The 57,671-nt window shown below is 66.6% G+C and carries 56 protein-coding genes, 1 tRNA gene and 1 pseudogene (1 of these 58 running past the window's edge); 45 read left to right on the forward strand and 13 right to left on the reverse strand.

Going from position 1 to position 57,671, the window contains the following annotated elements:
- A partial coding sequence (locus ON20_RS04195; protein WP_040833617.1) for an O-methyltransferase occupies positions 1–232 on the forward strand: 232 nt, incomplete at its 5' end.
- Positions 233–308: 76 nt separating this feature from the next.
- Here ON20_RS04195 and ON20_RS04200 read toward each other — a convergent pair.
- From ON20_RS04200 to ON20_RS04210, 3 genes are all read right to left on the reverse strand, one after another.
- Complete coding sequence (locus tag ON20_RS04200) at positions 309–932, reverse strand: TetR/AcrR family transcriptional regulator (protein ID WP_040833618.1); 624 nt, start codon at positions 930–932, stop codon at positions 309–311.
- 5 nt (positions 933–937) lie between these two features.
- Entirely contained in the window at positions 938–1,780 is an 843-nt protein-coding gene (locus ON20_RS04205; protein WP_040833619.1) for a class I SAM-dependent methyltransferase, read from the reverse strand.
- A gap of 289 nt (positions 1,781–2,069) precedes the next feature.
- Positions 2,070–3,407: an AbrB family transcriptional regulator gene (locus tag ON20_RS04210; RefSeq protein ID WP_051161599.1), complete on the reverse strand. Its 1,338-nt coding sequence runs from the start codon at positions 3,405–3,407 to the stop codon at positions 2,070–2,072.
- Between the two features lie 1,026 nt (positions 3,408–4,433).
- On the opposite strand from ON20_RS04210, the gene rpsH reads away from it, so the two are divergent.
- The 9 genes from rpsH to map all read left to right on the forward strand — a co-directional run bounded on the left by rpsH (position 4,434) and on the right by map (position 10,172).
- The gene (gene rpsH / locus ON20_RS04215) at positions 4,434–4,832 is read left to right on the forward strand and encodes a 30S ribosomal protein S8 (RefSeq protein ID WP_040833620.1); all 399 of its coding nucleotides are present in this window, start codon (positions 4,434–4,436) and stop codon (positions 4,830–4,832) included.
- A gap of 14 nt (positions 4,833–4,846) precedes the next feature.
- Positions 4,847–5,386 carry a 50S ribosomal protein L6 gene (gene rplF, locus ON20_RS04220; RefSeq protein WP_040833621.1) on the forward strand — a complete coding sequence of 180 codons (540 nt, stop codon included), beginning with the start codon at positions 4,847–4,849 and terminating at the stop codon, positions 5,384–5,386.
- Between the two features lie 2 nt (positions 5,387–5,388).
- Positions 5,389–5,820, forward strand: coding sequence for a 50S ribosomal protein L18 (gene rplR / locus ON20_RS04225; protein WP_051161618.1), 432 nt, complete (start codon positions 5,389–5,391; stop codon positions 5,818–5,820).
- Positions 5,821–5,854: 34 nt separating this feature from the next.
- Positions 5,855–6,499: a 30S ribosomal protein S5 gene (gene rpsE / locus ON20_RS04230; RefSeq protein WP_040788653.1), complete on the forward strand. Its 645-nt coding sequence runs from the start codon at positions 5,855–5,857 to the stop codon at positions 6,497–6,499.
- Positions 6,500–6,501: 2 nt separating this feature from the next.
- Positions 6,502–6,681 (forward strand): 50S ribosomal protein L30, encoded by a 180-nt coding sequence (gene rpmD, locus ON20_RS04235; RefSeq protein ID WP_040833622.1) that lies wholly within the window; start codon positions 6,502–6,504, stop codon positions 6,679–6,681.
- A gap of 1 nt (position 6,682) precedes the next feature.
- Complete coding sequence (rplO, locus tag ON20_RS04240; protein ID WP_040833623.1) at positions 6,683–7,129, forward strand: 50S ribosomal protein L15; 447 nt, start codon at positions 6,683–6,685, stop codon at positions 7,127–7,129.
- 309 nt (positions 7,130–7,438) lie between these two features.
- Positions 7,439–8,761 (forward strand): preprotein translocase subunit SecY, encoded by a 1,323-nt coding sequence (secY, locus tag ON20_RS04245; protein WP_040833624.1) that lies wholly within the window; start codon positions 7,439–7,441, stop codon positions 8,759–8,761.
- Entirely contained in the window at positions 8,758–9,324 is a 567-nt protein-coding gene (locus ON20_RS04250) for an adenylate kinase (RefSeq protein WP_040833625.1), read from the forward strand. Before secY ends, ON20_RS04250 begins: the two co-directional genes overlap by 4 nt.
- Positions 9,325–9,371: 47 nt before the next feature.
- Positions 9,372–10,172 (forward strand): type I methionyl aminopeptidase, encoded by an 801-nt coding sequence (gene map, locus ON20_RS04255; RefSeq protein ID WP_040833626.1) that lies wholly within the window; start codon positions 9,372–9,374, stop codon positions 10,170–10,172.
- A gap of 96 nt (positions 10,173–10,268) precedes the next feature.
- Here the strand turns inward: map and dtd are convergent, their stop codons facing one another.
- The gene (gene dtd / locus ON20_RS04260) at positions 10,269–10,712 is read right to left on the reverse strand and encodes a D-aminoacyl-tRNA deacylase (protein WP_040833674.1); all 444 of its coding nucleotides are present in this window, start codon (positions 10,710–10,712) and stop codon (positions 10,269–10,271) included.
- A gap of 294 nt (positions 10,713–11,006) precedes the next feature.
- On the opposite strand from dtd, the gene ON20_RS36060 reads away from it, so the two are divergent.
- The gene (locus tag ON20_RS36060) at positions 11,007–12,185 is read left to right on the forward strand and encodes a hypothetical protein (protein ID WP_218002434.1); all 1,179 of its coding nucleotides are present in this window, start codon (positions 11,007–11,009) and stop codon (positions 12,183–12,185) included.
- 532 nt (positions 12,186–12,717) lie between these two features.
- Complete coding sequence (locus ON20_RS04275) at positions 12,718–13,176, forward strand: DUF4254 domain-containing protein (protein ID WP_245547035.1); 459 nt, start codon at positions 12,718–12,720, stop codon at positions 13,174–13,176.
- Between the two features lie 34 nt (positions 13,177–13,210).
- Here the strand turns inward: ON20_RS04275 and ON20_RS04280 are convergent, their stop codons facing one another.
- Positions 13,211–14,710, reverse strand: a complete 1,500-nt coding sequence (locus tag ON20_RS04280; RefSeq protein ID WP_438803377.1) for a MinD/ParA family ATP-binding protein — start codon at positions 14,708–14,710, stop codon at positions 13,211–13,213.
- 1,583 nt (positions 14,711–16,293) lie between these two features.
- Here ON20_RS04280 and infA point away from each other — a divergent pair.
- From infA to ON20_RS04340, 12 genes are all read left to right on the forward strand, one after another.
- The gene (gene infA / locus ON20_RS04285; protein WP_003418601.1) at positions 16,294–16,515 is read left to right on the forward strand and encodes a translation initiation factor IF-1; all 222 of its coding nucleotides are present in this window, start codon (positions 16,294–16,296) and stop codon (positions 16,513–16,515) included.
- 103 nt (positions 16,516–16,618) lie between these two features.
- Positions 16,619–16,732, forward strand: coding sequence for a 50S ribosomal protein L36 (rpmJ, locus tag ON20_RS04290; protein ID WP_006592630.1), 114 nt, complete (start codon positions 16,619–16,621; stop codon positions 16,730–16,732).
- Between the two features lie 192 nt (positions 16,733–16,924).
- Positions 16,925–17,296, forward strand: a complete 372-nt coding sequence (rpsM, locus tag ON20_RS04295; RefSeq protein ID WP_040833630.1) for a 30S ribosomal protein S13 — start codon at positions 16,925–16,927, stop codon at positions 17,294–17,296.
- Positions 17,297–17,306: 10 nt separating this feature from the next.
- Positions 17,307–17,720, forward strand: coding sequence for a 30S ribosomal protein S11 (rpsK, locus tag ON20_RS04300; RefSeq protein ID WP_014349147.1), 414 nt, complete (start codon positions 17,307–17,309; stop codon positions 17,718–17,720).
- Positions 17,721–17,741: 21 nt separating this feature from the next.
- Positions 17,742–18,347 (forward strand): 30S ribosomal protein S4, encoded by a 606-nt coding sequence (gene rpsD / locus ON20_RS04305; RefSeq protein ID WP_040833631.1) that lies wholly within the window; start codon positions 17,742–17,744, stop codon positions 18,345–18,347.
- Between the two features lie 100 nt (positions 18,348–18,447).
- Positions 18,448–19,506, forward strand: coding sequence for a DNA-directed RNA polymerase subunit alpha (locus tag ON20_RS04310; RefSeq protein ID WP_040833676.1), 1,059 nt, complete (start codon positions 18,448–18,450; stop codon positions 19,504–19,506).
- A 50-nt stretch (positions 19,507–19,556) separates the two neighbouring features.
- Positions 19,557–20,087, forward strand: a complete 531-nt coding sequence (rplQ, locus tag ON20_RS04315; protein WP_040833632.1) for a 50S ribosomal protein L17 — start codon at positions 19,557–19,559, stop codon at positions 20,085–20,087.
- Between the two features lie 213 nt (positions 20,088–20,300).
- Positions 20,301–21,176: a tRNA pseudouridine(38-40) synthase TruA gene (gene truA / locus ON20_RS04320; protein WP_040833633.1), complete on the forward strand. Its 876-nt coding sequence runs from the start codon at positions 20,301–20,303 to the stop codon at positions 21,174–21,176.
- Positions 21,177–21,265: 89 nt separating this feature from the next.
- Positions 21,266–22,093 (forward strand): LLM class F420-dependent oxidoreductase, encoded by an 828-nt coding sequence (locus tag ON20_RS04325; RefSeq protein WP_040833634.1) that lies wholly within the window; start codon positions 21,266–21,268, stop codon positions 22,091–22,093.
- A 605-nt stretch (positions 22,094–22,698) separates the two neighbouring features.
- Positions 22,699–23,646 carry a cytochrome P450 gene (locus tag ON20_RS32790; protein WP_051161602.1) on the forward strand — a complete coding sequence of 316 codons (948 nt, stop codon included), beginning with the start codon at positions 22,699–22,701 and terminating at the stop codon, positions 23,644–23,646.
- Positions 23,643–24,515, forward strand: coding sequence for an SDR family NAD(P)-dependent oxidoreductase (locus ON20_RS04335; protein ID WP_040833635.1), 873 nt, complete (start codon positions 23,643–23,645; stop codon positions 24,513–24,515). The genes ON20_RS32790 and ON20_RS04335 overlap by 4 nt, the downstream gene beginning before the upstream one ends.
- A gap of 6 nt (positions 24,516–24,521) precedes the next feature.
- On the forward strand, positions 24,522–25,607 hold the full coding sequence (locus ON20_RS04340; RefSeq protein WP_040833636.1) for a zinc-dependent alcohol dehydrogenase: 1,086 nt from the start codon (positions 24,522–24,524) through the stop codon (positions 25,605–25,607).
- A 266-nt stretch (positions 25,608–25,873) separates the two neighbouring features.
- On the opposite strand, the gene ON20_RS04345 is transcribed toward ON20_RS04340, so the two are convergent.
- The gene (locus ON20_RS04345; protein WP_040833678.1) at positions 25,874–26,179 is read right to left on the reverse strand and encodes a metal-sensitive transcriptional regulator; all 306 of its coding nucleotides are present in this window, start codon (positions 26,177–26,179) and stop codon (positions 25,874–25,876) included.
- Between the two features lie 222 nt (positions 26,180–26,401).
- On the opposite strand from ON20_RS04345, the gene ON20_RS04350 reads away from it, so the two are divergent.
- Positions 26,402–27,211 carry an S-methyl-5'-thioadenosine phosphorylase gene (locus tag ON20_RS04350; RefSeq protein ID WP_040833637.1) on the forward strand — a complete coding sequence of 270 codons (810 nt, stop codon included), beginning with the start codon at positions 26,402–26,404 and terminating at the stop codon, positions 27,209–27,211.
- Between the two features lie 24 nt (positions 27,212–27,235).
- On the forward strand, positions 27,236–27,796 hold the full coding sequence (locus ON20_RS04355) for an NADPH-dependent FMN reductase (protein ID WP_040833638.1): 561 nt from the start codon (positions 27,236–27,238) through the stop codon (positions 27,794–27,796).
- 57 nt (positions 27,797–27,853) lie between these two features.
- Here the strand turns inward: ON20_RS04355 and eccE are convergent, their stop codons facing one another.
- Positions 27,854–29,494 carry a type VII secretion protein EccE gene (gene eccE, locus ON20_RS04360; protein ID WP_040833639.1) on the reverse strand — a complete coding sequence of 547 codons (1,641 nt, stop codon included), beginning with the start codon at positions 29,492–29,494 and terminating at the stop codon, positions 27,854–27,856.
- A 108-nt stretch (positions 29,495–29,602) separates the two neighbouring features.
- Between eccE and eccB the strand changes: the two genes are divergently transcribed.
- The 4 genes and pseudogenes from eccB to ON20_RS38530 all read left to right on the forward strand — a co-directional run.
- Complete coding sequence (eccB, locus tag ON20_RS04365) at positions 29,603–31,072, forward strand: type VII secretion protein EccB (RefSeq protein WP_083864628.1); 1,470 nt, start codon at positions 29,603–29,605, stop codon at positions 31,070–31,072.
- A gap of 194 nt (positions 31,073–31,266) precedes the next feature.
- Positions 31,267–31,578 (forward strand): hypothetical protein, encoded by a 312-nt coding sequence (locus ON20_RS04370; protein WP_157228685.1) that lies wholly within the window; start codon positions 31,267–31,269, stop codon positions 31,576–31,578.
- Positions 31,575–33,350 (forward strand): hypothetical protein, encoded by a 1,776-nt coding sequence (locus ON20_RS04375; RefSeq protein WP_040833642.1) that lies wholly within the window; start codon positions 31,575–31,577, stop codon positions 33,348–33,350. The genes ON20_RS04370 and ON20_RS04375 overlap by 4 nt, the downstream gene beginning before the upstream one ends.
- Before the next feature lie 2 nt (positions 33,351–33,352).
- A pseudogene (locus ON20_RS38530) lies at positions 33,353–33,545 on the forward strand (ParA family protein); the annotation flags it as partial.
- A gap of 152 nt (positions 33,546–33,697) precedes the next feature.
- Here the strand turns inward: ON20_RS38530 and ON20_RS04380 are convergent.
- Positions 33,698–35,188: a putative bifunctional diguanylate cyclase/phosphodiesterase gene (locus ON20_RS04380; RefSeq protein WP_245547039.1), complete on the reverse strand. Its 1,491-nt coding sequence runs from the start codon at positions 35,186–35,188 to the stop codon at positions 33,698–33,700.
- 60 nt (positions 35,189–35,248) lie between these two features.
- On the opposite strand from ON20_RS04380, the gene ON20_RS38535 reads away from it, so the two are divergent.
- Positions 35,249–35,503, forward strand: a complete 255-nt coding sequence (locus tag ON20_RS38535) for a hypothetical protein (protein ID WP_245547041.1) — start codon at positions 35,249–35,251, stop codon at positions 35,501–35,503.
- Between the two features lie 296 nt (positions 35,504–35,799).
- Here ON20_RS38535 and ON20_RS04385 read toward each other — a convergent pair whose 3' ends face one another.
- Positions 35,800–36,720 carry a sigma-70 RNA polymerase sigma factor region 4 domain-containing protein gene (locus ON20_RS04385; protein WP_157228686.1) on the reverse strand — a complete coding sequence of 307 codons (921 nt, stop codon included), beginning with the start codon at positions 36,718–36,720 and terminating at the stop codon, positions 35,800–35,802.
- Between the two features lie 1,347 nt (positions 36,721–38,067).
- Positions 38,068–38,643 carry a TetR/AcrR family transcriptional regulator gene (locus ON20_RS04400; protein ID WP_040833646.1) on the reverse strand — a complete coding sequence of 192 codons (576 nt, stop codon included), beginning with the start codon at positions 38,641–38,643 and terminating at the stop codon, positions 38,068–38,070.
- Between the two features lie 41 nt (positions 38,644–38,684).
- Between ON20_RS04400 and ON20_RS40920 the strand changes: the two genes are divergently transcribed.
- Entirely contained in the window at positions 38,685–39,092 is a 408-nt protein-coding gene (locus ON20_RS40920; RefSeq protein ID WP_438803378.1) for a DUF4267 domain-containing protein, read from the forward strand.
- Between the two features lie 28 nt (positions 39,093–39,120).
- Here the strand turns inward: ON20_RS40920 and mycP are convergent, their stop codons facing one another.
- Both mycP and eccD read right to left on the reverse strand, forming a co-directional pair.
- Positions 39,121–40,533 carry a type VII secretion-associated serine protease mycosin gene (gene mycP / locus ON20_RS04405; protein ID WP_245547043.1) on the reverse strand — a complete coding sequence of 471 codons (1,413 nt, stop codon included), beginning with the start codon at positions 40,531–40,533 and terminating at the stop codon, positions 39,121–39,123.
- Positions 40,530–41,972 (reverse strand): type VII secretion integral membrane protein EccD, encoded by a 1,443-nt coding sequence (gene eccD / locus ON20_RS04410; RefSeq protein ID WP_281032840.1) that lies wholly within the window; start codon positions 41,970–41,972, stop codon positions 40,530–40,532. The genes mycP and eccD overlap by 4 nt, the downstream gene beginning before the upstream one ends.
- A gap of 193 nt (positions 41,973–42,165) precedes the next feature.
- Between eccD and ON20_RS04415 the strand changes: the two genes are divergently transcribed.
- The 13 genes from ON20_RS04415 to ON20_RS04475 all read left to right on the forward strand — a co-directional run bounded on the left by ON20_RS04415 (position 42,166) and on the right by ON20_RS04475 (position 56,736).
- On the forward strand, positions 42,166–46,200 hold the full coding sequence (locus ON20_RS04415) for a type VII secretion protein EccC (RefSeq protein WP_040833681.1): 4,035 nt from the start codon (positions 42,166–42,168) through the stop codon (positions 46,198–46,200).
- Positions 46,197–47,645, forward strand: a complete 1,449-nt coding sequence (locus ON20_RS04420) for a type VII secretion-associated protein (protein WP_040833648.1) — start codon at positions 46,197–46,199, stop codon at positions 47,643–47,645. The genes ON20_RS04415 and ON20_RS04420 overlap by 4 nt, the downstream gene beginning before the upstream one ends.
- Before the next feature lie 125 nt (positions 47,646–47,770).
- Entirely contained in the window at positions 47,771–48,103 is a 333-nt protein-coding gene (locus tag ON20_RS04425) for a WXG100 family type VII secretion target (RefSeq protein WP_040833649.1), read from the forward strand.
- 40 nt (positions 48,104–48,143) lie between these two features.
- On the forward strand, positions 48,144–48,431 hold the full coding sequence (locus ON20_RS04430; protein WP_051161604.1) for a WXG100 family type VII secretion target: 288 nt from the start codon (positions 48,144–48,146) through the stop codon (positions 48,429–48,431).
- Positions 48,432–48,642: 211 nt separating this feature from the next.
- Positions 48,643–49,368, forward strand: coding sequence for a lytic transglycosylase domain-containing protein (locus ON20_RS04435; RefSeq protein ID WP_083864637.1), 726 nt, complete (start codon positions 48,643–48,645; stop codon positions 49,366–49,368).
- A gap of 189 nt (positions 49,369–49,557) precedes the next feature.
- Positions 49,558–50,844 (forward strand): phosphopyruvate hydratase, encoded by a 1,287-nt coding sequence (gene eno, locus ON20_RS04440; RefSeq protein ID WP_040833650.1) that lies wholly within the window; start codon positions 49,558–49,560, stop codon positions 50,842–50,844.
- Positions 50,845–50,860: 16 nt separating this feature from the next.
- A complete protein-coding gene (locus ON20_RS04445) occupies positions 50,861–51,445 on the forward strand; it encodes an FtsB family cell division protein (protein ID WP_040833651.1) in 585 nt (194 codons plus the stop codon).
- Positions 51,442–51,963: a DUF501 domain-containing protein gene (locus tag ON20_RS04450; protein WP_040833652.1), complete on the forward strand. Its 522-nt coding sequence runs from the start codon at positions 51,442–51,444 to the stop codon at positions 51,961–51,963. Before ON20_RS04445 ends, ON20_RS04450 begins: the two co-directional genes overlap by 4 nt.
- Positions 51,960–52,916, forward strand: coding sequence for a Ppx/GppA phosphatase family protein (locus ON20_RS04455; protein WP_040833653.1), 957 nt, complete (start codon positions 51,960–51,962; stop codon positions 52,914–52,916). The genes ON20_RS04450 and ON20_RS04455 overlap by 4 nt, the downstream gene beginning before the upstream one ends.
- Positions 52,917–53,081: 165 nt before the next feature.
- Complete coding sequence (locus tag ON20_RS04460; RefSeq protein ID WP_040833654.1) at positions 53,082–54,548, forward strand: peptide MFS transporter; 1,467 nt, start codon at positions 53,082–53,084, stop codon at positions 54,546–54,548.
- 22 nt (positions 54,549–54,570) lie between these two features.
- A complete protein-coding gene (locus ON20_RS04465) occupies positions 54,571–56,046 on the forward strand; it encodes an amino acid permease (RefSeq protein WP_040833655.1) in 1,476 nt (491 codons plus the stop codon).
- Between the two features lie 5 nt (positions 56,047–56,051).
- Positions 56,052–56,606, forward strand: coding sequence for a hypothetical protein (locus tag ON20_RS04470; RefSeq protein WP_040833656.1), 555 nt, complete (start codon positions 56,052–56,054; stop codon positions 56,604–56,606).
- Positions 56,607–56,662: 56 nt separating this feature from the next.
- Positions 56,663–56,736: transfer RNA gene (locus ON20_RS04475), tRNA-Leu, on the forward strand.
- Positions 56,737–56,739: 3 nt separating this feature from the next.
- On the opposite strand, the gene ON20_RS04480 is transcribed toward ON20_RS04475, so the two are convergent.
- Positions 56,740–57,671, reverse strand: the 3' portion of a protein-coding gene (locus ON20_RS04480; protein WP_083864631.1) for a tyrosine-type recombinase/integrase. 328 nt of this gene lie beyond the right edge of the window; only the last 932 of its 1,260 coding nucleotides appear in the window; its start codon lies beyond the right edge, outside the window — the gene reads right to left on this strand; it ends in the stop codon at positions 56,740–56,742.

Genomic DNA, 57,671 nt, shown 5'->3' on the forward strand with positions numbered 1-57,671 from the left:
CGGCTACATCGATTATTGGGAACTGCTCGTTCCCTTGGTCAGGCCCGGCGGGCTGATATTGGCCGACAACACCCTTTACGGAGGCGCTGTCGCCGAGGATGAGCCCACTGGCAATGCTCTGGCCATCAAGCGATTCAACGAACACGTCCGCGCGGATCACCGCATCGAATCCGTGCTACTGACAATCGCGGACGGGCTGATCATCGCTCGGAAGCGTGATTCACTGTCGTGATGTGACCTGTTGACCTGGGGCTTCGTCATGTTGCCGGGGCGGCGCACCGTCCCAGCGATAAGCCGTCGCGAAGGGCTTATCGCTGGGACGGTGCGCGGATGCCGTCGAGTACGGCCGTGACCACTGATTCGAGCGGTGGCGGGGTCGATACGGTGGCTGCCGGCACCAGCGCCGACAGGACCTGTTCGTGACAGATGCCGACCAGCATGGCGACCGCGGCATCGACCTGGGCGTCGGGGGCGATACGGCCGAGGGTGCGTTCGGTACGCAGGTAGTCACCCAACCGATGACGCCAGTCCCGTTCCTCTCGATCCGTTTCGGCGAACCGTGCCAGGACCGCCGGCTGTGCCAGCAGTCCGGCGCAGACCGGCAGGATCGTCCTGTGCAGCGCCAGACCTCGGTCGAGGTAGGTGCGCAGGTTCGTTTCGACCTCGCCGGTGCCCGGTGCCGGAAGCGGGCCGAGTCCGCGCTGCACATTGTCGACGTGCTCGCGTAGCGCGGCGGCCAACAGTTCTTCCTTGTCGGCGAAGTGGTTGTAGAGCACTCCGGTGGCGACTCCGGCCGCCCGCGCGATGGCGCGGACGGTGAGACCGGCCGCGCCCTGCTCGATCATCATCTGCTCCGCGGTCGCGATCAGGTGGCCGCGCAGGTCGCGTTCGTCGTCGCGATCGCGCAGCGCCGCGGCCTTTCGCGGTGACATTCGACCTACTGTAGCGGCGCCGTGGCCGTGACCAGCCAGGCGGTGCCACGCAGTCGGACACCGTCGGGGCGCTCGAACGGTCGCAATACGTCGAGCAGCGTATCCCGGGCGTCCGCCTCGGCCGCCTGGCCCACCCGGCTCAACTGGTGGCGGATCGGTCCCCAGCCCATGATGAACTCGGCCGCGTCCGCGGTATCGCTTCCCCAGATTCCGTCGGCTTCGGTCCAGGTGCACGCGATATCGGTGAAGCCCGCTTCCGACAACACGGCGCGCACATGGTCGGGATCGGAAAAGGAGGTGGGGCCGTGGCCGTCCTTCGGGCCGGAGTACTGGAGATGTGGCGTAAGAGAACCGAATACCGTGCCGAGATCCGTTCCGACCGGTGAGGTCATCGCTGTGAACACCAACCGGCCGGCAGGCCGCAGGGCGCGGGCGATATTGGTGAAGGCGGCGACCGGGTCGGCGAAGAACATGATCCCGAATCGGCTCGAGGCCACGTCGAATTCGCCGGCGGGCAAGGGGTGCACCTGTGCGTCGCCCTGCTGGAACGAGATATTCGTGATGTTCTCGCTACGCGCGCGACTGCGGGCCCTGGCGAGCATGGGACCGGACAGGTCGATGCCGGTCGCCGAGCCGGAACCCGCCCGTACCGCGGCCAGCCGCGTCAGTTGGCCGTTTCCGCATCCGATGTCCAGGATCCTGTGGCCGTCCCGTATCTCCGCCGCCGCCAGCAGTGGTTCGTTGAACCCGCCGTTCACCGCGTCGTATCGGTCGTCGTTGTCCGCCCAGTGCTCACCTTCGTATCCGTTCCATGCCTGCGCCTGTGCGGTGTTGACGATGCCGGTCATCGAAACCTCCTCAGATTATGAACAAGTGTTCATGAACGATTGTTCATAACCTTACCGCAGATGTACGACTTGCGCTTCAACAGCGCCGAAAACGCCGTAGGCGTGCTCGACCGTGCGGCACCCGCGAGTGGGTTGTCGACAGGTATGAGGGTGAGGAGGCCCCCTATGCCGTCGGCCGCGTTGCTGCCGAGTCATGGCAGGACCGTGGTGTCGGTGCCGAGGTCCTCGCGTAGGTGGTCAACTGCGAAGTGGTTCGGGGCTCGGACTGTGTGCGTGGCGTTGTCCGGGTTCATTCGGTGCGCCCACTGTGGGTGGACCGGATGGTGGGCTTGTCAATGGTGGGTGTGAACCGCGTGCCCAGCCATCGGACCAGTGGTGGTATCAGCAGCAACGCGAGGAAGAGACGAAAGCTCTGGACGGCCGATATCAGCGGGACATCGCTCTGGCTGGATACCGCGGTGGCCAACACGGCGTTGATTCCCCCCGGTGTGGTCGCCAGGTATGCCTCGACGAAGGGGATGCCGGTGACGGTCGCGGCCGCCCACGACAAACCCGTGCAGAGCAGATACACGGCGCCGATCGCGGTGAGCAGGCGAGGAAGGATCCTGGCAGTACCCCGGATGGCGGGCCGGGTGAACCTGAGGCCGACCTCGAGGCCGATGACCACGAAGAGCATGTCTTCCAGTGGGCCGGCGGGGGCGAACCCGGTCCAGGTGTCGGTGAGTGTGACGATTGCCGCGGCCACCATGGGGCCGAGCAGTACCGGCGCCGGGAGTCTGAGGCGTTCACCGAGCCTGATGCCGAGTAGACATATGGCGGCCAGTACCACAACCGACCGCACACCCTGCGGTTGCTGAACCCAATGGGCGAACGCAGGCCATTCGACAGAAGACGATCGCGCCGCGCCGCGGCCGCCGACTGCCATCACGATCAACGGTGCGGTGAGCGCGATCAGTCCGACCCGCAGATACTGAGCGAAGGCGACCTGTCGCGAATCGGCGCCCAGGTCGTGGGCGCACGCAATGATGCCGCCGGACCCACCGGGAACCATGCCCAGAAGAGCATCGATGATCGAGATTCTCGGGTCCCGGGCAAGCCACAAGGCCGCCAGCCCGCAGCACATGATCGTCGTGATCGTCACCGCAATGAGGGGCAGGCTCGTCGTGACCACGGCAGCCAGGGCTCGAGGGTGCAGATAACTGCCCATCAGAACGCCGACCATGGCCTGCACCGCGCGACTCGCCCGCTTCGGGAAAGGGGAGCGAACCAGGCCGGTGAGCGCTACAGCGATCCCGACGAGCATGGGCACCACCAGTTGCGGTGCGGGAATGTTCCAGATCTCTCCGAACTCGGCGAGCCAATAGCATGCGATTGTCAGCGTGGCCCATCCCAGGAAGCGGGCGGTGAGTGCCGCGACTTTGCGGCCGCGTGACTTCAGAACGGACAGGCGTGTGCCATGTGAGGGCGTTTTTCGTCGAGCGGTGCCTGTTGGTGGATCGGCGAGGGCCGGCGCGCGCACCGCGCGTGGCTCTTCCGGTCGCGAGGATCGGGTGCGGGTGTCGATAATCGCGGTGCGCGAGGCGGACCCGGAGGGTTCGTCACGGGATATGCGTGAATGGTGTTGCACGCGAGGCTCCTCGGCCGAACGGTGCGTCACTCCACTGATGCACCGTTGATTGGCGGCTCGCTATAGGAGTAGATAGGTTCCTGCGCGGTATGCGTCGGCGCCGAAACCGACGGATCACACGAACTCCAGCGCCGAATCGGAGCAGGCACGCGGAGAGAGCCGCGGATCTTGTCTTCAGAGTGACCAGCGGTATCGACCCTACACCGTTCTTACTGCTTCGCCGGTGGAGAGCAGCAGAGGTTTCCGGCGGAAATCGCGGGCCGGCTCGATCGTCGGGACAAAGTGGGCGCTGCGGCGCCGACGCGCGTTCGATCGATGTGTCGAGGGGTTGGTGGCCTGGGTTCCGTATGGGTCTCCTTTCCCTGTTCGCATAGACCTTCCCGCGGCCGGTCGGTAGTGGGTAGGGGCATACGGCCCGGACATGGGTGGCGTCGGGCCCGACATTGCGGACGGTCGGGCGATTCGTGTGATGGCCCACAGCGGTGCCGGCCCGGCCCGGAGGCAGGTGGTGTGGGTGAATTCGTCCTGCGGTGTCGGTGAGGTGGTGATCTCAGGGATCGGATCGACCAAGGCTCGGAAGGGATGACCGGCAGGGTCTGGACGGCGGTCTGCCTGTGCCGGAACCGCGGAATTCGACCGGCAATATCCTGCGGGAGTTGTTCGAACTCCTTCCGGGCCATGTGCCAAGGCAGGTCGGGCCGCCGAACGGGTGGACTCGCCATGGACCGACAGTAGACCGCGCAAATAGGTATTCCTGCTGGTCATGAGCTCGGGGAATGACCACCCCACCCGCTCGTGCCGAGCCCGATTTTGTCCCGCACACCCCGTTGCCTACACTAGACCGGTTGCTTGGGCACCCTTGTGTCCGCGTGCGACCGTGCACGGGTGGCCTGGGCGACGACGAACTCATCCGGTCGGTAACTGCCGGCCGGACCAGCCGAATTGCTGAAGGCCCACGATCGGGCGCGAACGCGCGTGTCCGGTGCTGTATGGGAACCGCAGCGAGAAAGGTGTCGAGGTCGAACCATGACCATGACCGATCCGATCGCAGACTTTCTGACACGTCTGCGCAACGCCAACTCGGCGTACCACGATCAGGTGAAGGCTCCGCATTCGAAGCTCAAGGCGAATATCGCCGAGATCCTCAAGCGTGAGGGCTACATCGCCGATTACCGCACCGAGGACGCGACCGTGGGCAAGGCCCTCGTCGTGGACCTCAAGTACGGCCCCAGCCGGGAGCGCAGCCTGCAGGGTCTGCGCCGCGTCTCCAAGCCGGGCCTGCGCGTGTACGCGAAATCCACCAACCTGCCCAAGGTCCTGGGCGGCCTCGGCGTGGCGATCATCTCCACGTCGACCGGCCTGCTCACCGACAAACAGGCGGCTCAGCAGGGTGTGGGCGGGGAAGTCCTCGCCTACGTCTGGTAAGGGAGGTACGGACGATGTCGCGTATCGGTAAGCATCCGGTTCTGGTCCCCTCGGGTGTCGAGGTGACCCTCAATGGACAAGACGTCGCGGTGAAGGGCCCCAAGGGTCAGCTGGCGCTGACCGTGGCGGAGCCGATCGCCGTGAGCAGGAACGACGACGGTGCGATCGTCGTCTCCCGCCCGGACGACGAGCGGCGCAGCCGTTCGCTGCACGGCCTGACCCGGACCCTGATCGCCAATATGATCACCGGTGTCACGCAGGGCTACGAGAAGAAGATGGAAATCTTCGGCGTCGGTTACCGTGTGCAGCAGAAGGGCAAGGACCTCGAGTTCGCCCTCGGCTACAGCCACCCGGTGCCGATCGAGGCGCCCGAGGGCATCACCTTCGCGGTGGAATCGCCCACCAAGTTCTCCGTGTCCGGGATCGACAAGCAGAAGGTCGGCCAGGTTTCGGCGGTCATCCACGGTCTGCGCAAGCCCGATCCGTACAAGGGCAAGGGCATCCGCTACGCCGGCGAGGTCGTGCGCCGCAAGGTCGGAAAGACGGGTAAGTGATCATGGCGAAGACGACAGCGAAGACGACTGCCGGCCAGGAGAAGAAGCAGGCCAAGCGCATCCCGCTGGGCAAGGACGTATCGACCCGGCGTCGGGCGGCCAAAGCGCGTCGCCACTTCCGCCTGCGCAAGAAGATCGAGGGCACGAGCGAGCGGCCGCGTCTGGTGGTGCACCGTTCCTCGCGGCACCTGCACGCGCAGCTGGTCGACGACTCGGCCGGCCACACCATCGCCGCCGCCTCCACCATCGAGGCCGATGTGCGGGCGGTGGAAGGCGACAAGACCGCCAAGGGCAAGAAGGTCGGCGAACTGCTCGCCGAGCGTGCGAAGGCCGCCGGTGTGGAGGTCGTGGTGTTCGACCGCGGTGGCCACGACTACCACGGCCGTATCGCGGCGCTGGCCGATGCCGCTCGGGAAGGCGGGTTGAAGTTCTGATGATGACCGAGACTGTGAACGGAAGGAACGTCTGATGCCGGGACGTCAGCGGCGTGACGGCGGAAGTGGACCCGCCGGACAGAACGGGAGCGCCCCCGAGGGCGGACGCGAGCGGCGGGGTCGCGACGACCGCCGGGGCGGTGATCGTCGGGACAGCGCGGCCGAGAAGAACCAGCTCGAGCGGGTTGTCGCGATCAACCGTGTATCGAAGGTCGTCAAGGGTGGTCGGCGCTTCAGCTTCACCGCCCTGGTGATCGTCGGCGACGGGAACGGCCTGGTCGGTGTCGGGTACGGCAAGGCCAAGGAAGTCCCCGCAGCCATCCAGAAGGGTGTCGAGGAAGCGCGCAAGGGCTTCTTCCGCGTCCCGATGATCGGCTCCACCATCACCCACCCGGTGCAGGGCGAGGCGGCGGCCGGTGTGGTCATGCTGCGCCCGGCCTCCCCGGGTACCGGTGTGATCGCCGGTGGTGCCGCGCGTGCCGTGCTGGAGTGCGCGGGTATCCACGACATCCTGGCCAAGTCGCTCGGTAGCGACAACGCGATCAACGTCGTGCACGCGACCGTTGCCGCGCTCAAGCAGCTGCAGCGTCCGGAAGAGGTCGCGGCCCGCCGTGGTCTGCCGCTCGAGGACGTCGCTCCCGCGGGCATGCTGCGTGCCCGTGCCGGACAAGGAGTCTGACAATGGCAGATCTCAAGGTGACCCAGATCAAGAGTTCGATCGGCGCCAAGCAGAACCAGCGCGATAGCCTCCGGACCCTGGGTCTGCGGGGTATCCGCAAATCGGTGACCCGGCCGGACACCCCGGCCAACCGTGGTCTGATCAATGCCGTGCGCCACCTCGTGACCGTTGAGGAGGTCTGACATGAGCGTTATCAAACTGCACCACCTGCGTCCGGCGCCCGGCGCCAAGACCGACCGCACCCGCGTCGGCCGTGGTGAGGGGTCCAAGGGCAAGACCGCGGGCCGCGGTACCAAGGGCACCAAGGCGCGTAAGAACGTGCCCGCCTCCTTCGAGGGTGGGCAGATGCCCATTCACATGCGACTGCCCAAGCTCAAGGGCTTCAACAACCCGTTCCGGGTGGAGTACCAGGTTGTGAATGTCGGCACAATCGCCCGGCTGTTCCCCGAGGGTGGCACCGTCGGCAAGGACGAGCTGGTGGCGGCGGGCGCGGTCCGCAAGAACCAGCTGGTGAAGGTGCTGGGCGAGGGCGAGATCTCCGTCGCCGTCCAGGTCAGCGCGGACAAGTTCTCCGGCTCCGCCAAGGAGAAGATCGCCGCGGCCGGTGGCACCGCCACCGAGTTGGTCTGACGTAAGAGTTCACCCAGCGGCTGTGTCGGCCCCCGGAAGCGGTAGCCTGCGGGGCCACATCGAAATGACGCGGCCGCAAATTCGGCACTGCGGCCGTGTGTCGGCCCCGGAGACGGTAGCTTACGTGACCACGTAGAGGTCGCGCGGCCGCAAATTCGGCGCAGCGGCACCGGACGAGTGCAGACTCGTCCGGTGCCACTGTTAGAGTTCAAGTGTTGTCTGCCAAGACCAGTCGTGGGTTCGGCGATATCCACCGGGACACCGCTGAACAATTCCATGGCATGACCATGTCGTTCGCCAGGAGGATCTGTGCTTTCCGCCTTCGTATCGGCCTTCCGGACTCCGGATTTGCGGCGGAAGATTCTCTTCACGCTGGGTCTGGTCGCGTTGTACCGCGCCGGTGCGTCGCTGCCCTCGCCCGGGGTGGACTATCGGGCAGTCCAGGAATGTGTCGACCTGGTCTCCGGTGGTGAGAACGCCGGGATCTACCAGCTGATCAACCTCTTCTCCGGTGGCGCGCTGCTGCAATTGTCGATCTTCGCGATCGGCATCATGCCCTATATCACCGCCAGCATCATCATCCAGTTGCTGACCGTTGTCATCCCTCGGTTCGAGGAACTGAAGAAGGAAGGCCAGACCGGCCAGACCAAGATGACGCAGTACACCCGGTACCTGGCGATCGCGCTGGCGATTCTGCAGGCCACGGGTCTGGTCGCGCTGGCCGCTCGCGGGCAGCTGCTGCGGGGCTGTCAGAAGGACATCCTCGCCGATACGAGCATTTTCGGAATGATCATCATCGTGGTCGTGATGACCGCGGGCGCCGCCCTGGTCATGTGGTTCGGCGAGCAGATCACCGAGCGCGGCGTCGGTAACGGTATGTCACTGCTGATCTTCTCCGGTATCGCCGCCCGCGTCGTCACCGAGGGCAAATTGATCCTGGACAGCCGCGGTGGTCTGATGTTCGGGGTGGTCTGTGTGGCCGCGCTGGCGGTCATCGTCGCGGTGATCTTCGTCGAACAGGGACAGCGCCGGATCCCGGTGCATTACGCCAAGCGTGTGGTCGGCCGTAAGATGTACGGCGGTTCGTCGACCTATCTGCCGCTGAAGGTCAACCAGGCCGGTGTGATCCCGGTGATCTTCGCGTCCTCGCTGCTGTATCTGCCGAACCTGCTCGTGCAGCTGATCGGTTCCACCAATGACCCCAACCCGAGCTGGTGGCAGGAGATAATCCAGAAGTACCTGGTCAACCCCACCAACCCGGTGTATATCGCGATCTACTTCGCTCTGATCGTGTTCTTCACCTACTTCTATGTCGCCATCACCTTCAACCCGGAGGAACGGGCCGACGAGATGAAGAAGTTCGGCGGTTTCATCCCGGGCTACCGCCCCGGTAAACCGACCGCCGACCATCTGAACTACGTACTGAGCCGGATCACCCTCCCCGGCTCGATCTACCTCGGTGCGGTGGCTGTACTGCCGAGCGTGTTCCTCGATATCGGCTCCACGGGCGGCGCGCAGAGCATGGTGTTCGGCGGTGCCGCGGTACTGATCGTCGTGAGTGTCGGACTGGACACCGTGAAGCAGATCGAAAGCCAACTGATGAATCGAAATTACGAAGGGTTCCTCAAGTGAGAGTTGTACTGCTAGGACCGCCGGGAGCGGGCAAAGGCACTCAGGCCGTCCTGCTGTCGGAGAAACTGGGGGTACCGCATATCTCGACCGGGGACCTTTTCCGCGCGAACATCGGCCAGCAGACTCCGCTGGGCCTGGAGGCGAAGAAGTACCTGGACGCCGGCGATCTGGTGCCCAGCGACGTCACCAACCGGATGGTCGAGGCCCGCGTCGCCGAACCGGACGCGGCCAACGGTTTCGTACTGGACGGCTACCCGCGCACCGTCGACCAGGCCGACGCGCTGGCGAAGATCCTGAGCGGTATGGACACCAGGCTGGACGCGGTACTGAGTTTCGATGTCGCCGAGGACACCGTGGTGGAGCGGATGCTGGCGCGTGGCCGTGCCGATGACAACGAAGAGGTCATCCGCAACCGGCTGCGGGTCTACCGCACCGAGACCGCGCCGCTGCTGGACTACTACGACGGTCTGGTCGTCACGGTCAATGGCATCGGCGAGGTCGACGAGGTCAACGAGCGCGCCCTGTCCGCGCTGAACTGCCCGAGCAGCGGAGCTTCGCGGTAGTGCGGCCCGCCGTCGCGACGGCCCCGGTTATGGAGAACTGATCCACCATGGTTTTCGGCCGCAAGGGCAAGAAGGTGGTGCCGTTCCGCACCCCCGGTGAGCTGGACGCGATGGCGGCCGCCGGGGCGATCGTGGGTCGTGCCCTGGTCGAGGTGCGCAAGGCCGCGGCGCCCGGGGTGTCGACCCTGGAACTCGACGAGGTCGCCGAGCAGACCATCCGGGACGCCGGGGCGGTGCCCTCGTTCAAGGGCTATCACGGGTTCCCCGCTTCCATCTGCGCTTCGGTCAACGACCGGGTCGTGCACGGTATCCCATCGTCCGGTGAGGTCCTCGCCGCGGGGGATCTGGTGTCCATCGACTGCGGCGCCATCCTCGACGGTTGGCACGGCGATTCGGCCTGGACGTTCGGCGTCGGCCCACTCATCGAGGCGGATCGGCTGCTCAGTGTCGCCACCGAGAAGGCGATGGAGGCCGGTATCGCGGCCATGCTGCCGGACAACCGGCTCACCGACGTCTCCCACGCCATCGAGGTGGGCACCCGGGCGGCGGAGCGGGATCACGGCCGCGACTACGGCATCGTCGACGGTTACGGCGGGCACGGTATAGGCCGCGAGATGCACTTGGACCCTTTCCTGCCGAACGAGGGGCATCCGGGCCGCGGCCCCCGCTTGGTGGTCGGTTCGGTGCTGGCCATCGAGCCGATGCTCACCCTCGGTACCACCGAGACCAAAGTGCTCGACGACGACTGGACCGTGGTGACGGCGGATGGTTCCCGCGCGGCCCACTGGGAGCACACTGTCGCGGTGACCGAGGACGGCCCGCGAATCCTCACCGTGCGGCCCGAGTAGTCCGGGAGCCCGTCGCTGCCTGTGGTGCGAACAGCCACCCGGGTCGGCGGTCCGGCACCGGGAGGGACCGGAGACCTCGATCCGCTCGCGGGGTTGTCATGACTCCAGTAGCAGTGTGACCGGTCCGTCGTTGGTCAGCGCGACACGCATATGCGCTCCGAAACGTCCGACGGCGACCGGTGCGCCGAGTTCGCGCAGGGCATCGGCGAATGTGTCGACCAGCGGTTCGGCCACCGGTCCCGGTGCGGCCGCGGACCAGGACGGACGCCTGCCCTTGCGGGTGTCGGCGTAGAGGGTGAACTGGCTGACCACCAGGATCGGCGCGCATAGGTCGGCGGCGCTGCGCTCGTCGTCGAGAATACGCAGGCGCCATAATTTGTCGGCCAAGGACGCCGCGATGGCCGCGGTATCGCCGTGGGTGACGCCGACCAGTGCCAGCAAGCCGTGCGGCGCGGCGTGTTCCGACGGATCGATGGCGGCGACGATCTCGTTATCCACCGATACCTGTGCGGAAGTCACTCGTTGCACCAGGATTCGCATGTCCTCGATCATCCTCCGCCCTGATGGTCGAGCCCGTCCGGGGCGTCGGCGTAGGCGGGCGGGTGGTCGTGGCCGTAATCGGCATGATGGCGGGTTACCGGAGCGGGGGTGGAGCCATCCCGAACCCGGCCCGCTGGAGGATCTGGAACCGGTGTCGACGGTGGCATTGCGCCGGTTCGTCCGCACCCACTCGCTCGTGCACAACCTGTCGACCGCCGTCTCGTTGCGTGCGTTCCCGCCATCAATATCGAAGGCGACCCTGTCGAGGCCCGGACGCTGGTCCGGTCGATGCTGATGGAGTTCGTCGCATTACACGGACCGGACCACACCGCAGTGGCCATTATCTGCGCCGATCCGGACAGCGAGACATGGGGATGGGCCAAATGGCTCCCGCACCTGCAGCATCCGGTGGACCGCGACGGGCTCGGCTCCCGGCGCATGATGTATCGGTCGCCGGCCGAACTCGAAACCGCCATGGCCGCCGAACTGCTCGAACGTGGTCGCTTCATGCGCAACGCACAGCCGACGGCAGGGCGGACCCATCTGCTGGTCATCATCGACGACGGATATGTCAGTGGTGCCGAGCGTATCGTCAGCGACGCGGGATTGGATTCGGGCTCCGATGCGGAAACGCCGGCAGAGGGCGTCGGTGAGGCGAAACAGCAACTCAACGCGCTGTATGGCGGCAGACGTGCCCCCGAGGTGCGCATGCTTCCGCTGCAGACCCCGCGTGAGCAGGTGCTGGAAGTCGTCCGTCGTTACGGGATCGGACTGGGGCCGACCCGTGTGGCCGTCGGTATCGGCGAGTCCGAACTGCAGCCCCTCGTTCTGGATTTCGATGCCCAGCCGCACTTCATGGCGTTCGCCGACGTCGAGTGCGGCAAGACGACACTGCTGCGCAATATCGTGATGTGTCTGGCGGAGAACTCGAACGCCGACCAAGCGCGGGTGATTCTCATCGACTACCGGCGTACCAGGCTCGGTGTCCTCGAAGGCGATCAACTGGCCGGGTATTCGACTTCTTCGCAGACCTCGGTCGCCGTGATCAAGGAGGTCGCGGCCTACTTGACACGACGGATTCCCGGCTCGGATATCACCCCGAAGCAGTTGCGTGAGCGTAGCTGGTGGAGCGGACCGGAGATCTATGTCGTCGTCGACGACTACGACATGGTGGCGGCAGGGCAGAATCTGTTGGAGCCACTGCTCGAATTCCTTCCGCAGGCACGCGATACCGGGATGCACCTGATCATCGCCCGACGCTCCGGCGGTGCGGCTCGCGCGCTGTACGACAAGGTGCTCGGCAGGATGAAGGATCTTTCGGTCGACGCGCTGCTCATGAGCGCGCCCAAGGACGAAGGAAAGTTCCTGGACGATGTCCGTGCGGCGAAGCTGCCGGCCGGCCGAGGCACCCTCATCTCTCGACACCGCAGCGAACCCGAGATGATTCAGGTGGCCTACCTGCCGCCGATCTGACCGTCCGGCCTCGCCGGTGGGGACAGGGGTGGGCCGGTCGTTTCCCGTGTCGGCGGACCCACGGTTTCGGTTGGGCCGGATATGGCCGGTGACCACGGATTCCAGCACTTCCTGGCTGCGCACCCGGGTCCCTCGGGAGGTCGCGGTGTAGACGAGGTTCTCGGTGACCGGCACCTGGACCGCGTTCCGCGCGGTGGTGAGGGAGACCTGCATCTGCTCGGCCGGTTCGGCGTGACCGGGAAGTCGGTCTCCGGCTTCAGCGGTCTGCGCGGATTTCCTCGCGGAGGTGGTCCGCGATCCGCTGATACATCGGACCGTCCGGCCATCGTACTCCCCGATTGGTCGGCCGGGTAACGGAGTGTATTCTTTCGCGCTCGGCGCGGCCCGTTATCGCTTGACAGGCGACTTCCGGGGTTTATTGTAATGAACGTACTGATCCGGTGTTGTGCGGCGATGACGGCGAGGCAACGTGGCAGGTTCGGATACTACAGTCGTAATGGCTCTCCCCGGCACACAATATGGTGCCGATCCGGTGACGCAGACTCCTGGGCCACTGCCCAACTCGGATCTACTGGTCCGGGCGGCGCGCGGACACCGCGTGGTCGGGAGTCAATTGCTCTGGTTCACCCGTGATCTGGCGGTACTACACGAACGACGGCTGGTGGGGCGCGGTGGTTCGATGGTCACCGATCCCGAACGGATCCTCGAAATCGAGCGGCGCCGAATGGAATTGGTCATGGCCATCGATGACTGGGTGATGCGCAACGTTCCCCAGAACCGTTTGGGCGCCACCCTGCACACCGAGACCATCGGTGCGGTGATCGACCGGTTGGCCGAGGCCTCGGTCCGCGCCCATCACGCGCTGATGACCCTGGTCTCGGACGACGAGCTGCTGCACGGCGCCTGGCATCACCTGGCCGAACTGACCGATGCCTACGACGACCTGGTCCGGGAGGTCATGGCGGGGCGCCGCCGGCTCCCGGAGTGGTGAGGTCCCGGTCCGGCGGTGGACCTCGACGGTCGGGCTACTGCTGGAAGCGCCGGTGGTCGGTCGCGAAATCGTCGGCCACGGTGGCGGCCAGCTCGACGTAGGCGCGTTTGGTGTCCTTGTGCAGCCGATGCAGGTCGATCTCCGCGCCCTCGGACAGATGCGTATCGAAGGGGATGATGTGCACCGCTCGACAGCGGGTGAGGAAGTACTCCCGCAACTGCTGAATACCCACGTTGGGTGAACCGTCCCGTGGGCAGTTGATCACCACCACGGCATTGCGCACCAGATGGTCGTGACCGTGCAACGACAGCCAGTCCAGGGTGGCCGCCGCGCTGCGGGCACCATCGATGGCCGGGGAGGAGATCAGCACCAGCGAATGCGCCAGGTCGAGCACACCGGTCATGGCCGAATGCATCAGGCCGGTGCCGCAGTCGGTGAGGATGATGTTGTAGAACCGTTGCAGAATCCGGGCGACCGCGCGGTATTCGGCCTCGTTGAACGCCTCCGACGCGGCCGGATCACGTTCGCTGGCAAGCACTTCCAGTCGGCTGGAGGACTGCGAGGTGTGGCGGCGCACATCCGAGTAGCGCTGGATCGCCGGATCCAGCAGCAGATCGCGCACCGTGGACCGGGTCTGCAGCGGCACCCGCTGCGACAGCGTGCCGAAATCGGGATTGGCGTCGACGGCGATGACCCGATCGCCGCGAATCGAGGAGAAGGTCGAGCCGAGACCCATCGTGGTGGTCGTCTTGCCGACACCACCCTTCAGGGAGAGCACCGCGATGCGGTAGTCGCCGCGCACCGGCTGCCGGATACGGGCCACCAACTCCTGCAACCGCCGCTCCTCGGCGGACATACCCGGGTTGATCGCGCCCCGGGAGACGTGATGCACGGCTTTGCGCCACCCGGAACCGGGTGCGCGTTTGGCGCGCCGCAACGGCACGTCGTCCAGTGACGAGCCCGGCCCACCGGGTACCGGGCCGCCGGGACCGTTCTGGTTCGGCCAGTATCCCGGCTGCCCCTGCGGAGGCCCCTGCCACTGACCGCCGTGGGGCGGGGGCGCGGGTTGGTTCCACTGCTGGTTCGGGGGCGGTTGATAACCCTGAACGGGTGGGCCGCTGTCGGCCATCGGCGCCGGATGGTTCGGCCCCGGCTGGGGCGCGGGCCACTGCCGATACGGGTCGGGTACCTGGTGGAAGAAGCCCGACGTCCGCGGATCCGGTCCGGGTGCCTGGGCGTAGGGACCGGAGGCGTAGGGAGTCGGTCCATAGGCCTGGGGAGCTGGTCCGGGGGGATAGGGAGTGGGTCCGGGGGCCTGGGGGACGGGTCCGGAGGCGTAAGGACCGGGTCCGGGCGCATATGGGGCCGGACCGGGGGCATAAGGAGCAGGCCCGGGCGTCGGGGAAGCGGGATATACGGGACCGGGAGCCTGGGGAGCGGGTCCCGGTGCGGCCGGACCGGGCGGGGTCCGGGTGCCGGGAGCGGGGGCGATGCCGGGGCCGTTCGACGGCCCGTAACCGCTTTGCGGTGCGATATCCGAGGGACCGGCGGGCGAGGTGGTCTCGTACGGTCGGTCCGTCGGTGTGGTGGTTCCTCGGTTGTGCGGGGTCGGTTCGGGGAATCCCATCGGAGACCGGCCGCCGTGGGAAGCGCCGGTCGCCGAGTGGTCGGCGTTCGGCGGGAGGGGACCGTCGGGGTGGCCGTGACCGGAGAACGACGCCTCATCCGTTCGCGTGACGGGACCCGCGTCCGGGGTGCGGGAACCCGCCTGTTCCGGGGCCTCCGGGCCGTCGGCTCGCGTGGGAGACTCCGCGGCGCTGGAGGCGGCCGGCAGGTCCGGTAGGCGCTGCAGGGGCTGCTGCACCACCGTGGGTTCGGCCGGGCGGCGGTCGGAAGGTTCGGGGACGGGCGATCGAGCCGGTTCGGGCGTCGGTGCGTACGCGGGATCTGCGCCCGCCGTCTCACCGGCCTGCCGGAAATCGCTCGGCGGCGCGTCCGGCAGCGGCGGTGGGGGTGGCAGGTACGGACGGTTGTCCTCCTGCTGTGCCGTGGTGGGCGGAATATCCGGCGGTGCCTGCCCCGGGGCGTTCTGTACCGGCCGAGCCGGCTCGGCCGCGGCGTTCTGCGCGGAATCGGGCGGGGAACCGTACTGGTTCGGGTCGACGGGGGGACGGTCGCCGATCGGCCGGAAACCGTCGGACGGGGGGCCCGGCCGCCGGGTCGGCAGATCCGGGAGGTCCGGCTGTGGTGCGCTCCACTGTCCGGCTCCCGGCCCCGTATCGGTACCGGACTGCGCGTTCGGGCCGCCCTGGTACTGCTGCACGGCTTCGGGTGCGAACCCGGACTGCTCGCCCTGCGGGGGCGGTGCCGACTGCCATGGGCCCGGCGATGCGGGCTGCTGTTCGCTCGGCCGGCCGGTGCCGCCCGGCATATGATCCGCCGGATCCGGCTCGACGCCCTGCGGTCGTTCGGGGGCCGCATCGGATCGGGGGGACCACTCGTCCCACGTGGCCGCGGCCCGGCGGGCAGGGCTGTTCGCACGATTCGGCAGCAGTTCGCCGACCCGCTCCTCCAGTGACTGTTGGTCGCTCTTGTTGCGGCGCCGCAGGAGGCGGCGTTTGTCCCGCCGGCCGCCGCCCTCGGAATCATCGTCCGAGCCACGGTTGAAGAAGCCACGTCTGGGTGGAGGAGAGTCGGGAATGTAGTCGTCCTGGGGGAGGTTCTGGACAGGGGCTTCGTAGCCGACGTGGGAGCTGTCGCCACTGGGGTTGGCGTCACCCTCGGACAACCATGGTGGCAGCATGGGGAGGCCGTCGTTACTGCGGCTCAACGCGTCCCCTCCTGTTGTGCTCAACCCTCGGACAGCCGCCAGTTTACGCGAATGTCTCGTTGTCCCCGGGGGCGGGAGTCGTCGGGAGTCGGTGTGGAAACGGGACGTTCGATTATCCGGGTGACCCGTTTTTGCCCGATTCGATACCTGCCGGTAAGCTGGTCAGGCGGTGCATCCATGCGCCGCCTGTTTGCGTGCGATCGGCGGTTTCGACGCTGCGGTTCGGTCCACTCGAACAGTACAGGGCAGTCAAACCAGGTTGCAGTGTAACCGGGATCGCGGAGGACATGGCGAAGAAAGACGGGGCCATCGAGGTCGAGGGTCGGGTTGTCGAGCCGTTGCCGAATGCGATGTTCCGTATCGAGCTCGAGAACGGACACAAGGTTCTCGCGCACATCAGCGGCAAGATGCGGCAGCACTACATTCGCATCCTGCCGGAGGACCGCGTGGTCGTCGAGCTCTCGCCCTACGACCTGTCCCGCGGACGCATCGTGTACCGCTACAAGTGATCGGGTCGGCAGGCTCGCCCGTATAGGAACTTCCCCGGTCGTACCGACCGGGGACAACTGTGTTCGTACCCCGGTACGGACCACAACCAGAGATTGGACGGACGTGAAGGTTCAGCCGAGCGTCAAGAAGATCTGCGATAAGTGCAAGGTGATCCGCCGCAACGGCCGGGTCATGGTGATCTGCGAGAACCTGCGGCACAAGCAGCGTCAGGGCTGACACCACTGCCGAGCACCGAACGCGGTTCGGAATGGCGACAACACGAGTAAGCCTCCCTGCGCCGGCCGCACACTGAGGATTTCGGGTCAGCCCGAAGGTGTGTGAGCCCACCCCCCGGAACGGAGGCCGGGGCCCCATCGGACGAGGGGACGGACAGGGAGCAGACCTCCGCAACAGTGAAGGAACTGCCACATGGCACGTCTGATGGGCGTCGATCTCCCGCGCGAAAAGCGCATGGAGATCGCGCTGACCTACATCTACGGCATCGGCCGTACCCGCGCCGCGGAGATCCTGGACGCGACCGGCGTGAGCCCGGATCTGCGCTCGAAGGATCTGTCCGACGACGATCTGACCAAGCTGCGCGATTACATCGAGGCCTCGGAATTCAAGGTCGAGGGTGACCTGCGCCGCGAGGTGCAGGCCGATATCCGCCGCAAGATCGAGATCGGCTGCTACCAGGGTCTGCGCCACCGTCGTGGCCTGCCCGTGCGCGGCCAGCGCACCAAGACCAACGCGCGTACCCGCAAGGGCCCCAAGCGCACCGTCGCCGGCAAGAAGAAGTAGGGGATAACCGATGCCTCCCAAGTCCAGGGCCTCCGGCCCCAAGAAGACCCAGAAGTCGCGCCGCAGGGAGAAGAAGAACGTTCCCCACGGCCACGCGCACATCAAGAGCACGTTCAACAACACGATCGTGTCCATCACCGACCCGTCCGGCAACGTCATCTCCTGGGCGTCCTCCGGCCATGTCGGCTTCAAGGGCTCGCGCAAGTCGACCCCGTTCGCCGCGCAGCTGGCCGCCGAGAACGCGGCCCGCAAGGCGCAGGAGAACGGCGTGAAGAAGGTCGACGTGTTCGTCAAGGGCCCCGGTTCGGGCCGCGAAACCGCGATCCGCTCGCTCCAGGCCGCGGGCCTGGAGGTCGGCACGATCTCCGATGTCACCCCGCAGCCGCACAACGGCTGCCGTCCGCCCAAGCGGCGTCGCGTCTAGCGGGAAGGAAGGTAGAGCACAATGGCCCGTTACACCGGACCCATCACCCGCAAGTCGCGTCGCCTGCGCGTCGACCTGGTCGGCGGTGACCAGGCGTTCGAGCGTCGCCCCTACCCGCCCGGCCAGCACGGCCGCGCGCGGATCAAGGAGAGCGAGTACCTGCTCCAGCTGCAGGAGAAGCAGAAGGCCCGCTTCTCCTACGGCGTCATGGAGAAGCAGTTCCGTCGCTACTACGAGGAAGCCAACCGGCAGAAGGGCAAGACCGGCGACAACCTGCTGCGCCTGCTCGAGACCCGGCTGGACAACGTGGTGTACCGCGCCGGCCTGGCGCGCACCCGCCGGCAGGCCCGCCAGCTGGTGAGCCACGGCCACTTCCTGGTGAACAACAAGAAGGTGGACGTTCCGTCCTACCGCGTGAGCCAGTACGACATCATCGATGTCAAGGAGAAGTCGCTGGGCACGCTGCCGTTCCAGGTGGCCCGCGAGACCCTGGGCGACCGCCCGGTGCCCGGCTGGCTCCAGGTCATCCCCGGGCGGCTGCGGATCCTGGTCCACCAGGAACCGGAGCGCGCTCAGATCGATGTGCCGCTGCAGGAACAGCTGATCGTCGAGTACTACTCGAAGTAATCGGCTGTGCCGCTGGTGCGTGACCATCGGCCCGGATGGTCACGCACAACCCCTAGACGAGGCGTCAAATAGCGGGCGCCCATAAAGGAGGATGATCCACATGCTGATTTCCCAGCGTCCGACGCTGACCGAAGAGGTCATCGCCGAGAACCGCTCGAAGTTCACCATCGAACCCCTCGAGCCCGGTTTCGGTTACACCCTCGGCAATTCGCTGCGGCGCACCCTGCTGTCCTCGATCCCGGGGGCCGCGGTGACCAGCATCCGCATCGACGGTGTCCTGCACGAGTTCACCACCGTGCCCGGCGTGAAGGAGGATGTCACCGACATCATCCTGAACCTCAAGGGCCTGGTCGTGTCCTCGGAGGAGGACGAGCCGGTCACCATGTACCTGCGCAAGCAGGGCCCGGGGACCGTTACCGCCGACGATATCGTGCCGCCGGCCGGTGTCGTGGTGCACAACCCGGATATGCACATCGCCACCCTGAACGACAAGGGCAAGCTCGAGATCGAGCTCGTCGTCGAACGCGGTCGCGGTTACGTCCCGGCGGTGCAGAACAAGGCCGCCGGCGCGGAAATCGGCCGGATCCCGGTGGATTCGATCTACTCCCCGGTGCTCAAGGTGACCTACAAGGTGGAGGCCACCCGTGTCGAGCAGCGCACCGACTTCGACCGGCTCATCCTGGACGTGGAGACCAAGAACTCCATCAGCGCGCGGGACGCGCTCGCCTCGGCGGGCAAGACCCTGGTCGAGCTGTTCGGCCTGGCCCGTGAACTGAACGTCGAGGCCGAGGGCATCGAGATCGGCCCGTCGCCGGCCGAGGCGGACCACATCGCCTCCTTCGGTCTGCCGATCGAGGACCTGGATCTGACCGTGCGGTCCTACAACTGCCTCAAGCGCGAGGGTGTGCACACCGTCGGCGAGCTGGTTGCCCGGACCGAATCGGATCTGCTGGACATCCGCAACTTCGGTCAGAAGTCCATCGACGAGGTCAAGGTCAAGCTGCACGCGCTCGGCCTCTCGCTCAAGGACAGCCCGGCGTCGTTCGACCCGTCCAGCGTGGTCGGCTACGACGCGAGCACCGGAACCTGGTCGGACAGCGGCACTTTCAGTGACAACGACGGCGGCGAGCAGGACTACGCCGAAACCGAACAGCTCTAGGCCACCGGGGTAGGCGCCCCGGAAGCGGCCTCATACAAGGAGATTCAACAATGCCCAAGCCCAAGAAGGGTGCCCGCTTCGGCGGGTCGGCGTCGCACCAGAAGGCGATCTTCGCCAATCTGGCCACGGCGCTCTTCGAGCACGGTCGGATCACGACCACCGAGGCCAAGGCCAAGGCGCTGCGCCCCTACGCCGAGAAGCTGGTCACCAAGGCCAAGGCCGGTACCCTGGCCGACCGCCGCGAGGTGCTCAAGGTGATCCGGAACAAGGACGTCGTGCACGATCTCTTCGCCGAGATCGGTCCGTCGTTCGAGGGCCGCGAGGGCGGCTACACCCGGATCATCAAGACCCTGCCGCGTAAAGGTGACAACGCCCCGATGGCGATCATCGAGCTGGTCCGGGAGAAGACCGTGACCAACGAGGCCGATCGCGCCCGTCGGGTCGCCGCGTCGCAGAAGACCGAGGCCCCCGCCGCCGAGACCGCTGAGGAGAAGTCCGAGGCGACCGAGGCCCCGGCCACGGAGGACGCCGAGGCCACAGAGGAAAAGGCCACCGAGGAAAAGGCCGACGACAAGGCGTGAAAAACGTTGGCCGCCTCTCGGGTGGCCGACGCGCGTGAGCGCCGGCTCCGGTGTCCGGACCGGCGCGTACGCCGCGGATCGTGAGACGAGCCCGCTGCCCGATCAGGGTGGGCGGGCTCGTCCGGTTTCGGGAGGAGTTGTCTGGTGAGCGTGCACGAACCGGCCGCAACACGGCCGCCGGACTTCACGGGTGCGTCCGCTACGGGGACCGGGATGAGTGCAGCCGGTCCGTCGGGAGCGGCGGCCGAGCGCGCCACCCGGCGGATTCGGCTGGATATCGGCTATGACGGCACCGATTTCCAGGGGTGGGCCCACCAACCCGGCCACCGCACCGTGCAAGGCGTTTTGGAGGAATCGCTGGGCAAGGTGCTGCGTGAACCGGTGCGGTTGACCGTCGCGGGACGCACGGACGCGGGCGTACACGCCGAGGGGCAGGTCGCGCATTTCGACACCACCGCCGATATCGATCCGGACGCGCTGATCCATCGGATGGCGAAGTTCCTGCCCAAGGACGTGCGAATCACCGGAATCGGCCCGGTGTCCGTCGAATTCGACGCTCGTTTCTCGGCCATCCGCCGCCACTACGTGTACCGCCTCACCACCGCTCCCTACGGTCCCGACCCGCTGTCGGCCCGTTGCGTCGTCGGCTGTCGGGAGGTCGATCTGGACGCCATGCGCACGGCCTCGCGAAATCTGTTGGGTCTGCACGATTTCGCCGCGTTCTGCCGCCGTCGCGAGGGCGCCACCACCATTCGGGAACTTCAGCGCTACGACTGGGTGCGCGACGGGCACCGACTGGACGCCTATGTGAGCGCGGACGCGTTCTGCTGGTCGATGGTGCGCAGTCTGGTGGGTGCGGTGCTCGTGGTGGGGCAGGGCCGTCGTTCCCCGGAATGGGTGGCGGGGCTGCTCGCCCAGCGGCAGCGGTCGAGTTCGGTGACGGTCGCGCCGGCGCACGGTCTCAGCCTGATCGCCGTGGACTATCCGGCCGAATCCGGACTGGCCGCGCGGAATGCGCAAACCCGGGAGACGCGTTCGGTGGGCGCGGTCGCGGACGGTTGTTGCGGAGGTTCGGGCGATCCGGAGTAGCCCGCGCGTGCAGCACGTCCGCGCACAGCGGCGGCGATAGGGTCGGGACCGACCGGAACAGTTCACCGACGACGAAGGTTGGGGCAGATATGACGATTGATTTCGGACGCTACGGAGTTTGGCGGTACTACAAGCTGTTCACCCCCGAGGCGGCCGCCGAGTTGGAGCAACTCGGATACGGTGCGCTCTGGCTCGGCGGTTCTCCGCCGTCGGATCTGCCGGTGGTGGAAGACCTGCTGGCCGCCACCGAAAACCTGAAGGTCGCCACCAGCATCGTCAATATCTGGACCTGTCCCGCCGGTGAGGTGGCCGAGTCCTTCCACCGCATCGAAGAACGCTTCCCCGGCCGTTTCCTGCTGGGTATCGGTGTCGGCCATCCCGAGGCCAACGCGCCCTACCGCTCCCCGTACGAAGCGCTGGTCGAATACCTCGACGAATTGGACGAGGCCCGTGTCCCGGTGGCGAGCCGCGCCCTGGCCGCGCTCGGTCCGAAGGTGCTGAAACTGGCGGCCGACCGCACGGCCGGCGCCCTGCCCTATCTGACCACTCCCGAACACACCGCACGGGCCCGTGAGATCGTCGGCGACGCTCTGCTCGTGCCCGAACAGAAGCTGGTCCTGGACAGCGATCCCGAGCGGGCGCGGGAAACGGGCCGCAAGGTCGTCGGGATGTACCTCGGCCTGCGCAACTACACGAATAATCTGCGCCGTCTCGGCTTCACCGACGCCGATATCGCCAAACCCGGCAGCGACCGCCTGTTGGATGCGCTCGCCGTGCACGGCACGGCCGATCGGGTCGCCGGGCAGGTGCGTGCCCATATCGAGGCGGGCGCGGATCATCTCGCTCTGCAGCCCTTGGACGAAGATTACCTGGCCACGCTGCGCGCCTTGGCGTCCTTGCTTACTCGGAAAGCCTGACCGCGAAGGGTGCCCCGGGACGCTCTCGGGAGCGTTGGGTCGGTTGGGGTCGGTCGGACCAGGACCAGCGGGAGCAGGGTATGAGCGGCAAGGGTGGCTGCGGTGTGGATGGGCAGCCCTGGAAGGTGTGGTCACGGTCCGCTCCACATAATGCGCCTCGGGCTGCGACCGCCTTTTGGGGTGCCGGTGGCAGATTTCGCCCTACGTCGATGATATTTCCAGGCTCTGGCCGATTGTTCTTTTCTGGTAACTCCGCGATGTTGCGCCAATGAGTTGTTCCGAGTAATCTGCGGCGCGCAGCCCTTGTTTGGCGGCGTAACAGCGTACTGCCCTGCCGCTTCTAGGAGCTGGATGATATGAAACCGTCGGACTTTCCGAGGGATGCTCGGTTTCGAACGCCAGGTTCTGCCTTCGTCGAGGACGGTGTGGCGCATGTGCGCTGTTACCGCGACGTTCGTCGCATGATGTTGGACGGCGCTGAAGAGCGGGAGTTTTCGCGGGATGCGTCGTATTGGGCGCCTGCCGGAGAGCGGGTGCATGCGACCTGGTCCTTTGTGTGGGGGACGGGGAAGCGGCGGGCCGATGGTTCGCCTGGACGCTATCAAGTGCTGCGCGATATCATCGAGCCCTATTTCCACAAAGGCGCCGTCGAGCGGCTGGGATCGGCGATATGGGGCCATGCCCAGGGATTGGTCCACGCGATTATCGACAAGGGTACCGGCGAGGTGAATATCGCGACCGAGCTGGCATACCCGTTGGCGCTCGCCACGAATTGCTCGCTGGTGGGTATTCCCGCCGAACACCGGGAATGGCTGAGCGATCAGCTCTATACGGTTATCCGGACACCGCGTGGGGGTTTGGGTGAGCGCGAGCCCGAAGAGGTCGAGGCATATCTGTGGGAGCTGATCCGGCATCGCGCGGCGCATCCGGGCGACGGGCTGCTCGACGATTTGGTCACGGCGTGGCGCGCGGACGTGATAACCGATATCGAACTGCTCGGCACCGTGTGGAGCCTGTCCCAGTCTGCGGTCGAAGACGCGGGAACCAACACTGCGAACGCGTTCGCCCTGCTGGGGGAGTTCGATCTGCTCGGCGAGACACGGAAGAAGATGCACGACGATACCTGGTTGCACTGGGCCGGCGAGGAGGTGCTCCGGTTCGGCACGCCCTTTCCGGCCAGGCCGGCCGTCACGGTCACCGATATTGTGCTCGACGGTGGTGTGCGTATTCCTGCTCGGACACCGGTGCGGCTGTGGCTCAGTGCCGCCAACCGCGATCCGGCGGTCAACGGCGGCAACCGCCAGGCGAGCGACCCCGATGTCTTCGATGTGACGAGATCACCGAACCGCCACCTCGGCTTCGGGGTTGGACCACGCATGTGCATCGCGGCCCTGCTCGCCAGGCTGCAGACTCGGATCGCGTTGCGCACCGTGCTATCTCACCTGCCGGACTTGCGGCCGGACCTCGAACGCCCGTTCGAGCGACACGCCGGCATTACCGACGGCGTGCTGCAAGCTCATTTCCGATTCGACCAGCGCGGAGCAGAAGGATGACGTCACGGAGCCTGGTCGTGGTGACCGGCGTGAACATGCGTGTGGCGGCGCGAACATTCACCAAGACCGATACCGAGGATACCGTCACCTTCGAGGGGCTCGGATACAAGCTCAACGCAGCAGCGGGTGCGGCGGTCGAACTCGCCAAGCGCGGCCACCTGGTACACATGATGGGCAGCCATGAGCACCACCTTCGACTCATCCAGAAATATCTCATGCCCGCCGGCTCCCGCTATGACCTCGTGGACCTACTCGATACCGACGCCGTAGCCGAGTTCGCCGAGGAGGTCGGCCAAATCGCTCGGCGTGAGGACATTTCCGTGCATCTGGTGCATTATGCGGGGATCTCCGAGTCCACCGTTCCCATGCCGCGAGGGACGATTTTCCTGGACCCCTGGGAGACGCCGGCGAAGGCGATTCCCGAGATCGTGGGCAGCAATACCGTGACCTGGCTCAACCTCTTGCAGGCGATGCGCCCGATGTTCCGGCGCCAGGAACGCAGCAAGGTGGTGTTGATCTCGGCCGTCGCCGCTACCCGCACCGGCCGGCTACACGGGTTGGACGCGATCCAGAAGGCCGCGGCGCATGCGATGGCCCGCACGCTGGCTCTGGACCTCACGAAAGAGAACATCTTCGTGACCGAGGTGATGCCGGGGTTGACCGACACCGGCTTCTACGACGCCGATGCCACCTTGGAAGCGGTGACCCTGGCCGCCCGGGAATACGGATATGACTATACAGAGGAGACGTTCCCATTGTTCTCGTCCCGCAAGGTGGGTGAGGCGGTCGGTTTCGCGATCGATATCGACGCGCATGTCCGGGAGATATCGCTGATTCCTTACGGCCAGTGGCCGCATCTCGGGGCGTGAACGGCGATGGCGGAGACTGCACGTGCCGCGGTGCTCGTCGAGCCCGGCCACATTCGACTGGACCGTATCGGCCTACCCGCGATCGGTGCCGATGACGCACTGATACGGGTGGAGGCCTGCGGAATATGCGGCACCGACTGGGAACAATACAACGGCGAATACCGTCCGGTGTTCCCGGTGATCCTCGGGCACGAGCCGCTGGGGATAATCGCCGAAATCGGTGACGGCGCGCGGCGGCGCTGGCAGGTCGATGTCGGTGATCGTGTGGCGGTATACCCGCGCTTCGGCTGCGGTCATTGTGCACACTGCATGCGTGAGGACTTTCGCCACTGCCCTGAGGTCGGAATCTACGGATTCTCCACTACCGACCGTGCGCCCGGGTTGTGGGGCGGCTACGCGGACTATATGTATCTCTCGCCGGGGTCGAAACTGCGAAAGATGCCCCGCCATATCCCGGCGGAGGTGGCGGTCCAGTTCAATCCGCTCGGCGCGGGTTTCGCGTGGGCCGTGAATACCCCCGTGACAGCAGTCGGGGATGATGTGGTCGTCCTCGGCTGCGGACAACGTGGACTGGCGTCCGTACTCGCGGCGCGGGAAGCCGGCGCCCGACGGGTGATCGTGACCGGGCTGGCGCGGGACGCCGACAAACTGACGCTCGCCCGAGAATTCGGCGCCGATGCCACGATCAATATCGAGGCCGAAGATCCGGTGGCCGTAGTTCGCGACCTCACCGCCGGCGTCGGCGCGCGGGTTGTCGTCGACACGACACCCCGGGCGGCGGAATCGGTCACCGATGCGATCGATATGGCGGCCCAAGGCGGGATTGTCGTACTGGCAGGCCTCAAGGGGGTACGCACGGTGCCGGGATTGTTCAGCGACCGGATCATCACCAAGGAGTTGACGATCAAGGGGGTGCTCGGGGTCGACTACACCTCGCTCGAGCAGGCAGTGCGGTTGATCGAGTCGGGTAGGTATCCGCTCCATCGGCTCCATACACACAGCTTCGACATCGGCGAGGTAACACAAGCCCTGGAAACCCTTGCCCGTGGCGAGGCCATTCATCTTGCGATCATGCCGGGGACAGCGCAGTGATATCGCGACCCTACTGGTGGATCCGGTGATGATCGGCCCCAATGGCGGTGTGGGCACCCAGCGGTAGTAGTGACGGGTTTCTCTCTTCAGAAGCGCAGGTCCAGTGAACGGGGCTGCGCGGCGGCCGGCCGTTCGGCCCGCCTGGGTGCACAGGTCGGCCGGCCGGATCCGTTCGGCTTCGGCGCGGCGGATCGGTTCCTCGGTGGCCGGCGCTCGCTACCGCCCGATTCGGCCTGATCCGACCAACACAACCCACGCAAGGTGTCTCAGGAGCGGACCAGCCGCGCGATGGCGTCGGTGGCCTCCTTGAGCTTGGCCTCGGCCTCCGGACCGCCGGCTATCGCCGCGTCCACCACGCAGTGGCCGATATGGTCCTCGAGCAGTCCCATGGCCACCGCTTGCAGTGCCTTGGTCATGGCGGAGACCTGGGTCAGGATGTCGATACAGTACTTCTCCTCCTCGACCATGCGCTGCAGGCCGCGGGCCTGGCCCTCGATGCGGCGCAGTCGTTTGAGGTAGTCGTCCTTGGCGGTGATGTACCCGTGGCCGGTGTGGTGGTGGGGCGACTCGATGGGGGTGGTCTCGGACGTGGCCGCTTCGCGATTCTCGGCATCGTGTCTCACCGTGGTCTCCTCTGTGCCGGTCCGAGTACTGATCGATACCCCCTCAGGGTACATTTGCCTGTTTACTTTGTCAGGTGAGCGAGCCCGCCGAGCGCCACACCGGAGGCTGGCGAGACCCCGAAGTGCACCCTACGGTGCGCGCCGCGCCGCCCGACGCGGGAGAATCGCGCCATGATTACACAAGCCCGACCCGCATTGGCCGTCATCGGCGGCAGCGGTTTCTATGATTTCTTCGACGACGCGACGGAGACGGTTCGAGTCGACACCCCCTACGGCGACCCGAGCGCCCCCATCACGGTCGGCACCGTGGAGGGGCGCGCGGTCGCCTTCCTGCCGCGGCACGGCACCCGGCACGAATACTCGCCGCACACCGTGCCGTACCAGGCGAATATGTGGGCACTGCGGTCCCTCGGGGTGCGCCGGATCCTCGCACCGTGCGCGGTGGGCAGCCTGCGCCCGGACTGGGGGCCGGGCACCGTGGTGGTGCCGGACCAGTTGGTCGACCGGACATCCGGGCGTACGCAGACCTTCTTCGACCGCGGCGGTATCCACGTCTCCTTCGCCGACCCCTACTGCGCGGAACTGCGCGGTATCACGGCGAAATCCGCCACCGAGGAAATGCCGGTGCGTTCGGCGGCCACCATGGTGGTGGTGCAGGGGCCGCGCTTCTCCAGCAGGGCCGAGAGCCGATGGTTCGCCGGACAGGGCTGGGACCTGGTGAATATGACCGGTCACCCGGAGGCGGTGCTCGCCCGGGAACTGGAAATGTGTTACGCCGCGGTGGCTCTGGTGACCGATCTGGACGCCGGCGTCGCAGAGGGCGAGGGCGTGCGCGCCGTGGATGTGTTCGCCGAATTCGAGCGAAATATCGTACCGTTCAAGGCACTGATCCGCCGGGCCGTCGCGGCCGTCGGCGATACCGAGACCTGCGATGACTGTCGAGTACACGCGGGGGTGTCACTGCCGTTCGAACTGCCCTGACCCGGTCGGGGTTAGGCTCGTGCGGTGGATACACCGCTGCGACTCGAGGTCATCGTGGCCAGCACCCGGCCGGGGCGGTTCGCGCCGGTGGTCGCCGACTGGTTCCTGCGCACCGCCCGCGCCCGTGCCGAGTTCGATATCGGCGTGCTGGACCTCGTCGAAATCCCGCTGCCCGTCGACCTCACCGAAACCTCCGAAGTGGTATGGTTCCGGGAACGGCTCGCCGCGGCCGACGCCTTCGTGGCGGTGACCTCCGAGTACAACCACGGCTATCCGGCCTCCCTGAAAACCGCGCTGGACAGCGCCAAACACGAATGGCGGGCCAAACCGATCGGGTTCGTCTCCTACGGCGGAATGTCCGGCGGGCTGCGGGCCGTCGAACAGCTGCGGCAGGTGGTGGCGGAAATCCATATGGTCTCGGTCCGCGAATCGGTGAGCTTCCATCGGGCGAAGAAGCAGTTCGACGCGGAAGGGAACACCGGCGACGGGGCGGCCATCGATGGCGCCGAACGGATGCTGGGGCAGCTCGCCTGGTGGGGGCGGGTGCTGCGGGAGGCCCGCGCAACCGACCCCTATCCGGGCTGAACCACCACCGGACCGTTCGGCCGAATCGCCGGCGTCGGCACCGGCTGCTCCGTCGGGCTACCGAGGCGCGGGCACGTGGCCGCGCGGATGACCGATATAGGTGGCCTCGCGTGGGATCGACACCAGGTTCAGGTCCACGCGCGCGGTGCCGGTCCGCAGGATCACATGGTTGCCGATGGCGCCCGGCTGCTGGAACGACAGATCCGGTGGGGTCCCGGGCCATCCCATCGGATCGCCGCTCACGAAAATGGTGGTGATACCCGCGTGCGGGGCGGGTCCGATGACGCCGTCCACCACGGTCGCGGTGTATCCGGCATCGGACTGGTGGGTTTCCACGGCGATACTCAACCGCTTCCAGCTGCCGATGGTTTCCACCAGTTGCGCCCAGGAGTGTGGACGATCGGTGCGGATCAGGATCCGTTCCCCCACCGCCAGCGCCCGGAACACCAGCTGCTGCGCGAAGTAGAGCTCACCCGCCACATACACCGAGGCGATACCGGCACCGATGATCCGCACCGCGACACCGTTGCCCTGCTCGTCGGAGCCGATCAGCTGACCACAGCCCGCCGACGGCAGCTGGAGCGCGTCGATGGCCTCGACCGGGTACTCCGCCATCGGGATGACCTCCTCCAGCCCCGGCAGGGCGAGCGGCAGATGCGCGAGCAGGGCGTCACGGTGCCGGCCGTTCATCGACACCATTCCCGGAATTTTCCGGTCCTCGGGCAGTTCCCGGGCGGTGAGGCGCCACGCCGCACCGATATTCACCGTGTCCGCCGAATGGCCCGGCCGTAGCCGGACGGCCACCGTGGTTCCCTGCGACACGGGCACCCACAGTTGCGACAGCGCCTCCGAATCCAGGTGTTTCGGATCGAGCGCGTCGCCGATGTTCACGCAGTTGCCGAGTTCGGCATAACGCCAGCGGTGGGTGAGCTCGCGGGGGTTGTTGTCCTGGATGACCTGGAAAACCGCTCGCCGGATCTCCGGGGCGGTCAGGATACGGGCGGTGCAGTCGGCGTCCTCCAGCGTGCGCATGATGCGCTGGGTCGCGATGGTCACCGCCCGCGCCGCGCCCTCGTCGCCGCCGCCGCGGCGCTGCGTCGCCCCGGCACAGGCGACCGCGTCGAACGCGATGGCCAGCCACACCGTGCGGTGTGCGGTGGCCGGCAGCGGACCGAGCAGCGATTCGTAGATCGCGCCCGCCGGGGTGCCGGAACGGCTGCGATGCCCGTGACTGATGATGTCGATCCCGCTGAGCAGGATGTCGTGCTGGGTGAGGCAGCGCGCCAGCTGGGCCAATGGCAGCAGATGCGAGGCGTGCACGGTGGAGCGGCCGAGCCTGGTCAGCCCGCCCTTGGGTGCGAGCACCTCGATCACCGAGACGACCCGGCTGCCGTCCCGGAACAGGCCCAGCGACCGGCCGTCCGGCCCGCGGAAGTCGTCGGTGTCGCCGATGCCGTAGTCGGTCCGGCTCAGGTACGCCCACCCGGTGTCGAGCCAGTCCAGTAGGACGCGCCGCCCGACCGGGATCAACGGAAGCGCCGCCACCACGACGGCGGCGGTGAGCGCGGGCCACGGCCCGAGACCCACCATCAGGGCCACCACGCCCGCCACGAGTCCGATGAGCTGTGCGACCAGCAGATTGCGCATCGAAATACGCCCGAAAAGTTTGCCGGGCCCCGCCACGGCCAGATCGGCCATCCATATCCCCCATGTACCGGTGTCGGCCGATCGGGTGGCCGAGCTGAACTGGATCTGTCGAAACTGTACTGTGTTCGACGAACGCGAGCACTGTTCGGGGGATAAAAGATGCCTTCTAAGCCCACTACTCGGTGGCAGGTCAGCGGTTACCGCTTTCTGGTGCGTCGGATGGAGCATGCTCTGGTGCGCCGGGATGTGCGCATGCTGCACGATCCAATGCGCTCGCAATCCCGCGCCTACGCAGCCGGTTTGGTGTTGGCCATCGTGGTGCTCGCGGGCTGCGGGGTGCTCGCGCTGCTGCGCCCGCAGGACAAGATCGGCACCAACAAGATCCTCATCGGCAAGGAGTCCGGCGCCGTCTACGCGGTGATCGACGATGTGGTGCATCCGGCGCTGAACCTCGCCTCGGCCCGGCTCGCCGTGGGGGAGGCCCCGAAAGCGGCCATCATCAAGGAATCCGAACTCGGCACGAGACCGCGCGGCCCGCTGATCGGCATTCCCGGCGCTCCCGGCGCCCTGCCCACCGACGACTCCGGTACGGGGCGTCCGTGGAGCGTCTGCGACATGATGAAGGGCGACGGCAGCCAGGATCTCACCACCTCGGTGCTGGCAGGGGAGCCGGAACTGGGGGACAAGGCGTCCGTGCTGGAGAAGGGGAAAGCGCTGTTCGTCCAGGGCGCGAGCTCCACCTACCTGGTCTACGACAACAAACGCGCACGGGTCGATATGGCCGATCGCGCGGTCACCGACGCGCTCGACATCACCGGCGCGACACCGCGACCGGTGAGTGAAGGCCTGCTCAATGCCATCCCCGAGGTACCGCAGATCGTGCCGCCGACGATCGACGATCCGGGTGGTATCCCCGACTACGCGATCGCCGGTCACAGTATCGGCGAGGTCGTGCAGGTGACCACGGGTGGCGTGGAGAACTATGTGGTGCTCCGCGACGGTCTGCAGGCCATATCCCCGCTCACCGCCGAGATCATCCGCAACGCCAATCCGCAGACCTCCACCGACTACACCATCGGACAGAGCGACCGCACCAATGCGAAGGTCTCCTCCGCTCTGCGGGTACAGACCTATCCGGAAACCGTGCCGACCATCCTGGATCCCAGGGACCAGCCGGTGAGCTGCCTGTCCTGGAAACCGATCCCGGAGGCGAGCGAAACCACCGGCAACCGGGCCGAACTGTCGGTGATCACCGGCGTGGACCTGCCGATGTCGGACAGTGCGAGACTGGTTCCGCTCGCCCAGGCCGACGGCTCGGGCCCCCACGCGGATTCGGCCTATATGACCCCCGGCGCCGGCGCCTACGTGCAGACCACCGGAATCGAACCGGACAGCCGTCGCAAGGACAGCATCTTCTTCATCGCCGATACCGGTGTCCGCTACGGCATCAAGGACCTCGCCGCCGCGAAGGCACTCGGTATGCCGGAGAAGGCCGAACCGGCGCCGTGGCCGATCGTGGGACTGCTCGCGCCCGGACCGAGTCTCGGGCGCGCGGAAGCCATGGTCGCGCACGACGGTGTGGCCCCGGACCCGTCGCCGGCGCCGCAGCCGGTGGCGTCGGCGAACTGATCGGGACCGCGGCGGCCGCGGGCCGGCCGACGAGATCATGGGCGAAATCCTCGGATTCCGTGGAACCATTCGGGCCGGAATGCGTCTAACCCTTATGTCAGAACGAGTCCAGGATCGGCACGGCTTCGGTTGACCGGGGTGGCGATCCGTGGCGGCGGGGGCGATCCGCCGCCGTGAGGAGGGGAGGACCGCCGATGTTGTTGGATGTTTCCATAGTGCAGGGGGTTGCCCGGGACCTGCAGGGGTCGGGGCAGGCCGTCAACGACGCCGCGGCGCGGATCACCGACAGTATCGCGGGTTTCGACGTGGGGAAGGCAGGCCGGGCCTACCGAGGATATGGCGACCGCCTGGAGGAGGGCTTGGACGGGGCGCGGCGGTATCTGTTCGCGTGGGCCAACTGTGTGTACGACTGCGGTAGCGCGCTGCGGGCCGGTGCTAACAGTTGTGTGGGTGTCGACCGGTCCACCGCCACCGACCTCGGTGTCGTCGCGGGAGCGTTCCGGTGAAGCCGACCGACACCGCCGCCGGTATCGACGCGATCTTGGACGGCGGCGCCGAGGGGCTGCGGTATTTCGAGGTGTTCCTGCCCCGGTACCGGGACTGGACGGGCAACGCGCCGGTGAGCGGGGACTACGCGGCGCTGGCCGCCGGTTACGACCGAGAGCGCGGGATGGACCTGGAACCGCTGCGGGTGTTCGCCACCGCCCTGGGCACCGAACTCGACCGGCACCTCGATCACGAGGCGCAGGCCTTGGCCGGCCGGGCCGGGAGCCTACCGGTGTATTGGAACGGCTCCGCCGCCGCCGCGAACGCACACCGGTTCCTCGCCGATGCCGCCACCCGCGCCACCACCGGGTTCGACACCCTGCGCTCGATCCACATCACGGTATCGGCGGCGGTGACCCGACTCGAGGACGCGGTGCGCGGCAAGGCCGACATCGCCCGGCGCGACTACGGACCCGACACCGCGGGCGGGAGAACACCGCCGCAGATCGACTGGATCATCGACTGCGCGCGCCACCACGCCGGTCCCGCAACCGAGGGGTCCGTGGTCGCCGAACTGCGCGCCGCCCTGCCCGAGAGCGCGCTCGCCGGTGACGCGGACGCGCCCACCCTCTGCGCGAAATGGCTCGACACGGTCCTCGTCCCCGAAATCGACACCAGGGCGGCCGCGTTCGCCGACCTATGCGACACCACCAACACCACCATCATCGGCATTTACGACGAGATCGTCGCGGCGTTGGACCGGCTACCGGTCCCGGCATTCACCTCCCCCGGTGGGCAACCGTCCGCCGACACCGACCTCGCCTACACCGGCAGGCAACCCGGCTATCCGACAGCTTCCGCCGATCCGGCCGCCGTCACCCCACCCTCCACACCGGCGCAGGACATGACCGTGGTGGCGCAAACCCCTTCCGCCGCAACGAACATCACATCACCGGTCCAGACCTTCGGCCTCGCATTGGAAACCGCTTCCACCACACCGGCCGGCGCCCAACCGACAACGACCATCGACTCCGGCCCCGCGGTTCGCCTCACTCCGGCTGCCACGTCGGTCTCGGACACCACGGACCAACCCGCCGGTACCACGAACCAATCCTCGCCGGCGCCGGACGACCCTGGCTCGTCGCCCGCGTCCACCACCACGACGCCCCCGGATACACCGGAAAGTACCAGCGCACCCGGCCGGTGGACTCCCGGCGATATCGCCAACATGGTCACCGCGGTCGGCACTATCACCGGCAGTATCCCCGATCTCGTCAACGCCACCGCGATCCTCGTCGGCAACCTCGACGAAATCATCACCGCCGCCGGCAATGCCGCCGCCACCGTCATCGACGCCGTCGACAACCAATCCGCCGCACCACCCGAATCCCAGACCACCGACCCGACGGGCCAGGCACCCCCATCCGAGCAAACCGGTGACCCCGGTACCGCGACTCAGGCACCGGAAGCGGCCCCGGGCGCGAGGAACACGACCGCGCCGGAGGAGCGAACCGACGCGGAAAACCGGGCCGAATCAGATGACAACCCGCAAACCGGCGACGCGAACAACATCATCGACCCGGGAACAGCCGAGCCCGACAGTCCTGCCCCGTCCGGAACGATCCCGGACAGCGAAGGCATACAGCCAGGGCAACAACCGACCCTGCCGCCGCCTTCGCCTCCTCTGGACCCGGCCGCCATGGCCCAGGCATCGGGTCTCGGCAGCGCTTTCACTGCCTCGGCGGTGGTGCCCTTACCGAACTCCACGGTTGCCAAGGACGGGAAGACGTAGCCGACAGTGCCGGTGCTGGTAACGGGGACGCCGCCGACGCGCTGCGCGCGGTGCTCGAGGTCGTGGATTTCGTGGTAGTGCCGACGACAACGGGGCCGCTGCCATTCGATCCGACAGCGCAGACAATCCGAAAGTGATCGAGCCCTGCGGGGTCCGTACCCGGTGGTGATCGACAATTGGGATCCACGCGACGGGACCGCCCCGAGCCCATGGTCCCAGCGGAAGCAATCCGCGGCTATCCCGATCCGGACCAACCCACCCGGTTGATCTCGGCGCTGTCCGTCGAGCGGTAGCGCTTGCCAAGCCCTTACCGCGGTAAAGACGCCCGTGTCATTACCGCGGTAAGGCTAGCTTTGGGTGGATCGCCCCTTTTCAAGAGGCAGTGCAATCCGGGTGGCGAGCAAGTGCGTTTCGATCTCCTCGGCAGGCAGGGGACGTGCGATGAGAAACCCTTGGGCACGGTGACAGCCGAGGCCGATCAGGGCGCGTGCGACGGCTGCGGTTTCGACTCCTTCCCCGATGACCTCGAGATCGAAGGAACGGGCGAGTCCGACAATGGATTCGACGATGGCGCGATCTTTGGCGTTGTCGGTGAGGCGTTTGACGAAGCTGCGGTCGATCTTGACCGTGTCTACCGGCAGCGCCTTGAGATGTGACAACGTGTTGTACCCCGTGCCGAAGTCATCGATGGCGATCTGCACGTTCAAGCGCTTGAGGGCGTGCAGCGTCTCGTGAGTCCGGTTCATGTCTTGAACGGAGACGTTCTCGGTGATTTCCAGACATACAGATCCGCCGTCGAGGTTGTGCTGCCGAAAGGCGTCTTCGACGCGCTCGACGAAGGTGGGGTTGATCAATTGTCGCGGTGAGGTGTTGATCCGCATCACTATGTCCGAGGCGAGTCCGCGAGAGCGCCAAGCGGCGAACTGGGCGCAGGCGGTGCGGATCACCCAGTCCCCGAGTTCACCGGCAAGGTTCGTGGCTTCGGCTACCCCGACGAACCTGTCCGGCGCCAGCAGGCCGCGGGTGGGGTGCTGCCAGCGCACCAACGCCTCCAAACCGAGGATGCGGCCGGTGAGTAGGTCGACCTCGGGCTGGTAGTGCAGGATCAGTGAGTCGTCGGAGACCGCGCTGTGCAGGCTGAGTGTGAGGTCGTCTTGGAGCTCGAACTGAGTGTAAACAACATCGGTGTAGACAGCGACCCCATTGCCGTCCTGTGTTTTCGCTGCTCGGAGCGCCAGGTCCGCTCGGCGCAGCACGTCAGGGGGTGCTTCGCCGGGGATGCCGACGCCTACGCCGACGCTGATCCCGCAGCTGATGGATTTGCCGTTGACAGTGACACCGACGATCAATCCCTGCTGGATCGCGGCTGCGACGAACTCGGCAGTCACGGCGTCCATCGGCCTCGCCGGCACGATGACGAACTCATCGCCGATCCTGGCGATCATGTCGGCCTGTTCCAAGTGGTCTCTCAAGCGGGCCGCGATGGTGCGCAAGATGTTATCGCCTGCGGTGCGCCCGAGGTGGTTGTTGACGGTCGTCAATCTGTTCAGGCTCACACACAACGCTGCCACCGGTCCGGGGTGTCCTGGCCGCAGTCGTTGCTCCATGTACTTCATCAGGGCATGCTGATTGGGCAAGCCCGTCAGATCGTCGTGCGCGGCGACGTACCGCACTTTCATTTCGGCGTCGATGCGTGCTTGTAGTTGGGTCAGCATCGAGGAAAGCACCTCGAGCGCGCCCAACTCATGGTCGCTCCAGACCCAATCGCCATGCTTGACGAAACCCAGCAGGCCGATCGATTCGCCACGCAGTAGTAGTGGCACGACAGCAGAGGTCACCTGCTGGTCGAAGTAGGAGACTGCATGCAGGATTGTCGGCTCGGTTATGTTCTCGAGGGAGTGGAGCGGCGAATATGCCTGGTCGAAGTAGACGACGTCGAGTGGATCCGGGTCGGGTGCCGTTCTGCGGGGCCATTCCGCGACGAGAACGGTTGCCTGTCGTTCGCGGTCGATGCGCCGCAGATATCCGAAGTCGACATCGAGGTGCTCGATCAGACCGGCGAGGATGCGCTCGGTGGCTGCCGCTGCGGTGGTGTGATCGACGTCTGTGAGCTGGAGGGCAATTCGGGCGATCAGTCTTTCGAGCGCTGCTGACGGGGACTTTCGGTCGAGGGTGGCGGCGGTCGGAGCCGGCGCGAGATCGTGAGGGTCCGGTGGGAGGCCGTGGTGGGTCTGCTCGCCTATGTGATCGGAGCCGACGTCCTCGTTTTCCGGTCGGTCTGTCCGGGTTTCCCGAGTGGAGCGGGTCAGAAGCTCACGGATCCGGTTGACCTGGTCGCGAGAAGCGCGGCGACGCAGTCGACGTGGGCCGTCTTCGCTCAACGATGACCTTTCGAGGAGCCCTTGGGTGCGTGCGGTCAGATCTGCCGCGGTGGTGAAGTTGTGGGGGGTCATCCGAGGCTCCTCAGGTTCAGGCGGGCGTGCTTGCGAATCCTTTGAAGGCGCCGTTCGACCGCCTTGGGGGTAAGCGCCAGGTCGGGGAATAGATGTGCGATTTCACCCTGGGTGTAACCCTGTGCGACGGCCAGCACAATGATCTTGTCGGGGCGTGTCAAGGTCGCGAGATACGCCTGGATCATCAGACGGTCGGTCACTGTCTCGATGGGGTCGCGGCTGGAGAGAGTTCGTGGCGAGTCGCGGGTGTCCAGCAGATCGGCGATATCGTCGTAGTCGGAGGAAAGAGGTTGGTGGGTGCGGCGCCACCGGAGGTCTTCTCCGAGGGCTTGGGGGAATTCATAGAGGCATGCGGTGATGAAGTATGTACGGAGCTTCGCCCCTTGGCACGGGTCCCATCCCTTTCCTGCGCGCATGTGGTCTCGGAACTTCGTCAGCGCGCCCACAACGGTTCGGTCGATGATCTCTTGCCGGTAGTCCCGGTTCGCGGTCAACGCCTCACGCTCGGTGGCTCTGGCCTCGAGCCTGATTTTTTTCTCGGCGAGCTTGCTATAGACCTCGCCGGTCCAGATCCATGGGTCCAGGACCTGGGTGGCGTACTCGGATAGTGCGACGACCACTGTCTCCCAGACGGGCCCTTTGACGCCTTGCCTGCGGAGAAGCTCGAAGAGCTCACGCTCGGCGGCGGCCTGGTTCAACTCCTCGACGGCCTGCTCGACTGGGCCGGGGGCTTCGAGGGATGAGCACACCTCACAGATCGAGCAGGGGGAAGGTTTCTGTTGGCGTTCGGTGTCTTCTGCTGCGTGATGGTTTTCGTCGGTGTTGTCGTTCGGCGGAGGACTCCAGCCGCGTTCTTCGTCATAGCTGTTCAGGTCGTTTCCCTTCGGTGGGACGGCCTCCGGGCCCGGTGTCCCCATATGTCCTCCTTCGTGCGTATGCCGCTCTCCGCAACGGCCACCGGCAGCATCGTCCGGGCGCAGCTCGCACACCGGTCGCAGAGGTTATAGGGCTTTCCGAGCCGCATCCCCCGCAAAGCCGAAAGCCATTGTCGCTTACCGGTTCCGGGGGAATCGGCGCCGGCGGTCCTAAGAGTTCGGATGAGAACACCGACCGAGAGGACTCCCCATGCCGATCAGCTCACCGTCGACCTCTTCCCCGACAGCCACCTGGTTTTCCGGGCTCCTGCGACCACAGGACCCGTACGAGGAAGTTACGCGCCGCATCGGGTTCCATGTCGAGAATGCGGCGTGGCGCGACTCTTGGCGTCCATGAGGACATGCCGAGCGTGCCAACCCGAACTCCGGTAAAGCGCAAACTCGGATGCCATCGGGACGAATCCGAACAAATCGGATGCACCCGCAGTGAGCTGTGGTGTTACGCGGACGCTCACGGCGCCGCGACCGGTTCATCAGAAAGAAGGTTCTGGCTTTGGGGTCGTCGAAGCCTCATCCCTGTCCCTCCACGAATTGCCTGCCGGGGCGGTGGTTCGCCTGCTATGCCATGGTTTTCGTGTTGCTGGCCACGACGGCTGTCGTACTCGTTCTCTGCGGAGTGAACCCACTCGTCGCGATCGGTGCCCCGGCGACATTCAGCACCGCGACGCTGGTCGTGATGCGGCGCGGAGACGATTCTGCCGATGTGCCATCGGCGACCGTCCGAGATCCGAAGCGGGCGTGATTCCAGGTGATGGGCAGAAGACGTAAACCGATCGAGGAACCGGTCCGATCGGCCAGTTCGCGCAGCAGCGGCGAGAGCGCATGGATCGGGTGCCGGGGTGGACGTTTCGGAAGATGGCCGCGGTCGACAATTGCTCGCACACCACGCTCGCGGAAGCGGCCGGTGTGAAGAAGTTCCCGACGTGGGAGGCCACTCGCGCGTTTGCCATCGGCTGCGGCGCCGCTGACGGTGAGGTCCAGGAATGGCGCCGGAAGTGGGCAGAAACCGAGCGAGTTGTCATCGGTGTGTGGCGCAAGGTAGGGGGTACGCGGTGGTGGTGCCGACGAACTCGCACGGCGGACAGCCTGCCCGTACCGGGCGACTGCGCCCGCTCGAGCCCGATCTCGCCGAGCCCGGTCAATGGCGGCCGTGACCGGACCAGGTGCAGGCCTTTGATGATCTGCTCTATGAGCTCACACGTCTGAAGATCGCCGATGTCGATCCGGCGCCACAGCATTTTTCCGATCTTCCACGACTGTCCGTTCCTTCCGAAAGCCGGCGGCTCTGCTCGGATCCTTCCTTTCAAGCCCCTCAGGGTGTGGTTGGTCTCATGGGGTGTCGGCGATCTGGGTGATGAGGAAGTCGAGCCGTTCCTCCTGTCCGTCCGGGGGGATGCGGCCGCTGTCCGACAGGATGGCCATGCCGTGCAACGCGCTCCAGATGACTTCGGCGAATAGTTCGCGTCGCTTGTTGTCCGGGCAAAAGCAGATGACGAACTCGTCGAAAGCAGCCCGCAGCGGGGGCGGTGTCTCGGCGCTCGCGAACTTCAGGTCGGTGGGCAGGATGAACATGGCCTGGTACAGGGCAGGTCGCTCGGTCGCGAACTCCAGGTAGGCGCGGCAGACGGCGCGCAGGGCCTGTCCGGGTCCGGGGGCGGCCTGCCGTGCGCGGCGCAGGTGGGCGGCGAGTTCGCTGAATCCGTCCATGGCGACGGCGCTCACGATGGCGTCCTTGCCGTTGAAGTGGCTGTACAGCACCGGCTGGCTGTACTCGACGCGTTCGGCCAGCCGTCGTGTCGTCACTGCCTCCCAGCCTTCGGTTTCCGCGAGTTCGCGCGCGGCCGTGATAATCAGCTGATGACGGTGGGCGCGTTCACGTTCGCGGCGCTCGCTGATGGCGGACATGACAACATTATAGCGACGCTAGATTTCCTGTCGAGGATAGAATATCGTCGCTATCACTACTTGCGTCGCTAAGTGGTGGGCGCTGTCACCGAGGGAAAAAGCACCCCCATGCTCACCCATGTCGCCACCGTGCTCCCCGGACCGATCGGCACAGGCATCATCATCTTCGTCGGCGCGCCTCTTGGGCGCCGCATGCCGCGGTCGGCTTCGGCATCCCCGGCACGCCGACCGAGGACCGGAACCTCCAGGCCTGGTTGTCCGTCAAGGCCGTGCGTGACATGGCCTCGAGGCTCTTCATCTTCATCCCGCCGGCTGGAGCGACACCCCACCTACCGGGCCGGTTCGTGCCGGCCGCCACCGGCATACCCGTCGGCGACGCACTGATCGTGTTGCGCAGTAACGGACCGAGGCGGCCATTTACGGCATCCACGGGGCCACCGCCGTGGTGATGCCGGCGATCAGCGCGCCCCTGCTCGACTAGGAGTCGTCGCCGGAGACACCGAACCTGCGCCGGATCGGAAATGATGACAGATAGCCGAGGATCAGTGCGCTGCCGACAACCCCGCTTCCGATCAGGGCGACATTGCGGGCGGTATGGTCGGGAGGCCGAGGGGGCGCAGGTACCGCGAGTTGGCGGTTGCGCGGGGGATTCGGCTGCTTGGGGGGTAACTGCTCGGGCACCTCGTGGGTGAGTGCCGCGACAGGATCCACGGCGCCGTATCCGATATATGGGTTCCAGCCCTCGGCGGGCGGGTGGGCGGTGGCTTCGATACGTTCGATCACCTCGCGGGCCCGCAGGTGCGGGTATCTCGAGCGCACCAGTGCGGCCACTCCGGCGACGTAGGGTGCGGCAAAGCTTGTGCCCTGCAGAGATACCTGTTCCCCCTGAGCGTTCCTGGTCGCATTGATCACTCCCGCGCCCCGCGGATCGAGTGACACGATGTCCTCACCCGGCGCGGCAACGCCGACCCACGGCCCTGGCACGGTGAATTCGGATGGCCGCCCGTTGGTATCGATCGAACCGACAGAGAGGACATAGTCGTCGTACCGGGCGGGAGTCACGTTGGTGGTCACCGACCCCCACAGGTCGGCATGGGGTCTGATCGGATCGATCCCCGGGTTGCCGCCTGCGCAGTTCTCGCGCTTGTTTCCGGCCGCGGCCACGACGACAACGTCCTTCACGTCGACCGCGTACTGAAGGGCCGCGGCCAGCGGTCCATCGGCGGTGTTGTGGCTGCCGGGCGTGCACAGGACAAGTGACATGTTGATCACCGTCGCACCGTGATCGGCGGCGCGCACAACGGCCCGCGCAAGCGCGTCGATATTGCCGTAACCCTGGGGCGGATCCTCGGGCCGCTGTTGTTGGGACAGGCCCTTCCGTTGGTACATCGCGCTGGTCTGCCGGATCGACAGGATGCGGGCCTCCGGGGCGACTCCGTGAAACCCTTGGCCCTCGACCGGACGGGCGGCGATGATCCCGGCGACCATCGTGCCGTGCGCATCGCAATCGTCGAGTCCGTCGCCGGCACTCACATAGTCGCCAAGGCCGACGAGGTCGGGTAGCCGTGGGTGTCGGGAGACACCGGTGTCGATCACGGCAATCGTCTGGCCGACGCCGCGGGAGAATTGCCACGCGCCGGACAGGTTCAGGACATTTTGAGCTCCCGGGGTGGCCGGACCTTCGCCCCCGGTGACAGTGCTGGTGCACGGGGTGTTCGATTTGTTCTCGGTCGCTTCCAGAGGTGCGGCCGGCGCGCCCGGCGGCACCAGAGCGGGGTCGGCCGGCGGTGGTCGGTCCGCGTAGGCGATGCCCTGACTCGCGCCGAGCCCGAAGGAGGCGCTGAGTCCCAGCGTCAGGGCGACCGCCGCGATGCGCACGCCGGCGTTCACAGCTCGCGAACGAGAGAGTAGAGCGAGGTAACCCAGAACACCAGCGGCAGCACCGCTGCCACGAACCCGTATTCCACGAGTTCGGTCGCGCGGCGCATGGGCGGTGTCGCCGACTGGTTGGGAACGATGATGCCCAGGATCAGCGCGGCGATCAGCACCACCATGGCCGCGCCGAACACCACCAGCGGTAGGTCGGTGACGAAGGCGGCGCCGATCAGCGTGATCAATACGATCGCCGCACCACCCGTGATCAGCACCACCGCTTGGTCGGCGCCGGCGTAGGTGCGGCTGCGGAACATCAGCACCACCGCGCAGACCAGGGCGAGCGCGATGCCCTGCCAGTAGAAACCGCCCCGGGTCGGGTCGGTGGCGGCCAGGGAGCCGGCAATGGTGACCAGGGTGGTGGCGGCGACCAGACCGCTCAGATACATCCGCGCGCGTTCGGCCTTGGCGCGCAGGGCGTCCATGGTGGGCAGGGCGCGGTGGTCGTCGGGATCGTCCTCGGTGGGGTCGATGGGGGTGCCCGGGGCCGGTACCGGCGGCAGCGGCAGCTTGGCCAGCAGCATGGAGGCCCGCGGGGCCAGGGAGAGGCCGCCCAGGCCGAGGGCGGCGGCCGCGGCGCCGATGGCACGTACCGGTTGATCGGTGAGCAGACCGACGAGCGCGGCCGGTACGGCGTACACCGCCAGTGCGCCCGCACCGATGAACAGGCCGAGTCCGACCCCGGTGACCCGCCAGACGAGTATCGCGGTGGCACCGAAGAGCATGGATCCGAGCAGCATATGCGCCCAGCCGTAATGGTCGGGGACGAAGAGCATGCCCGCGGTGAACGCCATCGGCAGCGCACATCCGCCGAGCACCAGCGAAGTTCCCCTGTCCCCGTAGACCCGGCCGAGGATCATGGCGGCGACCACCAGCAGGACGGTGACCCCGAACGCGATCGAACCGGTGATCCGGCCGGCCAAGGCGTCGGGGGTGGTCAGCAGGCCGAGACAGCCCACCAGCATGGTGATCACGGCCAGTACCGAACCGGTGATCCGTGCGGTCCGCGGTGTCCATCCCCGGAAATGATCGGCGTCGGCGATGGCGACGTTGTACATGATGTCGTCGAACAGCGGGGTGGGTGCGGTATCGGCGGCGCTTTCCAGCATGAGCAGCTCACCGTCGCGGACGCCGTGTTCGCCGAGGCTCAGCGAATTGGAGAAGGGGGGATGGCCGATCCGGGCAAGCACCCAGTCGGCGGGTTCGTAGCGTTCGCCCTCGTTGTCGAAATCGTTGGTCCGGCTGTGCTGGGCCACCATGTCGACCACGCTCGGAATGACGAGCGCCACGGGGACATCGACCGGGATGGCCATATCGACCTGGGTGTGTTTCGCGAGGATGGTAACCCTGGCGAGGTCAGGTGCACGGACTATCCCGCGTGAGGATTCTTCCTCCATGTGGGCCGGCCGCGCGTGCGTCAAGACTCCCCCTACTGGTTCCTACCTCGTATTTCGCGCATTCGAGCGGGATGTGGAGCGCTTGCGCGGCACCGATCCGGGCAGCAGAATGCAGGTCGAACTGTACGACATGTCGGCGCCTGCCTCTACACTGAGCCGGACATTGCATTCCAATGAGGGGGATTCTCGTTCGATGAGCACAGTCCGGTTTCAGCGGCGCGCGCGCCGGGAGATTCCGCGCACTCCCGGCGGGGAGGTCACGCTCCAGCCGCCGCCCGAAATCCCCCGGGTGACTCCGGGAAACCTGCTGCTCAAGCTCATGCCGGTGGTGATGGTCATCGGCATGGTGGGGATGATGGCGCTGCTGTTCACCCAGGGCAGCGGTATCGCGTCGAACCCGATGTCGATGATGTTCCCGGTCATGATGCTGTTCTCCATGGTCGGGATGTTCGCCGGACAGGGAGGTGGCAAGGGGCAGAAGGCCGCCGAGGCCAACGAGGACCGCAAGGACTATCTGCGCTATCTCGACCAGGTCCGCAAGGATGTCGACGAAACCGCCCGGCAGCAGCGCGCCGCGGTGGAGTGGAGTCATCCGGAGCCCGGTCTCATCTGGATGCTGGCCGGGACGAGCCGCATGTGGGAGCGGCGCGCCGGCGACAAGGACTTCTGCCATGCCCGTATCGGCACCGGCGGGCAACGGCTGGCCACCCGTCTGGTGGCGCCGGAAACCGGTCCGGTCGAGGAACTGGAACCGATCGCCGCGGTGTCGTTGCGGCGTTTCGTGCGAGCGCATTCCACGGTTCCGGATCTGCCCACCGCCATCGCGGTGAAGGGTTTCGCCACCATCGCCCTCGATGGCGACCGCGCCCAGGCCCGCGACATGGTGCGGGCGATGCTGGTGCAGCTGGCCATGTTTCAGGGGCCGGACCAAGTGCTCGTCGCGGTGGTCTGCGGTCCGGATACCGTCCGCGACTGGGAATGGACCAAATGGCTGCCGCACAGCCAACACCCGGATGCCGAGGACGGGGTGGGCAGCCGGCGTATGTTCTACGGGTCCATCCGCGAGGCCATGGCCGGACTGCAGCCGCTGCTGGCCAATCGCGTCCGATACTCGCGCAATCAACCCGCCAACGCCAATCTCGTGCACATCGTCGTGGTGGTGGACGGCGGTCTGCTGGAGGCAGAGGAGGATCAGCTCCGGGAATCCGGGTACGAGGGTGTCACCATCATCGACCTGTGTGGATACGCTCCGCGCCTGGCGGTTTCACGCGGTATCAAGATGGTCGTCGAGAACGGCGAGTGCATCGGCCGCGGCGCCACGGGCAATCAGGAGCGGTTCGCGGTGATCGACCGGATCAGCCCTGAACAGGCCCAGCAGGTCGCGCGCCGGCTCGCCCCGTATCGCGCGGCGACCCAGCGCAGCAGCGATATCGAGGTCGAGGAGACCGAGACCATCTCCAGTTGGAGCCAGCTGATGGGCCTCGGCGATATCGGCTCATTCAATCCCGAGCACGCCTGGCGCCCGCGTTACGGCCGGGAACGGTTGCGGGTGCCGTTCGGTGTCGGGGCGGACGGTCTGCCGGTCGTTCTCGATATCAAGGAGGCCGCCGAGTCGGGTATGGGTCCGCACGGTTTGTGCATCGGCGCCACCGGTTCCGGCAAATCGGAATTCCTGCGCACCCTGGTACTCAGCCTGCTGGCCACCCATTCGCCCGACCAGCTGAACCTGGTCCTGGTCGACTTCAAGGGTGGCGCCACCTTCCTTGGGCTCGAGGGCGTTCCGCATGTGGCGGCCATTATCACCAACCTGGAGGAAGAGGCAGACCTCGTCGACCGTATGCGGGACGCGCTGGCCGGCGAGATGAACCGTCGCCAGGAAGTGCTGCGCCAGGCCGGCAACTTCGCCAATGTCTCCGAATACGAGAAGGCCCGCGCGGCGGGTGCCGATCTGGATCCACTGCCGGCGCTGTTCGTGGTACTCGACGAGTTCTCCGAACTGCTCACCCAGCACCCGGATTTCGCGGAACTGTTCGTGATGATCGGCCGGCTCGGCCGTTCGCTGCACGTCCACCTGCTGCTCGCCTCACAGCGGTTGGAAGAGGGCAAGCTGAAGGGTCTGGAGAGCCACCTTTCCTACCGAATCGGCCTGAAAACCTTCTCCGCCAACGAATCCCGTCAGGTACTCGGCGTTCCGGACGCCTACAATCTGCCGAACAGCCCCGGCGGCGGGTATCTGAAATCGGATTCGGGTGAGATCCAGCGGTTTCAGGCGGCGTATGTTTCGGGCCCGTATGTCGGCGGTGGCTCGCAGCGCGATATCACCGTGGCGACCCAGGCCGGTGAAATCGATATCACGGCCCGCCCGTTCTCGGCCAAACACGTCGACTTCCGTTTCGCGGATCGGATACCCCTGCCGCCGGACCCCCTCGACGAGCCGGAACCACTGACCGAGGACGGTGAGCAGGTCTCCAACCTCGGCATGCTGGTGTCGCGGATCCGTGGCCACGGCCGGCCCGCACACGAGATCTGGCTGCCACCGCTCGATTACGCCCCGTCGCTGGACCAGCTGATCCCGCGTTCGCTGCTGACCGGCGACCACTCCGCGATGGCGTCGTTGCGCGCGCCGATCGGTATCGTCGACCGTCCCTACGATCAACGGCGCGACCCGCTGGTAGTGGACCTGTCCGGTTCGCTCGGCAATGTGGCGGTGGTGGGTGGTCCGCAGTCCGGCAAGTCGACCATGCTGCGCTCGCTGATCATGGCGATGTCGTTGATCCACACCGCCGAACAGGTGCAGTTCTACTGTCTCGACTTCGGTGGCGGTACCCTGGCCGGCCTGGAGGGCCTGCCGCATGTCGGTTCGGTCGCGGGGCGGCTCGACGAGAACAAGGTCCGTCGCACGATCTCCGAGATCACCACCATCGTTCGGCAGCGCGAGGCGCGATTCCACCGGCTCGGTATCGAATCGATGGCCGATTTCCGGCGCTTGCGTGCCACCGACCCGTCGAGCAGCCCCGCCGCGGCGGGTGCGCACGAGGATCCGTTCGGCGACGTGTTCCTGGTCATCGACGGTTTCAGTTCCATCCGCCAGGATTTCGAGCCGTTGGAACAGCCGATCATGCAGCTGGCGGTGCAGGGTCTGTCCTACGGCGTGCACGTGGTCATCTCGCTGTCGCGGTGGATGGACGCGCGGCCCGCGTTGAAGGACCAGATCGGCACCAGGCTCGAACTGCGGCTCGGTGATCCGGCCGACTCCGAATTCGGCCGCAAGGTCGCGGCGCTGGTCCCGTTGGGCCGGCCCGGTCGCGGTATGACACCGGAGAACCTGCACATGCTCACCGCCTTGCCGCGAGTGGACGGCAGTTCCAACCCGGAGGATCTGAGTATCGGTGTCGCCGACGCCGTGAACCGGATCGCGGCGGCGACGCCCGGTCGGCATGCGTCCCCGGTCCGGATGCTGCCGGACCGGCTCGTCCGCGACGAGCTGCTCCGCCATATCGGCTGGCCCGCCGGAGTGGACCGCAACCAGCGGAACTCGAAGATCCCGATCGGTATCGACGAGGCGGAGCTGGCGCCGGTATACCTCGACTTCGACGAGAACCCGCACTTCCTTGTCTTCGGTGACACCGAATGCGGTAAGACCACCCTGCTGCGCAACATCATCAGCGGAATCATCGAATCCAATGAGCGCGGCCATGCCGCGATCGTGCTGGTCGATTTCCGCCGCACCCTGCTCGGCGCGGTCGACAGCGACCGGCTGGCCGCCTACGCCACCAATGCGCAGGGGCTGGCGGTCAATGTGCGCGATGTCGTCGCTCTCCTGCAGTCCCGCCTGCCCGGTTCGGATATCACGCCGCAGCAGCTACGGGACCGGTCGTGGTGGTCCGGGCCGGATCTGTACCTGGTCGTCGACGACTACGACCTGGTTGCCGGCGGTTCCGCCGGCAACCCGATCGCACCGGTCGTCGACCTGCTGGCCCAGGCCAAGGATGTCGGGTTCCATCTGATCATCTCGCGCCGCTCCGGTGGTGCGTCGCGTGCGATGTACGAGCCCGTCATCTCCCGGATGCGCGATGTCGCCACCCCGGGCCTGCTCATGAGCGGTAACCGTGAGGAAGGCGCCCTGCTCGGCAATGTCCGACCCACCGCCCTGCCGCCGGGACGCGGCACCCTGATCGGTCGCAAGGGCACCGACCTCATCCAGACCTCTTGGATTCCGACGCAGTGACAGCCGTCGTCGACCTGGCCTTGACCGACACTCACCTGTGGGCGTGGAGCGCGTATACGCACGCCGATATCCCACCCTCGGTCACCCCCGGCGGCGATGGTCGCCTGGTGGTCGGCGAACCTCTCGCACCTCCGTCGATCGCGGTGTCGGTACCGCAGCTGCTCACCGCCGACCGGATCGCCTACGAGCCGGGTATGCCGACTCCGCAGCAGGCGATGGAGGCGGTGATCGGGCATGCGCTCGCGGAACTGCGTGTGGGTGGCCCGTGTGGGCGGCTCACCCTCGTATGCCCGACCGAATGGGATACCCGCCGCTTGGCGGTGGTCGAATCCGCTGCCTGCCGATATGCCGCGCAGGTGGTGTTCGCCGAGGCTGCCGTTCGTGCGGTACTCGCCGCGCGGCGTGACCGCGATCGGCGCACCGTGGTGGTGGAATTCGGTGCCCTGGCGACCACGGCATCCACCGTGATCCCGACTCACGACGGACTCCGCGTCGAATCCTGTGAGTACGAACCGAATCTCGCCGCGGCCGAAATCGCGGCGGACGCAACGTCTCCCGCGGTTTTCCGATCCTTGCTCGAACGGCTGCTCGACGGCCGTCCATCCGAATGCGTGCTGGTCACCGGCCGAGGCGACCAGGCTTTCCTGGAGCGGATCGGCGGTATCGTCGCCGAGGTGTGCGGTGCCTCGACCGAACTGCACGCTGTGGCGGGTGCCGATCTGGCGCGCGATGTCCGCCAGGAACAGCCCTATCGGTCGGTGCTTCCGGCGGCGCGCCCCGATACCGAGTGGCTGCAGCCGATGCGTGACCGTGCCGTCGCGACCCCCTTGCCCCGCAACCGCTTTCCGCTCTACCTGGGCGTCGCCGCGGTGGTGGTGCTCGCGCTGGTGATCGCGGGCGGTCTCGTCCTGGTCCGGGGCAGAAGCGACGACACCGACGTTCACGCGGCCGCACCCGCCTCCGCGTCACCGACCGCGCCCTCCGAGCCCGTGCGGCAGCCACCCACTTCCGTTCCCGCGCAGTCGCAGACCTTCGGACACATTCGGCTGACCGTGCCCGCCGGCTGGCATGTCGCCGACCCATCCGCCGACACCGGCCACCGTCTGGACCTGGTGCCCGACAGCGGTCCTCGCGCCCGCATAACCGTCGTCCAACAGCCCGTGGCACCGGATGTCGGTTACGACCGGGTCGCCGCCACCCTGGAGACGCAGATCGCCCAGCGCCCAGCCGGTTCCGTCACCGCTCTCCGCCGTGATGTGGTCTTCGCGGGGCGTCCCGGGTTGGCCTATACCGAGCATCCGGAAGACGGGTCACTCGTCGACTGGCATGTTATTGTCGAGCACAGCACCCAGGTCAGTATCGGGTGTCAGTACCGGACAGGGGGGCAGGACTCGATCACACGTATCTGTGTAGACCTCGCAACTTCGCTGGAAGTCATCCCATGAGCAGGCGGGGCACTCTCGAAATACATGGAACCGATTCGGCCGCTGGTGCGTCCAATCATCATGTAAGGCAAGTTCGGGCCGTTTGCGGAGGCAGGGGTCCGGAACCGAACTCATAAGGAGGAGCCATGGCGGGCAACGTCATAACCGATGTAGCGGCAATGGAGACCGCTGCCAAGCATGTCGAGACAGTGAACGATTCGCTGCAGACCGAGCTCGGCAACGTCCGTAATATTGTCGCGGGCTCGCAGGGGAACTGGGAAGGCACCGCAGCTCTCGCCTTCCGCCGGATCATGGACGACTACGACCGCCAGACCCGCGCGCTGCACGATGTGCTGGCCGAGATCGCGGTCCTCATTCGCGAGAACGGCAAAGGTTATACGCAGGCCGAGCAGGCGAACCAGGACGCCATCGACGCCCTGGGCGCCTCCGCCGAACTGGGCTCGAGCCTGAAGATCTAGTCGTAGAACCCATTTCCGTTCAAAGCTCAGGAGTAATGCTATGTCGATGAAGTACTCGGAAGGCCAGCTGTTGGCGATGACCGGCGATATCCGCACCTCCAAGGGGCGGATTTCCGAAAGCCATGGGGAGTTGCTGAACTACGTCAATCAGCTGGCGTCTTCCTGGGAATCCGACGAGGCCAAGATCGCCTACGACGCCAAGCAGAACCGGTGGAACAAGGCCCATGAGGACCTGATGGACATCATGGAGCGCATCGCCAAGGTTGTCGAGGACGGTGCGATCAATATGACCACCACCGATAAGCAGAACGCGTCCCGCTGGCTCTGATCGAACAAGCCGAATTCGAGCCGTGCCCGCCGGCGATATGTCCCGAACGTGCACATAATGTTCGGGACATATCTGTTCGGTGAGAAAACAGCCTCCATGATCCGGCAGCAGATACCGGGCCGCTGCGGGGAAGGTCGTTCGCGCCTCGGAATCCGGGGCGGGCCCCGTGTTCGTCCACGGCCGTCGCGTCGCCCACCTGGATTATGGAAGAGTGTTCTCGAAGAAGGTTGCTGCCCTCATCGCAGCACTGCTCACCGCGGTCCTCGCCGGCTGTGGGCTCGATCGTGATCTGGTGCCGATCCCGGAGGGTATCCCACCCGGCCCCGGCACCCTGCTGCCGATGATCGATCTCGACGCCCCGGGCCGCTCCGCGTCGCAGTTGCGGGGGTGGGCACAGGAGCAGGCCGATGGCCTGGAGATCCCGGTGCCCGCGCTGGAGGCGTACGGATATGCGGCGGCGGTGATGGGCCGGGCGCGGCCGGATTGCGGTATCGCCTGGACGACGCTCGCCGGTATCGGCAGTGTGGAGAGCAAACACGGCCGGTATCGAGGGTCCCAGGTGGGGGATGACGGACGGGTGGATCCGCCGATTATCGGTGTGCCGCTGGACGGTTCGCCGGGGGTCGCGCGAATCGTCGACACCGACGGCGGGCGTCTCGACGGGGATTCGGTGCACGACCGGGCGGTGGGCCCGATGCAGTTCATTCCGGAAACCTGGCAGCGCTGGGGTGTGGACGCCAACGGCGACGGTGTCGCCGACCCGCACAGTATCGATGACGCCACGTTGACCGCGGCCAAATATCTGTGCGACTCCGGCGGGCAACTGACGACAGCGGAAGGGTGGAGCAAAGCGCTGTACACGTACAACCGCTCGGAGAGCTATATGAAACTGGTGCGCGACCGCGCCGCGGCATACAGCGTGGGTCGGCGCGTCTGACCCGACTCCGCTATCGGAATCCGCCACTCGCGGGTCCGCTCGAGTGGCGTGCCGGGGTGCCCCGCGCCCGGATGAACAACACATGCCCGGAGTGCCGGTTACTCGCCGGCCGGAGCGGACGATAGGCTCGCAACCGCACGGCTCGTCCCTGATCACTACCGTGCCAACAGCCGAAGGAGTGTTGTTTTCGTGGCCATCATCGAACAGGTCGGAGCTCGCGAGATCCTGGATTCGCGCGGAAACCCCACCGTCGAGGTCGAGGTCGCCCTCGATGACGGCACCCTGACCCGCGCCGCGGTGCCGTCGGGAGCGTCCACCGGCGAGCACGAGGCCGTCGAGTTGCGTGACGGCGGCGACCGCTATCTGGGCAAGGGCGTGCAGAAGGCGGTCGAAGGGGTACTCGACGAGATCGCGCCGGCCGTGATCGGCCTGGACGCCGTCGAACAGCGCACCGTCGATCAGGCGCTGCTCGACCTGGACGGCACCCCGGACAAGTCCCGGCTGGGAGCGAACGCACTGCTCGGTGTGTCGCTGGCGGTGGCCCGGGCGGCCGCCGAATCGTCCGGGCTGGAACTGTTCCGCTATCTGGGCGGTCCGAACGCGCATGTGCTGCCCGTTCCCATGATGAACATCCTCAACGGCGGCGCGCACGCCGATACCGGGGTGGATGTGCAGGAGTTCATGGTCGCCCCGATCGGCGCGCCGACCTTCAAGGAGTCGCTGCGCTGGGGCGCGGAGGTATACCACGCCCTGAAGGCGGTGCTCAAGAGCAAGGGCCTGTCCACCGGGCTCGGCGACGAGGGCGGTTTCGCCCCCGATGTGGCCGGTACCCGGGAAGCGCTGGACCTGATCGGCAACGCGATCGAGAAGACCGGTCTGAAGCCGGGCCGGGACGTCGCGCTCGCCCTGGATGTCGCCGCGACCGAGTTCTACACCGCGGAGAGCGGCTACAAATTCGAGGGCGCCGTGCGCACCGCCGCCGAGATGACGCAGTTCTACACCGAACTGCTCGCCGCTTACCCGCTGGTCTCCATCGAGGACCCGCTGTCGGAGGACGACTGGGACGGGTGGGTGGCGCTCACCGATCAGATCGGCGAGAAGATCCAGCTGGTCGGCGATGACCTGTTCGTCACCAACCCCGAACGGCTGGAAGACGGTATCGCCAAGGGTGCCGCCAATGCGCTGCTGGTGAAGGTGAACCAGATCGGCACCCTCACCGAGACACTGGACGCGGTCGAGTTGGCCCACCGCAACGGCTACAAGACCATGATGAGCCACCGGTCCGGGGAAACCGAGGACACCACCATCGCCGATCTGGCGGTGGCGGTCGGCAGCGGCCAGATCAAGACCGGCGCCCCGGCCCGCAGTGAGCGCGTCGCCAAGTACAACCAGCTGCTGCGCATCGAGGACGCCCTCGGCGATTCGGCCCGGTACGCGGGCGATGTCGCGTTCCCGCGGTTCGCCTTCGAGGTCTGAGTTCTCGAGGGCCGAGATGACCGAGCGACGTACGCGTGGTAACAGTCCCGCCGGCCGCGGGGACCGCCGTACGACGCGTGCCGCACGGTCCCGCCCGGCCGCCGATGTGCACGGCCGGGCGGACGCGGCGACCCGGCTCCGCCGCCGCATCGAGAAGAAGCGAATGTCGGGACACACCGTTCTCGGTCTGTCCACCGGCAGGGCGGTGATCCTGGCGATGGTGGTGTGCGCGCTGGCCATGACCCTGGCCGTGCCGATGCGCACCTACCTCACCCAGCGCGCCGAGGCCGCCCAGTTGGCGCAGGAGCGGCGTGAGCTGGAAGACGGTCTGGCCGGCCTGCGGGCCCGCCGCGACCAGCAACGGGACCCCGCCTATATCCGGTCCGAGGCCCGTGACCGGCTGCGGCTGGTGATGCCCGGCGAGACTCCCTACATCGTGCAGGTGCCGGGTATCGAGGCCCCCGCCCCGCCGGACCCGTCAACCCGCCCCCGGGTGCCGGACCCCTGGTACACGGACCTGTGGCGCAGTATCGCCGAACCCCGGCCCGGTGCCGAACCGCAGGCCGACGACCCCGCCCCGCATCCGAAAGGACCCAGGTGATCGAACCCGACGACCGGGATCTGCAGATCGTCGCCGAACAATTGGGCCGCGCCCCGCGCGGGGTGCTCGCCATCGCCTACCGCACCCCCGACGGTGTCCCGGCCGTGGTGAAGACCGCGCCGCGACTTCCGGACGGCACCCCGTTCCCCACGCTCTACTACCTCACCGATCCCCGGCTGACCGCCGAGGCCAGTCGGCTGGAGTCGGCGGGCATGATGAGGGAGATGACCGAACGGTTGGGTCGGGACGCGGATCTGGCCGCTGCCTATCGCGCCGCGCACGAAAGTTATCTGGCCGAACGGGACGCCATCGAATCACTGGGCACCGATTTCTCCGGCGGTGGTATGCCGGAACGAGTGAAATGCCTGCATGTGCTGATGGCGCACGCGCTGGCGAAGGGGCCGGGTGTGAACCCGCTCGGCGACGAAGCGGTGGCGCTGGCCGCCGAACACGGGTTGCGCGGTACCGCCATTCCCGCGGACTGGCCGGTATTCGAGCGTATGGAAGGGGAGTCGTGAACGATCGGGTGGCCGCGGTCGACTGCGGTACGAATTCGATCCGTCTGCTCATCGCCGATATCGGCGCGGACGGCCGACTGCGCGATGTGCACCGGGAGATGCGTATCGTCCGGTTGGGGCAGGGGGTCGACGCGACCGGTCGGCTGGTGCCGGAGGCGATCGAACGCACGCGGGCGGCGCTGGCCGACTACGTCGCGCTCATGCGCGCACACGAGGTGAAACGGGTGCGGATGGTGGCGACCTCGGCCACTCGGGATGCCGCGAACCGGGACGATTTCTTCACCATGGCCCGCGCCGAGTTGGGCACGGTGGTGCCGGGCGCGGACGCGGAGGTCATCACCGGCGATGAGGAGGCGCGGCTGTCGTTCGCGGGCGCGGTGGGGGAGTTGCCCGCCGAATCGGGGCCGTTTCTGGTAGTGGACCTCGGTGGTGGGTCCACCGAACTCGTCGTCGGGGACGCTTCCGGTGTGGCGGCGGCGTTCTCGGCCGATATCGGATGCGTCCGGATCACCGAACGTTGCCTGCCCGGTAATCCGCCGGACGCCGAGCAGATCGCCGCTGCCCGCGCTTTCGCGACCGAACGGCTCGCGGAGGCATTCACCCATGTACCGGTCGATCGGACCCATACCTGGGTCGGTGTCGCGGGCACCATGACCACGTTGGCCGCGGTCGCGCTCGGGCTGCCCGAATACGATTCGAGCAGGACCCATTTGAGCCGCTTCCCACTGGACGAGGTGCACCGGGTATGCGACCGGATCGTCGGTCTGGACCACGATCAGCGAGCGGCGATCCGCACCATCCATCCCGGGCGGGTGGATGTGATCGGCGGCGGCGCGGTCATCACCGAGGTGCTGGCCGACGAGCTGGCCCGCCGGGCCGGGATCCGGGAGCTGGTGGTGAGCGAGCACGACATTCTGGACGGGATCGCGCTGTCCATTGCCGACTCCCACTGAGACGTCCCGGGCCACGTGGTGCGCCTGCCCGAGCGGCGGCCTTGTCCGCCCGGTCACCGTCGATCTCGCATGAGCAGCCGCCATGCACGCTATTAGCGGACGTATGTTCCGGTTGATTTCGGTATGGACGCCCCATTACCCCCTCGAACGTGCGAAGGTCGGAGGATGCCCGACGCAGTAACAACCGGTCCGCCTGCTTCGAGGCGGACCTTTTTCGGTCATCCCATCGGGTTGACGAATCTGTTCGGCGTCGAACTGTGGGAGCGTTTCTCTTTCTACGGGATGCTCACCATCCTCGGCTACTACCTGTACTACTCGACGTCCCGCGGCGGTCTCGGACTGTCGCAGGACACCGCGCTCGGCCTGGTCGGCGCCTACGGCGGGCTGGTCTATCTGTGTACCGTGCTCGGCGGCTGGGTGGCCGACCGGCTGCTCGGAATGGAACGCACCGTCTTCTACGGCGGTATGGTGGTGATGGCCGGACATCTCGCACTGGCCATCCTGCCAGGGTCGGCCGGTGTAGGGGTGGGGTTGGTCCTGGTGGCCGTCGGCAGTGGCGGGCTGAAAGCGAACGCCTCCTCTTTGCTCGGCACGCTTTACCGGCATGGCGATCCGCGGGTCGACGGTGGTTTCACGCTGTTCTACCTGGGCATCAACCTCGGCGCCCTGATCGGTCCGCTACTGACCGGGCTGTTGCAGCGGAACTGGGGATTCCATGCCGGGTTCGCCGCCGCCGCCGTCGGGATGGCCTTGGGGCTCGCGCAGTACGCGGCGTTCCGCGGCAATCTGGGTTCGGCGGGCAAGCAGATACCGAACCCCCTGTCGCGGGCGTCCGCTACGCCGCTTCTCGCGGGAGTGGTGGGTGTCGCGGTGGTTGTCGCCCTCGTGTGGGGTACCGGGCTGATCACCCTGGACAACCTGCCCACCGTCACCACCGTGCTCATCGCCGGCGCCGCCGGTGTCTACTTCGTCGTCCTGCTCACCCACATCCGGGTGACTCGCCTCGAACGCAGCCGCGTCTGGGCCTTCCTGCCGTTGTTCATCGCCAATGTGATGTTCTGGATGCTGTTCCAGCAGATCTTCACCGTGCTCGCGGTGTACTCCGACGAGCGGATCAACTGGTCCGTCTTCGGTTGGGCGGCACCCGCGAACTGGATCGGCTCGGTGGAGCCGGTATGGGTCGTGGTGCTTTCACCGCTGTTCGCACTGCTGTGGACCAGGCTCGGCGATCGGGCGCCGAGCACCCCGCACAAGTTCGCGCTCGGTGTGGTGGGGATGGGTGTCGCCTTCTGGCTGTTCGTGCCCTTGGCCGGAACCGAGGGCCGCGCCGTGCCCGCCCTGCTGGTGCTGTTCGTCATGGCCGTGTTCGCCGTCTCGGAGCTGCTGCTGTCGCCCATTGGACTCGCGGTCACCACCCAGTTGGCTCCGGAGCTGTTCCGCGCCCAGATGATGGCGCTGTATTTTCTCTCGGTCGCCATGGGTACCGCTCTGTCGGGAATGGTGGCCCGCTATTACAGCGCCGACCACGAGTTCGCTTATTTCGGTATTACCGGTACGGTTGCCGTTTTTGCGGGTATGGTGGTCGTCGTCCTGTCACCATGGATAACCCGACAGATGGCGGGCGTGCGTTAAGGCCCGTCGAAAGGAGAACGCCGTGGCGATCCAGAACCACCGCGGTTCGCTGTTCCGAACCAAATCGATCGAACAGTCGATCCGTGACACCGATGATCCGGACGCGAAACTGCGCAAGGATCTCACCGCCTGGGACCTCACCGTTTTCGGGGTCGCGGTCGTCATCGGCGCCGGTATCTTCACCCTCACCGCGCGCACGGCCGGTAATGTCGCGGGACCGTCGGTATCGCTGGCGTTCGTCTTCGCGGCCATCGCCTGCGGGCTGACCGCCCTGTGCTACGCCGAGTTCGCCTCCACCGTCCCGGTCGCGGGCAGCGCCTACACCTTCTCCTACGCCACCTTCGGCGAGCTGGCGGCCTGGATCATCGGCTGGGATCTCATCCTGGAATTCGCCCTCGCCGCCTCGGTGGTGGCCAAGGGCTGGTCACAGTATCTGGGCGAGCTGATGGGTTCGTCCCCGGTCTGGCACTTCGGGTCGACCAAGTTCGACTGGGGTTCGGTGCTGCTGATCGCCGTGCTCACGGTGGTGCTGGCCACCGGAACCAAGGTGTCGTCGCGGGTGTCGGCGGTCGTGGTCGCCATCAAGCTCGCGGTGATCCTGCTGGTGATCCTCGCGGGCCTGCGCTACTTCGACGCCGCGAACCTGACCCCGTTCATCCCCGAATCGCGGCCGAGCGATATGGGAGAGGGGCTGCGGCAGTCGCTGTTCTCCTTCGTCACCGGCGCCGGTAACAGCACTTTCGGCTGGTACGGCCTGCTCGCGGCCGCCAGCCTGCTGTTCTTCTCCTTCATCGGCTTCGACGTGGTGGCCACCGCCGCGGAGGAGACCAAGAACCCGCAGCGCGATATGCCGCGCGGCATCATCGGCTCGCTGATCATCGTCACCGTGCTGTATGTGGTGGTCTCGCTGGTGCTCGCCGCGATGGTGCCCTACACCGACCTCGCCGGGGAGAACGCCACCTTGGCCACCGCCTTCGCCCAACACGGCGCGACCTGGGCCAAGAACATCATCTCCGTCGGCGCGCTCGCCGGTCTCACCACCGTGGTCATGGTGCTGCTGCTCGGCCAGACCCGGGTACTGTTCGCGATGTCCCGAGACGGGCTGGTGCCGCGGGCGCTCGCCCGCACCGGGCAGCGGGGCACGCCGGTGCGGGTCACCGTGCTGATCGGTGTGGCGTGCGCGATCATGGGCGGTTTCGTCGAGTTCGGGACGTTGGCGGAGATGGTGAACATCGGCACGCTGTTCGCCTTTGTCCTGGTCGCCCTCGGCGTGCTGATCCTGCGCCGCACCCGCCCCGAGCTGGAGCGCGGTTTCCGGGTTCCGTTCGTGCCGGTGCTGCCGATTCTGGCGGTTCTGGCCTGCTTGTGGCTGATGGTGAACCTCTCGGTTGAGACCTGGCTGCGTTTCGTTGTCTGGATGGCGCTCGGTTTGGTGATCTACTTCGGATACGGCCGCCGGCATTCGCTGGTCGGTAAGACATCGTCCGAACAGGGGTGAACGCGATGGGCAAACCTTGGCGGTGGTTTCGGCGGCAGCGAGCCCGGCAACCGGAGCGATCGGTACCGGCCGAAACCACCGGTACCGAGCTGGTGGTGCGGTGGATCGACGCGGTGACCACCGCGCTCGCCACCGCCCGGCCCGGCTCGGCCGAGGTGACCCCCGCCAGGATTTGCGATGGTATGTTCACCGCGGCCAGTGTCACCGCGGTGCTGATCGAGAAGGGTGCCGATCGTAACGAGTACCGGGTCGCCCACAACCGGTGTATGGCGGCGGCGGTCGAGTTCATGAAAGTGCTCGGCGAGGACACCCTCCGCCGCCACCGCATCCACGCCGCTCAGCCCGTCGGATGGGAGGATGAGGACGAGGAACTGGACGAACCGCTCGTCGTGTACCGACTAGGCCTACTCGGCGAGGCCTTACAACTGGCCTTGTGCGCCGTGACCACCGACCGGGGGCTGTCCGAAGATATCCGCGAGAGCGCGGAGGAGTCCGGGCTGCTCGCTGCCGATGTCCTGGTCGAGGCGTGCGAGGCCGTGCGGACAGATCCCACAGTGTGACTCTTTCCTCGAGTATTCCGGTACAAACGTACGAGTCGGTAGTGTGTGATCCGCAAGCCCCTATAGCCCAATTGGCAGAGGCAGCGGACTTAAAATCCGCCCAGTGTGGGTTCGAATCCCACTGGGGGCACTGCTATGCAGCAGGTAGATCGCTACTTCCGGTACCGGAACCGGTGTCGGACGCCTGGTCGGTCCGCAGAGAGTCCGCAGCAGCCAGCGCCCCACGATGCATCGCGTCGGCCACAGGGGCGAGATCATCGTCGAACAGATGGCCGTACAGATCGAGAGTGAGCGTCGCCGTCTTGTGGCCGAGCATCTTCTGAACGACCTTGATATTCGCCCCGGAACTGATAGCCAGCGACGCCGCGGTATGACGAAGCCCATGCGGCACCACGCCATCCAAACCGGCCGCCTCCGCTGCCTGGTCGAAGACCCAGCGGAACTCACCCAACGGCAGATGGCCACCGTTCCGGCTCTCGAACACCAGCGCCTGTTGGTCCCGCTCCTCGATGATCTGGGTCAATTGGTCAACCAGAAACCGAGGGACGGGAACCGACCGCGATGTGTGGTTCTTCGTGTCGGTCTCCACGATGCCCTGTCCGGCGACATACGTTGCCGAACGTGCAATGGTGATTCGCTGGCGTTTCAGATCGATATCGCTGACACGCAGGGCGATTGCCTCACCGAACCGGATGCCGGTGTACGCCAACACGAAAACCAGGGTTCGGAACCGACCGGCCGCCATAGCCAGCCGCAGGACCTCCACGTGCGTGAGAAACCGCTTCTCGGCGGAGGACTTCTGCGGTAGGTCGATCTCCTCAGCCGGGTTCACCGCAAGCCGCTTGGCCTTGATGGCGAACCGCAACACCTGATCAAGGACCTGGTACGCCTGGATAACCCGAGACGCCGACAGCCCCTTGCCCTTGAACCGGAAGCCCCCGGACTCCGACAGCCGCACCACCCACGCCTGCACATCCTCGAACTCGATATCGCGCAGTGGCTTCTTGCCCCACTCCGGTAGAACGAGCGTATCCAACAAGGACCGGTAGCCGGCCACCGTTTTCG

The sequence above is a fragment of the Nocardia brevicatena NBRC 12119 genome (assembly GCF_000308495.1).
Classification (GTDB): Bacteria; Actinomycetota; Actinomycetes; order Mycobacteriales; family Mycobacteriaceae; genus Nocardia; species Nocardia brevicatena.

Bases quoted from the DNA above. Each gene is read 5' to 3' on its own strand.
- ON20_RS04200 (WP_040833618.1), bottom strand. From the start codon at position 932: ATGTCACCGCGAAAGGCCGCGGCGCTGCGCGATCGCGACGACGAACGC.
- ON20_RS04205 (WP_040833619.1), bottom strand. From the start codon at position 1,780: ATGACCGGCATCGTCAACACCGCACAGGCGCAGGCATGGAACGGATAC.
- rpsH (WP_040833620.1), top strand. From the start codon at position 4,434: ATGACCATGACCGATCCGATCGCAGACTTTCTGACACGTCTGCGCAAC.
- rplF (WP_040833621.1), top strand. From the start codon at position 4,847: ATGTCGCGTATCGGTAAGCATCCGGTTCTGGTCCCCTCGGGTGTCGAG.
- rplR (WP_051161618.1), top strand. From the start codon at position 5,389: ATGGCGAAGACGACAGCGAAGACGACTGCCGGCCAGGAGAAGAAGCAG.
- rpsE (WP_040788653.1), top strand. From the start codon at position 5,855: ATGCCGGGACGTCAGCGGCGTGACGGCGGAAGTGGACCCGCCGGACAG.
- rpmD (WP_040833622.1), top strand. From the start codon at position 6,502: ATGGCAGATCTCAAGGTGACCCAGATCAAGAGTTCGATCGGCGCCAAG.
- rplO (WP_040833623.1), top strand. From the start codon at position 6,683: ATGAGCGTTATCAAACTGCACCACCTGCGTCCGGCGCCCGGCGCCAAG.
- map (WP_040833626.1), top strand. From the start codon at position 9,372: ATGGTTTTCGGCCGCAAGGGCAAGAAGGTGGTGCCGTTCCGCACCCCC.
- dtd (WP_040833674.1), bottom strand. From the start codon at position 10,712: ATGCGAATCCTGGTGCAACGAGTGACTTCCGCACAGGTATCGGTGGAT.
- ON20_RS36060 (WP_218002434.1), top strand. From the start codon at position 11,007: ATGGAGTTCGTCGCATTACACGGACCGGACCACACCGCAGTGGCCATT.
- infA (WP_003418601.1), top strand. From the start codon at position 16,294: ATGGCGAAGAAAGACGGGGCCATCGAGGTCGAGGGTCGGGTTGTCGAG.
- rpsM (WP_040833630.1), top strand. From the start codon at position 16,925: ATGGCACGTCTGATGGGCGTCGATCTCCCGCGCGAAAAGCGCATGGAG.
- rpsK (WP_014349147.1), top strand. From the start codon at position 17,307: ATGCCTCCCAAGTCCAGGGCCTCCGGCCCCAAGAAGACCCAGAAGTCG.
- rpsD (WP_040833631.1), top strand. From the start codon at position 17,742: ATGGCCCGTTACACCGGACCCATCACCCGCAAGTCGCGTCGCCTGCGC.
- ON20_RS04310 (WP_040833676.1), top strand. From the start codon at position 18,448: ATGCTGATTTCCCAGCGTCCGACGCTGACCGAAGAGGTCATCGCCGAG.
- rplQ (WP_040833632.1), top strand. From the start codon at position 19,557: ATGCCCAAGCCCAAGAAGGGTGCCCGCTTCGGCGGGTCGGCGTCGCAC.
- truA (WP_040833633.1), top strand. From the start codon at position 20,301: ATGAGTGCAGCCGGTCCGTCGGGAGCGGCGGCCGAGCGCGCCACCCGG.
- ON20_RS04325 (WP_040833634.1), top strand. From the start codon at position 21,266: ATGACGATTGATTTCGGACGCTACGGAGTTTGGCGGTACTACAAGCTG.
- ON20_RS04335 (WP_040833635.1), top strand. From the start codon at position 23,643: ATGACGTCACGGAGCCTGGTCGTGGTGACCGGCGTGAACATGCGTGTG.
- ON20_RS04340 (WP_040833636.1), top strand. From the start codon at position 24,522: ATGGCGGAGACTGCACGTGCCGCGGTGCTCGTCGAGCCCGGCCACATT.
- ON20_RS04350 (WP_040833637.1), top strand. From the start codon at position 26,402: ATGATTACACAAGCCCGACCCGCATTGGCCGTCATCGGCGGCAGCGGT.
- eccE (WP_040833639.1), bottom strand. From the start codon at position 29,494: ATGGCCGATCTGGCCGTGGCGGGGCCCGGCAAACTTTTCGGGCGTATT.
- eccB (WP_083864628.1), top strand. From the start codon at position 29,603: ATGCCTTCTAAGCCCACTACTCGGTGGCAGGTCAGCGGTTACCGCTTT.
- ON20_RS04370 (WP_157228685.1), top strand. From the start codon at position 31,267: ATGTTGTTGGATGTTTCCATAGTGCAGGGGGTTGCCCGGGACCTGCAG.
- ON20_RS04385 (WP_157228686.1), bottom strand. From the start codon at position 36,720: ATGGGGACACCGGGCCCGGAGGCCGTCCCACCGAAGGGAAACGACCTG.
- ON20_RS04400 (WP_040833646.1), bottom strand. From the start codon at position 38,643: ATGTCCGCCATCAGCGAGCGCCGCGAACGTGAACGCGCCCACCGTCAT.
- eccD (WP_281032840.1), bottom strand. From the start codon at position 41,972: ATGGAGGAAGAATCCTCACGCGGGATAGTCCGTGCACCTGACCTCGCC.
- ON20_RS04415 (WP_040833681.1), top strand. From the start codon at position 42,166: ATGAGCACAGTCCGGTTTCAGCGGCGCGCGCGCCGGGAGATTCCGCGC.
- ON20_RS04425 (WP_040833649.1), top strand. From the start codon at position 47,771: ATGGCGGGCAACGTCATAACCGATGTAGCGGCAATGGAGACCGCTGCC.
- ON20_RS04430 (WP_051161604.1), top strand. From the start codon at position 48,144: ATGTCGATGAAGTACTCGGAAGGCCAGCTGTTGGCGATGACCGGCGAT.
- ON20_RS04445 (WP_040833651.1), top strand. From the start codon at position 50,861: ATGACCGAGCGACGTACGCGTGGTAACAGTCCCGCCGGCCGCGGGGAC.
- ON20_RS04460 (WP_040833654.1), top strand. From the start codon at position 53,082: ATGCCCGACGCAGTAACAACCGGTCCGCCTGCTTCGAGGCGGACCTTT.
- ON20_RS04470 (WP_040833656.1), top strand. From the start codon at position 56,052: ATGGGCAAACCTTGGCGGTGGTTTCGGCGGCAGCGAGCCCGGCAACCG.